This window comes from Aminobacterium sp. EBM-42, assembly GCF_001896635.1.
Lineage (GTDB): Bacteria > Synergistota > Synergistia > Synergistales > Aminobacteriaceae > Aminobacterium > Aminobacterium colombiense.
In genome coordinates, this window is record NZ_MPPC01000011.1 from 1 (window position 1) to 57671 (window position 57671).

Consider the following 57671-nt stretch of genomic DNA (forward strand, 5'->3'; position numbering starts at 1 on the left):
GCTCGATGCCGTGTTCCTGACGCTCCCGTTCACGGGTTATAACATCGGCTATGGCCCGATCCGTCTTCTCTAATTCTTCCCATGCTTTCTCAAACATATATATTTCTCCTTCCACTCTATGTGTACCCTCGTTTATATCTATCTCGATGATGAGATAATTTTCATTTCCTCTCCAACAAGCTGGAATTTCTGAAGGGCAAAATTAAGGTCTTCCTTTGTGTGAGCAGCTGAGACCATCACTCGAATGCGAGCTGTCCCCATAGGCACTGTGGGGAATGTAATAGCGCCGGCAAAGACTCCCTCTTCAAAGAGGCGGGCGCTGAATTTCTTGGCCTCTGTAGCTTCCCCAATAATGACAGGTGTGATGGGCGTTTCGCTATGCCCAATGTTGAAGCCCATGTCTTTAAGTCCCTTTTTGAGGTATCGTCCGTTTTCCCAGAGGCGTTTAACCCGATCTTCACTTCTTGAAAGCTCTTCAAGGGCAGCCAGGTTCGCACCAATATCAGGAACGGTCATAGCGCTGCTGAAAAGGTTGGGACGAGCTTTTTGCCTAATATAATCTACCAATTCGGCATCTCCGGCTACAAAACCGCCAACTACGCCAAAAGCCTTGGAAAGGGTGCCAACTTCTACATCGACCCGGCCATGAAGATTGAAGTGGTCCACAATACCTCTGCCGCCTCGGCCAAGGACACCTTCTCCATGGGCGTCATCCACCATGATCATAGCTCCATGCTTTTCTGCCACTTCAACAAGCGCTGGCAGCGGAGCTATATCGCCGTCCATGGAAAAGACCCCATCGCTGATAACAAGTTTGTGACAGTTTACATTGTCATATTTTGCCAGCTGAGCATCAAGATTCTCTGGATCCGCGTGTTTAAAGCGGACTATTTCAGCTCGGCTTAAACGGCACCCGTCGATAATTGACGCATGGTTTAATTCGTCACTAAAGATAAGATCTCCTTTGCTTACCAGAGGAGGAATGGCTGCCAGGTTTGCGCAAAAACCGGACTGGACCACCATAGCCGCCTCTGTACCCTTAAATTCTGCGAGTTTTTTCTCTAGTTCCAGGTGAAGGTCAAGGGTTCCCGCAATGGTACGGACCGCTCCGGGCCCAACTCCCCATTTATCAACATACTTCTTGACCGCTTCAATAAGAGCGGGGTCGTTACAGAAACCCAGATAGTTATTAGAGCAGCACGAAAGATATTTTTTCCCCTCTATCTCTACCCATGCTCCCTGAGGGCCTGCTATGACAGGTATATTCGTATACAAGCCTTCCCTTTTCAACCGGTCCAGCTCTTCTGTAATAAAGGTTTTCTTTATGGTCATCTTTTCTTCCCCCTCTTAGATAATTTTTCTTTTACTTTTTGTTACATTTTTTCACTTTTAGGGTCTCTTTGAGATGGGCCAACATATCCTCGGTCATTTTATCGAGATCATATTTGGGGTCAAATCCCCACTCTTCCCTGGCAGCGCTTACATCCAGAGAGTTTGGCCAGGACTCGGCAATAGACTGTCGAACAGGATCCACTTTATATCCCAACGTGAAATGGGGTATGTACTTTCTGATTGAAGCCGCCAACTCCTCGGGATCAAAGCTCATGGCAGAAATATTGAAGGCGTTGCGATGTTTCAGTTTTGAAGAATCTGCCTCCATAAGCTGGATAACAGCATCTATAGCATCGGGCATATACATCATATCCATATAGGTGCCCGCGGCAATGAATGAATCATAATGACCATCGGCAATAGCCTTATAGTAAATTTCTACGGCATAGTCAGTCGTTCCTCCACCTGGTTCTGTCTCGTAGGATATCAGGCCTGGAAAACGGACACCTCGTGTATCCAGGCCATATTTTTTATGGTAGTAATCGCAAAGAAGCTCTCCTGTTACCTTCGTAATGCCATACATGGTGGCGGGCCTTTGAATGGTATCCTGAGGCGTATGGTCCAAAGGTGTATTAGGCCCAAAGGCCGCTATGGAACTGGGGAAAAAAACCGCACACTGTTTTTCTCGCGCTACTTCTAATGTATTAAAAAGCCCGCCAGCATTAATTTGCCAGGCAAGCTGAGGCTTTGCTTCGCCAACAGCCGAAAGAAGACCCGCCAGATGAAGAATCGTATCAATATTATATTTCTCCACAATACGTACAAGGGTGTCACTTTCACGGACATCAAGAATTTCAAAAGGTCCGTCACCAAGCTTTTCTATGCCTGTCGTTTTAATATCAGACCCCACAACATGGTCGGAGCCGTACTGGCAACGAAGCTTCTTTACAAGTTCCGTTCCAATCTGCCCTAGACACCCTGTGACCAAAAAATTTTTCACCACCCACTCCTCCTTCATCACCTTTTTATGAATTATTAAATAAAATAAAGGACCCCCGAAGAGGCCCTTTATGGTATTGTTCCGTACAAACTCCTGATGTCATAGCAGTTGATGTAGTAGTAGTCGACGTAGTAGTCGACGTGGTAGTCATTGTAGTTGCAGTTACTGTTTTATTTTTGTGACCTGCCATAGGAGAACCTGCTCTCAAGGCTTGGCGCTGTGAGCTCATTTCTTCCACGAAAGAAACTGTTTTTATTTTAAGACAGGGGGTGATAAGCCCTTTGGCAAAGTTCGATGTTAAAGCCCGCATTACGTCCTCCCACTTCTTTACTTGACAGCTTTATCTTAGTATTTTAACTCAACCTGCCTAGTATACGCACAGTCTTTAGAAGAAACAAGCTAAAACACTCACTCTTTTTTTATTTTACCATGGCCCCGAACCGGGGCCTGTTTCTTTTATCAGGTGGTACGGCACTCCGCCTGTTTTCTTCTGGGAAGGAAGGGAAGGTCAAGTTCTCCGGCAAAGGCCTCCATTCGGTGAGGAGCCACAAAGCCCCGCCCATCTTTCCATTCCACGTAGACCCAATTTTCAGGAGTGCCCCTTAAACGCACTTTTCCTCTATACCAGCCCCGCTGTTTTATGCCGTCTGTGATTATTTTTTGCCCCTCTGTGGTGTTTCTCTTTTTGACAGTCCAATATCCATCATCTCCCCAGGGGACGGTTCGGCTCTTAAAGACCCAGGCAGAATCTTTATATTCCAGATAGGAAAAAGTATCCGGCACAGGGTTTCCTTCTACATGAAGAAAGCTATGTCTCACCTCTCTTGGAGTCCCCTGATCTGAATAAGTTATTTCTTGTCGAAGCCCTTCTGGCAAGGATTGGGAGGCTCCATCCTCTGAGATTGGAGCGGAAACCTCCTTCCCGGAATTTTTCAGGGATTCTGGGAGTTCTATTTCATCGGGTTGAACAGAACTTTGGGCGAGAGCAGCTGTTGCAAATAAAAAGATAAGACAGACAATACCCACCCAACGAAAAAACCTGTTTGCCATACCACTCACCTCTCTTTTGTTTATTCTCTCATAATTTTTTATAAGTCGTCAAAGAAAAAGAAGACGAAAAGGCGATTTGATGTGTAGAATAATAAGCTGGTAATTATAAACTATCGGGGGAATTCGCTATCTCGCCTAGCAGCCCACGAAATAAAAGGAGGATTCCCATGCGGAAAGAAGCAATCTTCGCCAAGGCCCTATTAGCCCATCAGCAGTCAAAAGGGAAAGTTGCCATTACAAGCAAACTTCCTGTTGAAAGTATGGAAGACCTTGCCATCGCCTATACTCCAGGCGTCGCTGAACCGTGCAGAGAAATAGAGAAAAACCCTGACGCTGTCTATGATGTCACCTCTAAGGGAAACATGGTGGCTGTCGTTACCGACGGATCTGCCGTGCTTGGTCTGGGAGATATTGGCCCTGACGCAGCCCTGCCTGTCATGGAAGGCAAAGCCGTTCTCTTTAAGCGCTTTGCAAATGTAGACGCTTTTCCAATCTGTATCAGATCCCAGGATCCTGAAGAAATCGTGCGGACCACTGCCCTTATTACCCCAGCTTTTGGCGGCATAAATCTTGAGGACATTTCAGCTCCCCGATGCTTCGAAATTGAACGCCGGCTTAAGGAGGTATGTGATATTCCCGTATTCCATGATGATCAGCATGGAACGGCGGTTATAGTTCTTGCAGGCCTCATAAACTCTTTCAAGCTGGTTAAGAAAAACATCGAAGATGTGAAGATCGTCATGAGCGGCGCTGGTGCCGCTGGCATTGCCATATGCCGCTTTTTGCTCTCTGCCGGAGCAAAGAATGTTATACTCTGCGACCGGAGCGGCGCTATTTACAATGGCCGGCCTGAGCATATGAACTGGGCCAAAGATGAGATTGCAAAAGAGACAAATCCCAATAAAGAGATGGGAAACCTTGCCGAGGTCCTGAAGGGGGCCGATGTCTTCCTTGGCATTTCGGCTCCCGGAGTGGTGACCACAGAAATGGTGAAGACCATGGCCAAAGACCCTATTCTTTTTGCCATGGCCAACCCAACCCCTGAAATTTACCCTGATGAGGCCCAGGCTGGCGGAGCCGCTGTTGTCGCTACAGGACGAAGTGATTTTCCAAACCAGATAAACAATTGTCTTGGCTTCCCAGGCATTTTCAGAGGAACACTCGATGTACGGGCCAGCACAATAAATGAAGAAATGAAGCTTGCTGCCAGTGAAGCAATAGCGTCGCTCATATCAGATGAAGAGCTGACGGCTGAGAGGATCATCCCCGAGCCCCTTGATTCGCGGGTTGTTCCCTCCGTTGCTAAAGCAGTGGCCGAAGCAGCTAGAAGGACAGGCGTGGCAAGAATCTAAAAGTACGAAAACGTAATCTTTACATAGCCAAAGAGAGGCGGTGGAAATATCGCCTCTCTTTGGTTTATGGAGTAAACTTATATTACTCGGTTATTCTGCTCTAACTCTCTGAGCTGCTGCTCTCTCAGCTTTCTTCTTAAAACTTTCCCCACTCCTGAAAGAGGAAGCTCTCGCACAAAACATATCTTTCTGGGAATTTTATAATAGGCAAGCTGATCTTTACAGAAATTCGCCAGTTCAGAAGACGTGAGTCCGCTTCCTTCTTCCCTTACCACAAATGCCACCGGAATTTCTCCGCTTACAGGATGTTTGCCGCCAATGACAGCCGCTTCGATAACGTCGGGGTGGCGTTTCAGGATTCGCTCTATTTCTTGAGGGAAGACATTGTACCCGCCAACAATAAGCATATCGCTGACCCTGTCAAGAATTGTAATAAAGCCATCTTCGTCGATCCGAACCATATCTCCAGTATTGAACCACCCTTCAGAAAATCGTTCGGCTGTCAATTCAGGGGCTTTTAAGTAGCCTGAAGCAACAGAAGGCCCCTTAACCCAGAGAACGCCTTCCTTTCCTTTTTTCAGGGAGTTTCCCTCTTCGTCCCGAACATCCAGAGAGTAGCCTGGAAGGGCTGGTCCCACCGTGCCCTCTTTTCGCATCGTGTCGTTAGGGTTACATGAAACCACAGGGGAACATTCGGTAAGGCCGTATCCTTGATAGATAATAACGCTAAAAGTATCTCGAACCCGCTGTTCCAGCTCTGGTTCCAGGGCTCCCCCCCCGGTAAGAATATACTGGAGAGAGGAAGGCAAAGCCTCTCCCTTACTCACAGCCCCGAGGAGGAAGGGCAGCATCGTGGGAACTGCGATAAGGATATTTGTTTCTGAATCACGAAGGGCCCTGAAGAAGTTCTTTGTGGGCATAAAGGAAGGGACTATCACTTCGCGAAGACCCCAGAGCATGGGCAATAATCCGCAAATCGTATATCCCAGAGAGTGAAAATTGGGCAGCACGTTCAGCAATGTCTGATGTTCCTCAAAACCCTCTATGGTCTGCTGTACCTTCAGAGTGTTATCGTAAAGGTTTGAATGGGTAAGAGGCACTGCCTTGGGATCCCCCGTGGTTCCAGAAGTAGCAAAAATAACGGCAACTTCAGGATCCCCCTTCTCCACATGACGGCCTTGAAAGGGCGGGAGAGGTCCTTCAAGAGGAGCAACGGTCCAGGGAAAGGAAGAGAGGGACAGGGCTTCAGCCACAACCCCTTTTTCATCAGAAGTAATAACGCCCCATGGACAAATATGATGGAGCATGGCAATAGTGGCTTCTTTTCCCGAACGACTGTTCAGCGGAACGACGGTTCCCCCAAGCTGCCACACGGCAAGGGAAAGATAGAGTACCAGAGGAGAGTTGGGAAGAAAAAGAACCAGACGGTCCCCAGCGCCAAAACCTTTTTCCTCCAGGTTTTTACGGCACTGATCAACGACATCCAGCACATGGCTTCCTGATAACCACTTTCCTTCCCACCAGAGAATAGCATTATCTTTATCGTTTTTAAGACGGGAGAAAGCGATTTCTTCCAGGCGTTTTCTCATAGGCGGCCCCTTCTTTCTTTTTTATATGGTGTTAGAATACCACGGATAGGAAAAGTGGTGAACCACAGTAAGAGAAAATGATACAATCATTGATGTTTAAAAGAGAGTTGGTGGGAGAGTTGAGCTATACTATCTTAAAAAAATATTTACCTGATGCTGTTATTAAAAAACTGAAGCAATCTCGACGATGTGTCGTTTCTTTCTCTGGAGGAATTGACAGCGCCGTAGTGGTGGCTATCATGGCGTCTCTCATGGCTCCGGAGGATGTACATGCTGCCATGTTTCGTTCCTTTTTGCATTTCCCAGAGGAGATGGAACGGGGGGGCCTATTTTGCCACAGCCTGGGAGTTACCCTTCACCCTCTCCCTGGCCCCGAGCTGGATGTAGACGAAGTTATGAACAACAGCAGTGAACGCTGTAGATTTTGCAAGAAAGCACGGGGACGGGAGCTCCTTGAATTTGCCAAAGGCATAGAGGCCGATCTTGTTCTGGAAGGCTCTAACGCGGATGACCTCAAAGATGCTACACGTCTTGGCACAAAAGTACTGAAAGAAATGCCCCAAATCTATTCCCCCCTTGCGGAGGGTGGTCTTTCGAAAGACAAGGTGCGAACTCTTGCCAAAGAACTGGATATTTCATGGTGGGACGAACAGGCAACAGCGTGTCTTGCCACCCGTTTTCCTGAGGGACATCCTCTCGCGGCAGCAGAATGTTCACGTGTCGCCAGAGCTGAATGGGCCTTAAGAAAAGCAGGGTTTTCACAGGTGAGGATAAAGGTTTTGGGAGCCATAGCCTGTCTGCAAGTTCCTCAGACTCTCATGGAACAGGCTTTAACGCGAAGAGAGGAAATTCTCGAAATAGGGATGAAAGAAGGCTTTCACCATCTCATGCTCGATTTGCAGGGATATGAATGGGGAAGAAAGTGGATAGAAGAAAAAGATCTTTCAGGAAGGACGGAGCACATATGAAAACTCTTTACCTGGATTGTTTTTCTGGTATTTCAGGAAACATGTTCCTCGCGGCCCTTCTAGATCTTGGGCTCGATAGAAAAGAATTTCTTGAAAAGATGGAAACCTTGCGAATTCCATCGGGGCACCATCATCATGGTGAGGTACACCATGATAGCGGCGCGGGATATGAGATCCATATCAAGGACACCGTGCGGAACGGGTTTTCCGGCATCGATCTGACCGTTACAAGTACGGAGGATCACCCTCACCGCGGACTTATGGACGTGTGGGATGTTATTGACAAAAGCGGCCTTTCCCATAACGTAAAACAAAAGAGCAAAGACGCTTTTAAGCTCCTTGCCGAAGCTGAAGGAAAAGTACATGGCCTTCCTCCGGAGAAGGTCCATTTTCATGAGGTGGGAGCTGTTGATTCCATTGTTGATATTGTGGGTGCCTTTGTTCTCATGGAAATGCTCGAACCTGACTCTGTTATCTGCTCGCCTCTTAATGTGGGAAGCGGAACGATCAGATGCGCTCATGGCGTTCTTCCTGTTCCAGCTCCCGCCACTGAAAATCTCCTCATTGGCATGCCCGTATATTCAGCAGGCTCTCCCATAGAGCGGGTTACCCCCACAGGAGCCCTGCTGGTGAAGATGCTTGCATCCCACTTTGGAACCATGCCGGCAGGCAAGGTGATGGGAAGCGGACGGGGGTTAGGGTCTCGTGAAAGCGATATTCCAAACTTTTTACGAGTTACCCTTCTTGAGGAAACAAAAGAGAAGGACAATGCCCCTTCAGCATCAAAAGAAGAGCCCTTTATTCGCGATGTAGGAATCCTTCTTGAAACGAACATTGACGATATGAACCCTCAATACTATGAGCCTGTAATGGAACGTCTTTTCTCTATTGGCGCCATGGATGTCTGGCTTGAAACCATTATCATGAAAAAGGGACGGCCTGCCATTCGCCTTTGCTGCCTTGTATCTCTTTCCCAGGAAGAACAAGCCGCGGAAATTATCTTAAAGGGAACTACAACGCTGGGGCTGCGGCGTTCTGAAGTAGACCGGATAAAGCTTCGCCACCACATTACGCCAATGGAAACTACTTTTGGCCTGGTGCGGATCAAAGAAGCCTGGTGGGGGAACGAAAGGCTTCGCGCCAATCCAGAGTATGAAGACCTCAAACGAATTTCGAAAGAAACTGGCATTCCTCTAAACAGCCTGCGGGAAGAAGTGCTGCGTCAAATTGAAGAAATGGGTCATCCATAGCGCTCGACCAGCAAAGAAATGTATGTAAAAACGCCCCATTTCTTCTCAGGGAGAAAAGATGGGGCGTTTCTTGTATCGATCAAAATATAGTATATAATCCTATTTCGACATTCCCCTGGCTAGAATCTTATACTCCTCCTGAACCTGTCCATTCCTCACGCCGTAAAGTACAGGATACAGATTACATGTGGGACACGCGTGGTTGGGTATGATCTCTACCTTGTCACCGATGCGGAATGCCATGTCCTCGGGAGGGGTAAACATGCCGTGCTCCTCTGAGAGGCTTTTCAAATAGACGGTGGGTCTCTTTTTCAGCAGTCCGAAACCGGGGCTCGATGTTATGTTCCCACGGTGAAAATAAAAGGTCAGCGCCTTCGTTCCAGCGTCCAGAACTATACGGTCAGGAGCCGGGCAGCTGATTACCGTAGCCAGCACTGAGAGGGCACAATGTTCGTAGGTTCCTATAACCCCTGCCTGGTCGGCGTCCAGAAACACGTAGGTTCCCGGTCTGATCTCTGTAATTCCCTGCATAATTTCCGAAACAAGAAGAGATGGCGTAGAGCCAATACTGATCTCCTCAACCCCTATGCCTTCTTTTCGAAGAAATTCAGCCATCTCAAGCATCATATTTTGGCTGCTTTGGGAAATTGACCGGACTTCTGATATGGTTGTCGCATTATAGCAGTTCCCATCGTGGGTAAAGATACCTCTCAATTTAAGAGAGTCACGGTATCGAATAAGTTTCGCCAACTCAAGAATCTCTTCTTTTGAGCCCACCCCTGTACGATGATAACCGGTGTCCACATCAATCATTATTTCCATGGGACGAGACTCCCCATCGAAGGTTTCCGCCAGCATTTTGACATGATCAGGATGATCAACACCTACAGCGAGGGTTGTTTTTCGAGCGAGGGCAAGAAGACGATCCATTTTTATATCGCCCGCAAGCTCATTGGCTATAAAAATATCGTCAATCCCTTCTGCCGCCATAACCTCTCCTTCGCCAAGCTTTGCCACAGTAATACCTTTAGCGCCGGCAGCCAGCTGTTTTTTTGCTATATCCGGCGTTCTATGGGTCTTTATGTGAGGGCGAAGATTGACCCCTGCTCTCTGGGCCTTTTGCTGCATCCAGCTTATGTTTCTCTCCATAACATCCAGGTCCACAAGTAATGAAGGGGTATCAAGATCTGTTATCTCACAACCTCTGAAAGACTCATGAAGACATTTCATCATACTCTCCCACCTCTATTCTCTTTCTTATCATGATGCATATATTCACACTCTATTATAATCGGAAATTTTTCTCATGCCTTCTCTCTTATCTATTAAAAGTTTCAAGAAAACGCCAGGCCAAAGACGAAAGGAGGGCCACTCCATTGGGCAACACGCTATCGTTTGTTCGGAAATTGGGGCTATGGTGCTGAGCATCCGTTCCCTTTGATGGATCGCCCATCCCGAGGAAGAATAGCACTCCTGGCACTTTCTGCTGATAGAAGCTGAAATCCTCAGATCCCATGATAATGGGAAGTTCCTCAAGGGCTTCTTCACCCAGAAGTTCACCTGTGGTTTCCCTAAGAAGGCCTACCATGGCCGCATCGTTGACCGTGACAGGATAGATAGGTATAAAATCGACCTTGACCTCACATCGAAGGGCTGCGGCAATTCCTTCAGCAATACGGCTGATCCGCCCCCCCATGCTTTCTCTGACTTGAGGGTTTGTTGTGCGCACATTGCCCTGGATACGGGCTGTCTCTGGAATAATGTTGACTGCTGTTCCCGACTCAATCTTTCCAACGCTAAGAACCGCTGTCTCAAGAGGGTCTATTTCACGGCTCACTACAGTTTGAATCGTCGTAATTATGGTGGCCGCGGCTATAGTGGGGTCTATGGCCTCGTGGGGCCTTGATCCGTGTCCTCCCCGCCCCTTTACTTCGATCTCCCATATATCGGCAGAGGCCATCATGGGGCCACTGCGAAAACCTATCTTTCCCGCCTCAAGGGTACTCCAGACATGAAGCCCGCAAATTGCGTCCACTCCAGCCAACGCCCCTTCCTCAATGAGCATCGGAGCACCAGAATTAACCCCCGCCTCCTCCGCCGGCTGAAAGACGAGACGGACCCGGCCGGGCAGTTCTTCTTTAAGGGCAGCGAGAACATGGGCCACCCCAAGAAGGACCGCCGCATGGGCATCGTGTCCGCAGGCATGCATAACCCCGTCACAAGTGGATTTCCAGGGGTCATCCACAGCTTCCTGAAGAGGAAGGGCATCGATGTCAGCTCGGATAGCAATGAGCGGGCCATCTTCCTTTCCTGTAATATCCGCTATGACTCCCGACCCTGTTCCATAAAAACCTCGACGGATATTTTCATATCCAAGGTCTATTAAGACCGATTCGATCTTTTTTGATGTTTCTTCTTCTTTCCACGACAGCTCTGGATGAGCATGAAATTCATGACGGAACTCTATAACTTTCTGCTCAACTTCAGATGCAAGGGCGTGGATTTTTTCTGTGTTCATAATAATAGCTCCTTTGACCTAAAGTAATTTCACGAGGAATCCCGCAAGGAAGACAGATGCAATGGTCACTGTAGTAAAACCGGATACAAGCATTTTGGGAAGAATGCCCGTGAGTATAAAATCCCTTTCCTCTGATGTTTCTCCCACGGCATTGGCCACTTCCTGAGAAACAATAAATGTTCCGGGGAAACCAAAGAGGCAGCATACCCCCACAGCCAGACACATTTCCCAGGTGTAACCAAAGATCTTAGATGAGACAAAGGCGACAATGGCAATACCGACTACGGAAACTGCGAAGGCTACGACGATGGGAAAAATCAGAGACGCCACCATCTGGGGGGTTGCCTTGTTCAGGCTCATGAATATAGGCACTAAAAGGGCGAAAAGGGCCAAGCCTGTGGAATTGGCCTTGTCGAGAATTTTATGCTCAAGAAAACCAATTTCGTAAAAAACAATTCCAAAGATAAGGGCCATAACAAATTGATTTATTACCCCGCCAAGGGCCTTGGCACACATAACAGCGAGCCAGCCGACAAGCATGGCCTTCATAATGAGTATAAAAGGCGTTTGCAAATCTTTGGGGGTAGCGGAAAAAAGTCTCCATGTGGGCTCCTCTGGGTTGCTTTTGGCCTTGCTTCCTTTATCAGCTGTAAGACCTTCGCCCCTCCTGAAAATTTCACGAAGACGCCGGCCTTCTCTGGAAAGGCAGACAGAAGCGACAGGAAGACCCACAAAATTCTGAAGAACGAGGAGCAATGTAACAAAAACAAGCACTGTTTCAAGCCCCTTGGCTTTGGCAGCCTCGCTCATAATAAGGGTCGCTACAACCCCGCCTGAAATAGGGCCTGCGGCAGGAACAGCATACTCTTTACCTATGATGGGCGAACCGATGATAAAGAGGGCAGCCGCGGCGGCAACGATAGCTCCGAGAGCTATAATAACGGTCTTCCACTCCTCTTTGAGATCTCGAAGTTTCATCAAAGTGCCCATATGGATCATCAACATGGGAATAAGGGCAATAGCCAGTTTGACTATAACAGCATCTTCAAAGAGTGTTGCGGGAATGCCAAACCAGAACCCCACCATGAAAATAATGCCGGAAACAAAAAGCATGGAACAAACAGCCTTTGTTTTTTGAGCTACAAAATCACCAATAGAGTAAACAACTGCTATGACTAAAAGTGCTGTTACCGCATTCATTTCTATTCCTCCTTTAGGAATTTATTTAAATAAAAAAAGGCCAGGACCCCGCATTCGGAGGTCCTGGCCTTGAAGCGCGCAAAGTACCTGCGCCAGCAGGCTTATAGGGCCTCCTCGCATGGGTACCAATAGGCAAAAAAGAAAGAAAAAAATTCGCAAACTAAAGAATTTTTCATTAAAACAACAACCTCACATAAAAAGTTGCTCTCTTCTTACCATGATTTATCTATGCCGTCAAGAAAATACTTTCATGATATTATGGCGTTATCTGCTTTAGTGTAGAAAGTAGATTGCGAGCTTCAGGATTCCATTAAACACGAGGAGGAAACATTTTTATGAAGTGTCTTGTAACCTTTCATGTCACCAGTATGGCCCTCATGTTCGAAAAACTGTGTCGAAAAGAGGGAATGGACGTAAAGATTATCCCCGTTCCTCGCCAGATTTCCGCTAGCTGCGGTCTTGCCTGCAGCTACCCTTGTGATAAAGAAGAAGCTGTTCGCCAGGTCTGCGAGAAAAAGAAAATTGAAACCGCGGGATTTCATGTAATAGAAGATCTCTAATCTCCCCGAGACAAGTTTCTTTGCATAACAATGGAGTTACAATATCCCATTGGGTATAAAAGGAGGGAGCGGTGTGACTAAGAAGGTTCTCATTATCGGCGGAGTAGCCTGTGGAGCTAAAACTGCCGCCCGCCTCATGCGTATTGACTCGGAAGCGAAGCGGCTTGGCTTCGGGAACATTGCGCTTCTTGAGGGGGGCACCCTGGCCTTATGAATTGCGGTAGAAATTCAGTAAAAATGCCGAAATTCTCACTGTCCTTTCTCACGATATGCAAACTCCCCCAGGGTTCTAAAATATGGATACCATTTAATTAAGGGGGAGTTTAGTGATGAAGAAAAGTTTCATTATTGTTGCCATAGCAGTTCTTGTTTTAACCTTTGCAGGTTCAGCATGGGCCCACGGCGGCAACAGCACTGGCAGAAGGAGTGGAGGAGGGCATATGGCCTATTGTGGCAGTGCTCAAAATCAGAGTTTCGGCCATCACATGATGAGAAGAACTCAACCAGGGATGGGATTTAGGAATTCAAGCAACCGTCCCTTTGATCAGAGGGATATTCCTCAGGATATTCTGAACAAGCGAGATGAAATGAGAAGAACCCATTTGGAATTGCGACTGGAGCTTGCACAGCCCCAGGTCAATCGCGAGAAAGCCTTGTCCCTCCATGAAAAGATGCTCAACCTTCGTCAGGAGCTATCTCGCTGGATGTTTAACCAGAGGCTTGCCAATGGGATAAGACAATAAAACTTTTAATTCTTCACAATCCTGAATAAATAAGAGGATGGGTCCTTCTCAATGGGAGGGCCCATTCTCTTATAGCCTCAACTTCTAATCATATCAACTGGCGGGCAGCTATTTGTATTGGATCCCAGGGAAGGGAAAATGGCGGGGCATATCCCAAATCAAGATCTACAAGCTCACGTACAGTCATTCGTGCCGCTATTGCTGTGGCAACCACATCAATACGCTTCGCTGAACCATGATTTCCCACAATTTGGGCACCTAGAATGCGTCCTCCCGGCTTTTCCGCAATCATTTTTACGTGGATCTGCCCGGCGTCAGGATAATAGCCCGCCTGGGTCTTGCTTTTAATAGTCACCGTGTCGTAATTAAAATCGAGGTCCTCCAGCTCTTTCTCAGAAACCCCTGTTCTTGCCACCTCAAGCTCGCAGTGCTTGCTCACTGCTGTTCCTATAACTCCAGGGAAGCGTTCCTCCCCCCCTCCCATATTTATGCCCGCGACCCTGCCCGTTTTATTGGCCACAGATCCAAGAGCGATCCAAAAGGGGCGGTTTGTTACCATATGCCATGTTTGGGCACAGTCACCGGCAGCCCAAATACCTTCTGTTTCTGTTGCCATGGCCTGATCTACAAGAATTGAATCCTTTGCGCCAAGAGGAAGGCCTGCCTCCTTGGCAAGTTTCGAGTTGGGACGCACGCCAAGACCAAGAATAACCAAATCCGCGGGGATGGCGCGCTGGTCTGTTACAACTGCTTTAACCCGGCCGCTATCCCTTTCAATGGCTTTCACCGTTTCACCAAGATAGAGTTCGGTGCCCACGCGGCGAATGGCCTGAGCTATATGCTCCGCCATATCTATATCGAAGGTATTCATGACCTGGAACGAACGATCCACCAGGCTCACCTTCATCCGCCTCATACAAAAGGCCTCGGCCATTTCAAGACCAATATAGCCTCCCCCAACCACTACTACACGCTGAGGCTGTCTCTTTTCAATAAATTGATGAAGCAAAATACCATCTTGCAGAACGCTCAGCTGAAAAACTCCCTCTCCATCAAGGCCTTCTACAGCCGGACGGATAGGTTCAGATCCTGTAGCAAAAAGCAGATGGTCAAAGGTATCGGCAAAAACTTCCCCTGTTTTTAAATCCAAAACATTGACAGTTCTATCCTGAATATCCACACTAAGCACTTCGTGAAGCACAAGGGCCCGTATGTTCTGCTTAGACATAAACTCCTCAGGTGTCCGAACAATGAGTTTGTTTTCTTTTTCCACCAGGCCGGCTATGTAATAGGGCATGCCGCATGCTGAATAGGATGTATGGGGAGAGCGTTCGTATGCTACGATCTCAGCTTTGGGCTGCAACTTTCGGATCTGCCCTGCCGCTGACATTCCCGCCGCATCGCCACCGATAATAACGTATTTTTCTCGTTCCATCAGGGGCACCTCCTTATCAGTTCGCAAGATGGAGTTTCCTCTACCTTTACTTTATAATCTAACGTGCCAACGCTACCATGGCCTGAGCCATTATCTTCACATTTTTCATCAGATCCTCTATTGCCCAACACTCGTCCTCTTCGTGAATCGTATAAGACTGACCTGGAAAGATGGGGCCAAAAGCCACTACATTAGGCATAGATTTTGCATAGGTGCCGCCGCCGATAGCAAGAAGATCGGCCTGAAGGCCCGTCTGTTCTTCATAGACCCTCTTAAGAGTTTTGATCAGTTCAGTTTCTGGATCTACATAGAGAGGAGCTGCATGTTTCACCTTCGTAATGGTTATGCCCGCATTAGTGAGGGTTTCCTCGAGAATTGGCATAACATCAGATTCTTTTTTCGTTACGGGATAGCGCAAATTTAAGGTAAATTCAACTTCAGGTCCGTTGCTGCTCATTGTCCCAAGACAGACGGTCAACGGTCCAGAAATACGGTCTCTCATGGTAACGCCAAGGGATTTTCCATCTGTTTCAAAACCAATGATACCGTTAAGGGAACGTACAAAAGAAGCCTGGGAGCCTCCCAAATTGACCTTTGAAAGAATATCAATGACACAGAGAAGAGCGTTCACACCAAGCTCTGGGGTGCTTCCATGGGCAGGTACTCCCTGAATTTCTATTACAAGGGTTCCCTCAGCGGTGTCTTCTACTATCTTATATCCGCTTCTATCAGGTCCATTCCAAGAATCCACTATGGATGCGAGGCGCCTTCTTTCTTCGGCTGAAGCCCGAAGGATAACCTGGCTTGACGCAGCCACAACATTAGGAGCCACCCCGCCATTGAGGGAAGAGATGACAACCGGGCCATCCCCTTCGAAAGAAGCTTTGCACGTTACTGTCAAAACCCCTTTTTCGGCATAGATGATGGGATACTCTGCATCGGGAGTGAATCCGGCGGCTGGCAGATCTTCAGTTTTGACGTAGCGAGCCATGCACTGACTGCCTGATTCTTCATTGGTTCCAAAGATGACGCGAATTCGCCGTTTTAAGGGAATTTGAAGATCTTTAATGGCTTTCAGGGCAAATAGCGCTCCCAACGTAGGGCCTTTGTCGTCAAGAACCCCCCGCCCCCATATCTTTCCATCATGGATTTCCCCGCTGTAAGGATCGCAGGTCCAGCCTTTTCCCTCTGGCACCACATCGAGATGGCCGAGAACCGCAACCATTTCTTCCCCTTCTCCCCATTCGGCATACCCTGCCACATTATCTACGTTTTTCGTTCGGAAGCCAAGCTCTTCTGCCAGGGTCAGTGTATGGTCAAGGGCGCGCCTGACCTCCCACCCGAAAGGAGCATTTTCTTCAGGAGTCCCCGCGACGCTGGGGATTCGAATAGATTCCTGTACGGCTGATACAATATGGTGTTTCAGCCCATCAATAGCGCGGTTGAGCATAAAAGTCCCTCCTAAGATATTTAGATCTTTCATTACCCCCGATCCACTTTATCTGTTTCTACGAAAAGACCGGCTAGGTATACCATATTGTAACAGAGGACCACCTGACCATACCTACTTTCCTTAACTATCGCTCCCCTGGCCTGAATCAGTAAATTCAGCATCCACCACATCTTCAGACTGGCTGGCTTCCCCTTGACCTTCTTTTTGATTGCCCGGTTCAGCGGAAGCTACCACCTGAAGGACCTGTTGCAGTTCAGATATGCTTACCTTCATGCTCTCGACTGTTGCATCAGGTTTTTTGAGCAGATCTTTCCCTTCCTCCAGCAAACTTCGGGCCCTGGACCTTTGGGCCGGCTCAAGGATGCTTTCTTTTTCAGTCAGTTCTTTCTCCAGTCTGTATGTAAGGGTTTCCAGTTCATTCTTAGCATCAGCCCTTTCCCTTTTTTTACGGTCTTCAGCAGAATGCTCCTGAGCTTCCCGCACCATCCGTTCCACTTCTTTTTTATCGAGGTTGGTAGACCCGGCTATGGTAATCTGCTGTTCTTTTCCCGTATCTCTATCTCGTGCCGAAACTTTCAGAATTCCATTAGCATCGACATCGAGGGTCACTTCTATTTGAGGAATGCCTCGAGGGGCCCTTCGTATGCCCTCTAATTTAAAATTACCGAGAACTCTGTTATCCGCAGCCATTTCCCGCTCTCCCTGAAGAATGACAATGTCCACCGCCGGCTGGTTGTCTTCAGCTGTTGTGAAGGTCTCAGTCTTTTTATAAGGGATGGTGGTATTCTTATCGATGACCTTTGTCATAACGCCTCCCATGGTCTCCACTCCAAGAGACAGGGGTATGACGTCGAGAAGAAGAACATCTTTCATTTCACCCTTTAAAATACCAGCCTGGATAGCTGCTCCCATAGCCACAACCTCATCGGGATTAACAGACATATTTGGGTTCTTTCCCCCTGTAAACTCTTTTACAATGGCCTGTACAGCGGGCATTCGCGTAGCCCCTCCCACAAGAACAACTTCATCGATATCCGAAGCAGACAGTTTGGCTCCGGCAAGAGCATCTTGCATGGGCTTAAGACATCGTTTCACTAGCGGTTCCGTAAGCTGCTCTAATTTAGCCCTGGTCAGATTCATGCTTAGATGCTTGGGTCCAGTAGCGTCAGCAGTAATAAAGGGCAGACTGATCTCTGTAGACGTTCTCCCGGAAAGCTCGCATTTCGCCTTTTCCGCCCCTTCATAAAGCCGCTGAAGGGCCTGACGATCTTTTCTCAAATCAATGCCATTTTCTTTTCTAAATTCATCTGCGATGTAATCCACGAGAACTTTATCGAAATCGTCACCGCCGAGGTGGGTATCACCGGAAGTGGCCAACACTTCGACAACCCCCTCGCCGATATCGAGGATGGAAACGTCAAAGGTTCCGCCGCCCAAATCAAAAACAAGAATCTTCTGCTCTTTCTGTTTTTCAAGGCCGTAGGCAAGGGCCGCGGCTGTGGGTTCATTGATGATTCTGAGCACATTTAAGCCGGCAATGGATGCCGCGTCTTTCGTTGCCTGCCGCTGGGCATCGTTAAAGTATGCCGGTATGGTAATGACAACATCTGTAATGGCGTCCCCAAGGTACGAACTTGCGTCGCTGACCAATTTTTTCAGCACCTGGGCGCTTATCTCCTCTGGAGCATATTCTTTGCCCCAGGCCCCAAATCGTACCGCCTTGTTCGGTCCTTCCTTGACCTTGTAGGGGACTATTTTCATCTCTGATGTTACTTCATCGTAAGTCCGCCCTATAAAACGCTTCACAGAAAAAAGGGTTCCATCGGGATTTAAGGTCGCCTGCCGTTTTGCCATAGCTCCCACCAAACGCTCCCCATCTCTGGTATAGGCGACCACAGACGGGGTTGTCCGGCTTCCTTCTGAATTGGCGATAACAGTAGGAACTCCGCCCTCTACCACTGCGATAACAGAATTGGTCGTTCCAAGATCAATACCAACAGCTTTTTTCATCCTTTATCCCTCCCAGTTTTGACCTTTGTTGACCAATATATATTACACTCGCCCATTACTTATTGTCAATAATGGTCAGAAACATTTTGGCTCCTTATTCTTCCTTTTTTTATCCTAAGACAGGAATTTCCAGCCCTATGCCCCTCACAAATTTCTTGACTTTTATAATTTTCATGTATAATCGTTCCATGATTCAAAGTATTCCTACTTCCATTTTATTATAAGAAAGAGGTGGCTGTATGGATCATATTTTGAATGAAGAGTTTTTTTTGGTCAAAAAAGAAAAAGGAGTTCGAAAGAACATCTTATGCCATATGAGGCTGCTTTCTGAAAGGGAAACTCCTTTAGCTCTTGCCCTTCATGAAAAGATCGCTCAGGAGATTGGCGATGAAAACATTTTCTGCGCAGTTCACACAATAGAAGAGAGTATAAGGGGAGAAGGATTCGTTATTGGAATTTTTTCTGGAAACCGCCTGGTGGCCATGCGCGCTGTTTCCTATGAAGGAAAATATATGGAAGAAGCCCTCGCAGACCTGCGATTGCCGTTGGCAGAAAAAGAACATGCGGCGGTAATGGATTTTTGCATCACTGAAAAAAACTTTCGCGGCAACTATATTCAGCATTTTACTTTTCTTAAGGCAGAAGGGATCCTCTATCCCGAACGCTATCACCTCCATTGCACTATTTCTCCTCTTAACGTTTTCAGCCTTAGGAATGTTCTTCGGTCCGGCTTCCACATTGTGGATCTCAAAGAAAAGTATGGAGGATATCTACGCTTCATTCTTCACAAAAACCTCAAAAACGCTCCCTGCATCTATACCCACGACCACATTGAGGTTCCTATAGAAGATTATGAAAGCCATCTGGCCCTGCTCTCAATGGGCTATTGCGGATATGCCGTGAAGGGCGCTCATTCCGGCTTTTCCATTATGTATGGGACAAAGGTGGCTCAACATCTTCCATTGCATGCCGTGAGCGGTGGGAGACCCATTTTTCACCTCACGCAGAAGGGGAAACCGCATCGTGGCAAAATTCTGCCCTGGGACCGCTATTTCCCCAATAAACAATAGGGGGAAGGGCGAAAATGCTCCTTCCCCCTATATTCACTCTCTCTTTATGGCAGCGGCGTACCGGTTGCGACAAACTTTTTCAAATCATCAAGAAAAACCCCTTCTAGCCCCAGACGGGCGAGAGTTCTTCCTTCTGCCCGATAATCCTTTTGATGGATCAGGTTGGCAAGATCAATCATCAGGTTCATGGTGGGGGTAGGAACACCAGTAATGCGTCCAAACTCTGCCAGGGGAACCAGGCTCATTGGGACATCCTCAGAAATGTACCTGGCGAAAGGATTTTGAGGGGCTTTGATGCCTCGGTAGCCGTCCTGTTTCTGTACGGCTTCATAAATAGAATCACTGTCTGTATGGGGAGACCCGTAGACATCCTCAAGCCATTCAATACATGTCATCGTCTTTACGCCAAAAGCTTTGGCAACAGCCACACGCTCTGCGTCGATCCGCTCTAAAACGTTGCTTACACAAGGGGTGATGCCATCCATGTAATACTCAAAAAGTTCTTTGTTTTCTATTCTTGCGATGTTGAGCAAGGCGGGTGTAGGATGGAAAATAGCCCCAATATTAAGCAGACTTGTCTCAAGAACATTTTCTGCCGCGATGAACTGAGGGTAGAAAGGCTTCAGTTCCTGAAGCACTTCCTCTGTTCTCGTTGCGGGAAGAGCAGCCAAAGCCATTTCATTTTTAACCTTGAAAATAGTGACTTCGGCAGGTCCCGTTTTACGGCAGGCGTAAATGAGGGACTGAGCCTCTGCCACTACAAAATCTGCTTTGGGATTGATAACCTTCGCTCTCATATGAAACTCTATGGCTCCGGCAGTTCGACCCGGGTTCAAAACTATTTTCTGTCCCCTATCAAGATAGGGGGCCATCGTCTCTGCCAGTTCCCTGTGGGCAAAAGCCGGAGTGACCACAAGGATCATGCGGCAACCCTCTATGGCTTCCACTACATTTGTGGTTATCATGTTAAACTTAGCAAAACCGGTACGAGAAACCCCTTTAAGGGTAACGCCGCCAGCCTCTCTGATTTGCTCGATCGCCGCTGGGAATTTATCAAAAAGCTGTACGCTACATCCGCTCAGTGATAAAAAAGCCCCTATACTTAATCCGCCGTTTCCGGCTCCGAGGACAGCAACTCTATTCAAGTGGATCCACCTCACCTTTTAGATCCCGCTTTTTCTTGCGGGCATTGACCTGGAGAAAAATAATTGCTGAAAGAAGAACCAGACCGACAATATCGCCTTTCCAGCCTGGATCAATAAGGAAAATAGCCGCAACTCCCGCAACAACCCTCACAAAGAGGGAAAGGTTTCCCATAAAGTATCCTTCCAAACAGGCAGACAGGGCCATAACCCCTAAAGTTGCGGTAACAGTAGCCATTATGGCAGCCCCGACAGTGGTATCCAGAAGCAAAATGCGGGGGGACAGGGCAAAAACGAAGGGCAATATAAATGCAGATGAAGAAAGTTTAAGCCCCTGCAATGCCGTTTTAACAGAATCCGCTCTGGCAATAGCCGCAGCCAGATAGGAACTGAGAGCCACAGGAGGGGTGACAGACGCCATGCAGCCAAAATAAAAAATAAAGAGGTGAGCGGCAACAACAGGTATATTCAGCTTTACCAGAGCCGGCGCTACCATGGATCCCAAAATAATGTAGAGAGCCGTGGTAGGCATACCCATACCCATAATAAGAGAAGCGATCATGGTGAGGAATAAAGCTAAATAAAGGCTTCCTCCAGACAAAACGATAATGAAATCGGCAAACTTGAGCCCCAGCCCTGTCAATGTTACCGTTCCTACAATGAGACCTGCCACAGCACATGCCGCGATCACGCTCAGGGCACCCCTCGCCCCCAGATCCAACGCTCTCAAAAAGGACTTAAATGAAAGCCGCGTAGCCTTTCTAAAAGAGCTCGTAATAATAACGATCAGAACAGCTGTAACAGAAGCCTTTATTGGCGAGTACCCTGCTAAAAGCATGTAGACAATACTTAGGGGGGCCAGAAGTAAAAAAGCACCATCTTTGAATACTTTTGAAAAAACAGGGAGTTCACTCTTTTTCATTCCATAAAGCTTGAGCTTGGCCGCTTCCATGTCAACCATAATAAAAACAGCAACATAATACAAAATGGCTGGTATAGCTGCGTGGATAATCAACTTTCCATAAGGAACTCCTGTCATTTCTGCCATTACGAAAGCCGCGGCTCCCATAATGGGCGGCATAATCTGACCGCCCGTGGAAGCGGAAGCCTCTACTCCGCCAGCAAATTCAGGCTTATACCCTACACTTTTCATGAGTGGAATCGTAAAAGTTCCTGTTCCAGCCACATTGGCAAAAGAGCTTCCCGATATAGTTCCCATAAGGCCGCTTGCAACAACCGCAGCTTTAGCAGGGCCGCCGCGATACCGGCCGGTAATGGAAAAGGCCAGGTCAATAAAAGCCTGGGCCCCGCCGGTCTCGGTAAGAAAAGAGCCCAGAAGTATGAATATGAACACGAATGTAGCCGTTACATAAATAGCTACCCCATATATTCCTTCACTTGTCAAGAACATATGCTCTATAATTCGCGCTACTTCATATTGCCTGTGGCCAAGGGTCCCGGGAATAAGGTGCCCAAAAAAAGCATAGAGAAGGAAGCTCACTGCAACAATGACAAGAGGCCAACCCATAGTTCGGCGGGTTGCCTCCAGTACTATAAAGATCATAATGGCTCCTATGATAATATCTCTTGTTGCGGGATCCCCCATTCGAAAAACGATATTCATGTAGTCTAAGGTAAGATAGACACCCACTCCCAGTGAAAAAAGGATTGCCCCAATATCCCATAGGGGAATTTTGTCTTTCTGTTTGCTCGTTGCCGGGAAAATAAAGAATGTCAAAGCAAGGGCAAAGGCCAGGTGTATGGCTCTATGCTGAAACTGAGGAAGCATATGCACTCCGGACGAATACATATGATATAAAGACATGCATATGGCCAAAATGCTGCAAATTCGTGCGGAAATACCTGTCAAGTTCCTCTTTCTTTCAAATTTTTCGTTGAGCTCTTTAAGTTTTTCTTCAGGAGTAAGCTCTTCCTGTTTTTTTCTCTTGAAAAACATCGGACTCACCTCGTCTTAAGTACTGAAAATACGATATTTTTTCGACCAATACGTCCATGCGCTCCATATCGTCAAAATATAGCTTCAAATCAATTTCCCGCCGGCCGCCATCTAAAAGCAGGCGTGGTTCAGCTATATAGCTAATCCTGAAAGGAACTAGATCCAGAGGTATATTGAGCCCTTGAATAACCATATAACCATTTTCAAAATGAACCGTCTGGTCACATGTGGAAGGAACACCCCATCCCAGATCCTGAAGCCTTGTTTCCACCACCAGTATGCTGCCGCTCCCGTCAACCCTGTAAAATTCATATACAGGTGTCAAATGAACTGAATGCCGAATACAGGTGGCGAAGGAATAACCAGCCAGTATTTTCTGTCGATACAATATCTGATCTGTTTTGTAATTTTTTACACTCAAAACAAGTACGGGAGAGAAGAAGAGAAAATACAAAATCACTACTGCACCTGAAAAAAAGAGACTTGCTAAAACCCTCTTTCTCATTTTTACCGTCCTCAATTAAGAAGAGAGGGGTACAAGGGCATACCCCTCTCTTCTAATCGTTTTTTCGCTTATTTAACAACCCACTTGCTTACATCTACGCCTTTTTCTTCATAATATTTTGCGGCACCGGCATGAAGAGGAATAGACATAGCGCTTAGCGCAGTTTCAAAACTGATCATTTTACCCTGAACGTGAGAGTCTGCAACGACATCAAGATGGTCGAAGAAAGCCTTTGTTATCTGATAGATAGTGTCTTCAGGAAGGTCTTCGCGAGCGACAAACAGTGCGGGGCTTGCTACAGCCGCTACATCTTCATCAACACCGCGGTACGTTCCTGCAGGGATATTGATCATTGCGAGATAGGAGCGCTCTTTCAAAAATTCATTCATTATGTCTGCATCAAGGGTAAGAAGCTGGATGTCAAGGGTTGTGGAAGCATCGACAACCGCTGATGTGGGAATGCCTGAGCCTATTACCGCACAATCGATAAGGCGGTCTTTCAGGGCTGTAATGGCTTCGCCAAAGTTGAGGAACTGAGGAGAGAATTTATCGTAATCCAGTCCGTGAGCCTCAAGAACCATTTTTGCCGTCCGTTCTGTTCCGCTTCCAGGAGCCCCAACAGCAACCTTCTTGCCGGCAAGATCCTTGGCGGTTTTCAGATTAGACCCCTTTAATACGACAAACTGGAAAATTTCAGGATAAAGGCAGGCGATGCCACGAATATTCTCCACAGGCTCATTTTCAAATGGGGGCTGGCCGCTGTATCCTCCAAAACTGGTGTTTGAAGCACCCATCATAAGCTCTACCTTGCCTTCGCGGATCATTTTCAAATTCGCCACGGAAGCGCCGGTTGATTCTGCTGTAACCTCGATGCCAGGTACGTATTTTGTGATGATAGATGCGATTGCCGAACCGATAGGATAATACGTCCCCGCCGTTCCTCCTGTAGCGAAAGAGTAGCGCTCTACCGCCATAGCAGATACAGAAATCCCTAAAACCAGAACGAGTGTTAGAAAAACCCCAAAACCTCTTGCATATTTTCGCATGCTTTTTCCCCCTCCATTAGAGTATGGATTAATAAACTCCTAAAATTACAGAGACAAAACCCTTGGCCTTCGATTGACCAACGGAACTTTGAGCAGTTTTTTCCACCTATAGGGACTTATCTATCTTTTGATATTTATGGATATCAAAGATTTTAAAAGTGATATATTGAATTTCAGAATATACTCACTATAATTTTAAGGGGAGAGAATGTCAACTGAGGATACAGAGAATGTGTAAATGTATACATTATGCCTTCTAGAAAGGAGGGACAGAATGCACAATAGAAAACAGGATGTTTCTATAGAAAAAAAAAGCAGTGAAAAAGACCTCTTTGAACATATGAGAGAAACGAGCCTGAAGTTGCCCTCACAACAAAAAAACGTTTGCGATTATATCCTCGCCCATTACCAACAAGCAGCCTTTATGAAAGCGGAAGAAGTAGCCCTAGCCACAAAAACAAGTAATGCCACTGTGATACGGACTGCGGGAAGCCTCGGTTTTAAAAGCTATACGGAGATGAAAGAAGAGATTCAGCATGTTCTTACCTCTACAACTCCGCCTCCTCTCGATCGTTTGCGGAAAAACATAGCTGGAGACTCCGGTTTAAACGTTCTCGATCACGTTATTAAAGAAAATATTCAAAGCTTACAGACACTCTACAGTCAGCATTTGGCCGAAAGTTTTCCTCGAGCAATCCAAATCCTTAAAAATGCTTCCAGAATCTACATTCTTGGACTTCGTTCAACTCGGGGGCTCGCGGTGTACCTTCACGCCCTTTTGCACCAACTGTTTAAAGATATTTATCTTGCCGACGGTTCCGGGTCAGACAATCTTTTTGATGAACTTTATGACATGACTGAAGATGACGTATTTATCGCCTTAATGGCCGGGAGTCCCCACTATACGAAACGAACTATCAATGCCGTAAAATATGTCCGCAGCCGCTCAATACCCGTTATATTGATAACTAACAATCTTTCGAATGTCGCGGCACCGTTGGCTTCTGCCGTGCTACTCGCCCCGCAGAACATGAATCACTACTCTACAGTAACGCTCCTAACCATTATCGATGCCCTGGTATTCCAGCTGGGACAGCTTAAAGCAGACGACGCAAGGCCTAAACTTGAGCAATTAGGCGGCCTTTTAGTAAAAAATGATATTTCTGTATAGAGGACAGATGAGGGAAACGACCCTCTGAGAAGAGGCCTTTTCCCTCGCTGCTCACGGTTGGACAGAAAAAAATTTGCCGTTTTTCATCTCATACGTTGAAAATTTATGCGCCATGCCATCCCTTGCCTCAAGAAACACTTCTTCTATATCCCTTCTGCACGAGAAGAGGAGGATCTGCCCTCTTGACGCTACATCAAGAACAACCCTGGCCGCTCCAATCTGGCGCCTCTCATCAAAGCGAACAAAAACATCATCGAGTATGAGGGGAAGGGGTTCCATTCTCTTTCCATAAAGCTCTGCCAGGGCCAGACGGATAGAAAGATATACCTGGTCAGCGAGGCCACTGCTCCAGACATCTTCCTTTTTGCGAAGGAACCCCGACTTTTCTTCAAGCTCTACTGAAAAACCCCCCTCTTCCGATGCTGTAGAGATAAGGGAGTACCGTCCTTCTGTCATAAGTTCAAGGAAATCCCCCGCCTTTTTAAAGACTTCAGGTTGTCGCTCCTGTTCATGTTTTTGACGGGTCTGCTCGAGAACGCAGCGGCATGCCACCACGGCGAGCCATTCCTTAAGTGCGAGCCTTAGCTCTTCTTCCAGCTTTTCCCGTTCTAAAAACAATGCGCTTAATTCCTTGTCTTTTTCCAGTTCATCAATGCGGGTTTTCAAATGACCGCGCTCTTCATTCAGCTCCTCCAGTTGCTGGGAAAGAAGCTGCTCCTGCTCTTTACTCTCACCTATGAGGATTTGCGACTCAGCCGGTGTTCTTTTAGGGAGCTCCTCCAAAACTTTTGTGAGATTTTCGTTTCCGCCAGCTATGGCAAGAAGAGAGAGCCTGTGGTTTTCAATGATCTTTTTCAGGTCGTTACAACGCTGCCATCTCTCACCCAGCTCTAAAAAAGACGGCTCATCGTGAACCTTCGCCTGCTCAAACAATTCCTTTTTTAGCGTTCTGCTTTCATTCCATGCCTTATGGGCTCTTTCGTATATCTCCTCGTTCCGTTTTTTCTCTCGTTGGATCATGGTTATCTGATTCCACTGCGCCTCTGCTTCTTCAAGGCGGGATGTGAGAATATCGATAGGAGAGACGAGGCTAAGTTTGTCCCATGAGCCCAAAGACAGTGAGCGGAAAAGAGAATGGATTTCCTCCTCCTTAGCTGATATATACTCCTGAGAAGAGGAGAGCTGCTTTTCCATATCCCTTATCTGAGCAAGCTGGCCGCGAAGCTGTTTGACCAGGCTTTCAAATTCTGTCCAATGTTCTACTTTCAATGAAGCGGAAAATCCTTTCTCCTCTACAAAGCTTTTCCACTCTGCATCAGTTTGATCTAAAAGCTTTTTTATACTGTTGAGGGAGCTTTCGCAATCTTCGAGTTTCCTTTGGCGGCGACCCAGTTCTTCCTCGGCATCCCTTTGGGACAGAAGAGCCTGGTCGTACTTACGAATGCCGTCAATACAGTCGTCGATATGCATTTCCGCTTTCTCCAGCTCAAGATAATCCTTCGGGCATTCTATCGCCAAACCTTCCACTGCATGGCTAAGCTCTTCCTCTGTTTCTGCAAGATTTTTTCTTAGGCGGCAAAGAAGCTCTTCTTTTTCATTGAAGAACTTCCTTTTCTGGAAAAAATCCACGATTATAAAACCTAAGCCTGCAGCTATGGCTGTTACCCCTGTCTTCAAAAAGAACATGTCTCCTGTCCTGTAGCCCGCTCCCAAAAAAGCTAAACCTAAAGTTCCTGCTGCTGCCCCTCCCCACTGCAGCTCTTTTTTCTGCCGGAAAAGGTCAAGATTCATTTCATTTTCTTTTATCTGATTTTGAATCTGATGCCAACGGGTGAAAAATTGGCGTAACGATCCGCACTTCTCTCTCAATGTCTGAACTGACAGTGGGGAGACATTTCGTTCCATCTTCTCAACACGTTCTTTTCGCATTTTAAGCATGGATCTTGCTTCGTCTCTTGCTTTTCGGGCCTGTTCACAAGTTTCATTACGTATAACATGCTGATTGCGAAAATCTTCTTTCTGCTTTTCTAAATCCCCTGCTTTTTGGGAAACGCCAAAAGACAAATCAAGGGATTCCAGGTCATCAATAGTCCATGACTGATGGATTTCCCGTACCTCGCGGTCAAGACGCTGTTTCATCGACAGGATATCTAAACTGAGATTCTGAATGATTTCTTCTTCTTTTTCGATGCGATTTCGATTCTGAGCCAGTGCCCGAATGGCGCCTTTCTGTTCAAGGACCTTCTGAATAGAGGGGATATGAAAGGCCTGAAGCTGCTTTTCTAAGTTTCGGCATTGGAAGACCAGTTCCTCAAGTTCTCTTTTTCTAGCCTCTTCTTCCTCATGAATTTTTTTGAATCGCTGAAGGCCTTCGTCTGGAAAAAAGAGAACTTCACCAATCTCTTCGAGCTTTCTCTGTGCTTCCGTCATTTCCACCCAGGGAGACCTGGCCTTTTCAACCCACTCCATCAAGGAAAGATCGTAACGGAGGGCTTCTAAGTTTTTTCGCGCCGATTCTATCTGATGACCCGTCTTTTCCAATTCTTCTTTCTTTTGCAGATACTCGTCTTTTTGTTGCTGGAGAAGTTTTATTTGTTCTTTTGTCTCCTGTATTTTTTTTAGGAAAACATTGATCTCCGCTGATGACCTGGCCCCTCCCTGAATTCTGTAAAGGGCCTTTTCCTGATTGGCAAGGGAAACAAGGAATGTGGGAAGAGATGCTGTACCCAGTCCGGCGCCTGCAGAAAAAAAACGACTTTGTATTCCCTGATCATTGAGAGGACGTATCTTTTGCATATCCTCGAGACCTACGGCAAAGATACGTTCATACATTTCCCGATCCACATATCCCAGAAGATCCTCAAGGCTGGTTCCATTCCGCGCACCTGAAAAAGTTGAGTTCCTGCCGTTCATGACCAGGCTAAACCGTTCGCCCTTGAGGGATTCAATAATTAAACTTCCCTTTTGCTTTCCTCCGTGGGGAGGGGCATATAGATTGCGGTTGGAACGTCCGTCAGGGCACCCAAAGAGGCTATATCGCAAAAAGCTCATCAGGGTTGTCTTACCGCTCTCATTATCTCCAAGGATAAGAGACAGACCTGCAGGAAAATGTCCTTCCATGTTCTCGAGGAGACCAAAACTACGGATTTTGAACTCTATGAAACGCATGGGTCATTCTCCCCCTTAAGCAGCCCGTCCAATCCCTTTATAGCGGCCTTTTCAAGAATTTGAGCAATGTCTTCCCTTTCCAGGGTTTGCAGGTAGGGCTCCAGGTCGCCCCGCCTCCATCTCCCATTCCCCAAGCCCTCATCCATAAAGGCAAAAAGTGTTTCATTGTCCCGTATTTGAGATCGGACGGTATCAATCTCCCTGAGAAAATCCCCCACAAAGGTCTGGGTCTTCCGAAGGTTCTCTATGGAATAATCAGGGCGGGTTTTATTCTGTATGGCCTCAATCCATACAAAGTCGGACAAGGCCTCTTCCTCCCTATTGAGTTCCCCTATCAAGGTTTCCATGAATCCATCCCGGCCTAATCGCCTATAAAGACTCGTATTTCCCGTCAATGTCACCCGAAGCATAATGCCCCTGCCCTCCGCTTCCTTGCGGTATTTTCCCCTAAGGTTTTCGATGGCATCCATGAGAACCTGCTCTTCCTCCACAGAGGAAATATCAAGGGTTTCTTCCCACCAGCGAATTTTATCTGTAGGATGGAAAATCGGAGAGATGGAGCCCTGTGCCGATACCGTCACAAGGTAGCATCCGCGAGGGCCCGTTTCCCTCACGCTCCTCCCCTGAATTGTTCCCGGGTAGACCACTAGCGGATTTTCACATGATAGAATCATGGGGCTATGGATATGCCCCAAAGCCCAGTAATCCACAGAAGAATCCCGAAGATCTTCAATAGAACATGGGGCATAATTCTCATGGCCCTCCATGCCTCCTACATTGCAGTGAAGAAGGGCGACATTAAATCCCTTCCTGCTTTCAAGGGCTTTTGCCATTTGAATGGCGACATTGCCCCTTTCATCCCCAGTGGGGTAACTATATCCTGCTATGTGGCCGATAAGGGTATCATTTTTTCCGTATAAGGGACAAACCTCTACCTCGCCCTTAAATTGGAAAACCCTCTCCGGGAGACTTAATTTTGCCCGATCTCCAGAAAGGGGGTCGTGGTTCCCATGAACCATATACACGAATATTCCAGCCTGGCTTAAACGAAGAAGCTGCCGCCTAAGGGCAAGCTGGGCGCTGAGGCTTCTATCAGCGCTATCATACAAATCTCCGGAAAGGAGCACAAAATCCACTCGCTCCCGCAGTGCCAGGTCAACTACTCTTTCAAAGGATTTAAAGACCGCATCCTGCAGCATGCCCGCAATTGCCGGCGAATAAGAACGTACCCCCCGAAAAGGACTGTCCAGGTGCAGGTCTGCACAGTGAAGAAACGCAAAATCCCGCTGAAGGCCCATTCCACTGCCCTCCTTCTTCTGTTAGACTTTTATTTATGATGACAACAATATTTCTAGGAAAGGGACTTGTTTATATTATTTTCATTCTCGTCTATCTTGGCATGATCGTCGGACGATTTCCAACATTGGCTCTCGACCGAACCGGCATCGTGCTGCTTGGAACCATTATATTGCTTATTGCGAGTCCTTTCCCTACAGAGATTCTTTTCCAGGCTGTGGATACCTCCACAATAATGCTTCTTTTTGGCTTTATGATTATTTCCGCTCAATTACGGCTAGGGGGGTTTTACACAATAATAACCCAAAGGGCAGCAAACCTCGACGGTTCCCCTCAAAAGCTTTTGGCCGTGGTTATTATCGTCTCAGGCGCTCTTTCCGCCCTTCTTTCCAATGACATCATATGCCTTGCCATGACCCCTGTCTTAGGCGAAGTCTGCATCAAGAAGGGGCTAAATCCTCTTCCTTTCTTACTCTCCCTGGCCTGTGCCGCAAATATAGGATCGGCACTGACCCTTATCGGCAATCCTCAAAACATGCTTATCGGTCAAAGCCTTCTTCTTCCCTTTGGACCCTATATGCTTTTCGCCCTCATACCAGTGGTTGTATCTCTTTTCGTTCTCTGGAGCATAGTCTGTTTTCTGTATAGACAACATTGGCATGAAACCCTTCCTCTGCCGCAGAAGGTGGACCTTCCTTTCCTGGGCTGGCAGACTGCAAAGGGGATTTTTGTTCTGTCTGTTGTGGTCGTCCTTTTTCTTTTCGCCCCTCTGCCCCGTGACCTGGTGGCGCTAGGTGCCGCGGCTATTCTGTTAACAAGCCGTACCATGGCCTCTCGCAAGGCCCTTAACCTTGTAGACTGGCAACTGATCGTTCTGTTCATCGGTCTCTTTATTATAAACGGTGCTTTCGCAAAAAGTGGAGGACTCGCAGCCATAGAAAAGGGCCTGCACATGGCAGGGATCTCCCTCCAGCACGGAAGCTGGCTTTTCTGGATATCGGCCATCCTTTCCAATGTGGTTTCTAATGTCCCCGCTGTCATGCTGCTTCTTCCGCTCTCAAAGATCCCCCTGGCAGGACCGATCCTGGCATTAAGCAGCACCTTCGCAGGAAATCTCATCGTCGTAGGGAGTATCGCCAACATTATTGTGATCAATGGGGCCAGGGATCTGGGACTCGCTATTTCATGGAGGGACCACGCTCGTATTGGCATCCCTGTTACTTTAACATCTCTTCTTATTTCATGGATTTGGATTTTTGCTGGTGGCCCCCTATGGTAACAATTTGTTTGGGAACAGTTGCTCCTTCCCGCAACTCCATAGGTAAAGATGTTATTGCCAGGCAGCTGCGGGAAGAGGGGTATTGCCTTATAGATCTAGGGGGAAACATCACTGTCCAAACCCTGGAAGAAGCCTTTTCTCGAAAAACCTTTAGCCTTCTAGCCCTCTCCTGTCCTGAAGAGGAATGTTTACATGAGCTGAATTTTCTTATATCCTGGGCCGTTAAACGATCTGTTCCCGTCCTTATAGGCGGAACGGCTGTTAATGTTCATGACGTCGCAGCCTTGCGTTCCGCGTTGAAGGCCCCTTTTCTCTATTACAGCCACAATGTCTCCGATCTTATGCCCGTTGTTCAAAAAGCGCTGAAGCTTGAGCCCCCGGCCATGCCCCTCCAGGGCGAAGGAAAACCCTTCTTTCTTTTCGGGGAAGAAAAGGCTCTCGCTGAAGAGATGGGGCTATGGATCTTAGAAGGAAACAGGGACCATGTGGTTATTCATGAAAGAACCCGACAGTGGTGCGGCGAGTGCCCTGGCAACATAAACCGCACATGTCCTCTGAGCAGCGGCTATTTTGTCCAGAGATCCATGCAAGAAAGCCGGCTCTTTGTAGAAAAATTCCGCCGTCTGTTTCTTATCGGCCTTCCAGCGCTGAAAAGAGAAGAACGAGAAGTGGAAAGAAAGGGGAGAATAGCCATATGGCTGGCCATGAAAAAGCTTGAAGGTGCTTTTTCAAAACGTTTTTCACAGGCTGTCTTGTTCAAACTGCCCATTCAGTGTCCTCTCTGCCCGCCTGAGGACTGCATCATGCCCCTGGCCAGATGCCGCCGGCCCCAGGATCAGTTTCCCATGCACGAAGAATATAATATAGACATGATGGAAACGGCCCGCGTTATTGCCGGGGACAGAAGATCAATGGAGATGTATGCCCTTCTTCTGGCCGATCCTTTTCCAAAGGAAGAAGTAAACCAGGACAGATGCCCCGAAAGCAAAGAGAGAAAAGCCCCTGAACGCCCATGAAATTCCTGCCAAGGCTGATGCATATCCAATATAGACCGGCAGGAGGGTCCAGCTGATATCCATGGAGAAATACACCATGGATGATGCCCTCCCTCTGAATCGCTCAGGAATCATATCTCCAATAAGGGCAAGATGAGTGGGGTATCCGTACCCCACTGCAGCGCCGTAGAGGAAACCAAAGAAGGCGATCATGAAATTCGAAGTGGCAAAGGAAGCGCCAAAAAGGGCCAGTCCCATGGCCCCAAAGGATGGAGCTGCTATGACTGTTCGCGGTACTCTCTCATAAAGCCCCCTGCCAAAGAGCCTGATAATGATCGCTCCGATGGAAATAGCCACCATGTAAACTGATGGGTTGAGACCTCTGCCAATGGCAAGACTTGATACATAGGCAATGGACGCATCCGTAAGTCCCAGGAAAACACAGGAAATCAGAAGAAATTTTATGGGCGTTTCCTTGAAAAGAGCCGCATAAGAAGTTTTTTGAGTTTTGTTCGAAGAAAAATCCTGCTGGACAGGGGGGAGAAGAAAGGCCATGGACATTGCCCAAAGGGATGCCGCGGAAGCCATGAGCAGATAGGGAAGGTCCCAGCCCCGGTTAATAAAAAGTTCAGCCAGAGGAATAATGGTAAAAGCTGTCATTACCCCCCCAATACTTGTAATAGCAAAGGCAGAACCTCGTATTCGCTCTGGAATGACAAGGGATTGGTAGGTTGTTGTGGAGACTACAAAAACACTGAAACCGCCTCCCATAAAAAGACGAATAGTATAGAGGATTCCAGGTGTATGGTCGGTAAAAGCCAACAAAAGGGCGGAAACAACGCAGATACTCGAGGCCCCAACCATGGTTCTCCGTATTCCGAAACGATCTATAAACCACCCCGCAGTGGGACGGCATAGTGTAGCGGCAAGATAAAAAGCGCTGATGATCCAGCCAATGCGCTGTGGCTCCAGACCGGCCTTTTTCAAAAAAGGCGGCAGCATGAAAAAAGTATGAGAATAAGAAAAAATAGCAAAGTAGGTAAGGAGTATAAGAATAATCCGCTTTCTCCACGATGCGAGCTCCGATCCACAGAACAATTAAATCGCCCCCTTGATGTATTCACATTAAGACCCTCCGCATTCTTTGTAAAGCCCCTTCTGCGAAGAATGTTGCCAATAGGCTATAATATCTGAGTTGACCCATAGGGGGGGAATAAAAAGTGAAGGGACCTGAACGGAGAAAGAGAATTTCTAACATTCTCAATACAAGTCAATCAGCAGTGAAGGGAAACGAGCTTGCGGAAACCTTCAATGTGAGCCGGCAGGTGATTGTTCAGGATATAGCCCTGTTGCGGGCAGAAGGGCATAACATTATAGCAACGCCCCAAGGATATATGATGCTTTCACCACACCAACCCTCCTCACTAAGATCAATTATGTGCAATCATACTGGAATCAAAGAGATGAAAGAAGAACTTGATATTATGGTGGATAATGGAGCCACTGTTATTGATGTCATGGTAGAACATCCCGTATATGGCGAGATAATAGGCAACCTTATGCTCCGAAACCATGAGGACGTGGAAGAGTTCATTGAAAAGGTTATTCAGACAAAGGCGGAACCTTTATCAATCCTGACAAGAGGCGCCCATTTTCACACATTGGAAGTACCTAATGATGCAACGTTTCAAAAGATAATCGCGGCTTTAAAGAAAAAAGGGTACTTGATGGATTGAGTTAAAACCTATATACTCCTTTACAAGTGACAAGACACTTGTAAAGGAGTTGTTCCATGTTGAGCAATAAAAATCTTCGTTCCTACGCTATCAATGTTTTTAATGGAATGGCACTGGGTTTGTTTGCTTCTCTCATTATCGGGCTTATCCTCAAGCAGTTAGGCGCTTTTCTTTCTATTCCCATTCTTGAGCACTTCGGTAAAATAGCACAACTTCTTATGGCTCCGGCTATAGGGGCGGGCGTCGCTCTTAGCGTCAAATCACCGCCATTGGGGGTATTTGCTGCCTCAATTGCTGCAGCAATAGGGGCCGGATCTATCAACTTTACAGACAACGGGGCTATTCTAACTATAGGAGAACCCATGGGAGCCTTGGTGGGGAGCCTTGTGGGAGCAGAAGTCACCAAGCTCATCGCTGGGAAAACGAAGGTGGATATCGTTCTTGTCCCCGCCGCAACAATCCTCGCCGGGGGGCTGGCGGGATATTTGACCGGGCCATGGATTGCTCAGGGAATGAATTTTTTGGGAGCCCTCATCAACACGGCAACGCGCCTCCATCCATTTCCTATGGGAATTCTGGTTTCTGTACTCATGGGCATTATTCTTACCCTTCCCATTAGCAGTGCCGCTCTCGCCATAGCCCTGGGGCTCAACGGCCTTGCCGCCGGAGCTGCCACTGTAGGCTGCTGCTGTCAGATGATTGGATTTGCCGCCCAGAGCTACAAGGATAATGGTGTGGGAGGACTTATCTCCCAGGGGCTAGGTACATCCATGATTCAAATTCCCAACATTATCCGCAATCCATGGATATGGGTTCCTCCCACCCTTGCTTCCGCCATTCTCGGACCAGTAGCCACTATGGTCTTTAAGATGGAAAACAATAAGGAGGGCGCGGGAATGGGAACAAGCGGACTGGTCGGACAATTTGGAACCATAGCAACCATGGGAGGCTCCGGATGGGTGGGAATCGTGATCCTTCACTTTCTACTCCCTGCTCTCCTCAGCACTCTTTTTTGTCTTATTCTGCTGAAGGTTAAAAAGATCCGCCCCAGCGACATGAGGTTATAAAGAACACATACAAGGGGATTCCATCTACCAGGGGGATCCCCTTTTTTATAAAATATATTCAAACCGCAAAAAGATTACCCCCCCTTCACATACCTTTTAATTTCATGTATTATTTTTAATAATTTATCATTTTCTTAAAAGAGCAATATTCTTCCTTTCAGGAGTGTGATCCTTTGCCCAATTATACAAATAGCAACCTCTCCACAGAAATGAGAGGGAACATCTTGCGTCGCTCTCTATGGATACTGCCTATTCTCCTGGCAACGATATGGCTCATGGGGCGCTTCTATTCTATGGAAATCGCCCAAGAGCAGGAGCTGCTCGAGAGTCTGGAATACCAAAGCAGCCTCTCACGCCTTGAAATTGCTCGCCAACGCATGGATACCGTCCTTAGCGATCTGTTCTTTTTAAACCACGTAGCAAGCTATGTATGGGTTGACGGCGTATTATCACCTCATGAGCAAGGATATATTGAAAATTTTTTTCGCTCTTTCATCGAAAACAAGGTCTATTATGACCAAATCCGCATTATCGACATGTTTGGACAGGAGTTCATCCATATTGAAAAAAGGGATGGAAGCTCTGTCATTGTGCCTCCGCATAAAAGGGATAAAAGTTCAGAGGAACATTGCTTCAATCACTCTATCAAACTGGAAAGAAACCAGGTGTACCTCTCTCCTCTTAATCCTCATCTGAACTATGAAGAGATGGAAGGTTCCTTAAAGCCCCTGCTCCATATAGCAACTCCTATTTTTGCAGGAAACAATACTAAGATCGGTGTTTTGATCATCAACTATCTGGCTCGTGATCTGTTAGATACCCTTTATTCCTCTTCTGCCATGGGAAATATTATGCTCCTCAACAAAGACGGTTTCTGGCTGGAAAGTTCGAACCAGGAAATAGAAAAAGAGATACAGACTCAAGAGAACCAAACCAGGAATTTCTTTACCCTTTACCCCGAGGAAGCAAAAACGATTTACTCCCAGAAACAGGGGCAGGTCAAATCATCAGATGGTCTTTTTACCTTTGTCACCATAGGCCCCCTTGACTCCATGGCTCTTACACAGGAAGCCCGTGATTATGAATGGAAGATTGTTTCAATGATCCCTGCTTCTATGCTGGAATGGCGTGAAGAGGCCATAAAAAACCGCTTCAGAACCCTTTTAGGCATTGTCGTTCTGATTCTCTCTGTTGCGATCTTTCTTTTTATAGTTGAATACGAACGCCGGCAAAAAATACATGTTCACTTAAAAGAGAAGACCCTTGAGCTCGAAAGGGTCAACATGGCCCTTAACGCCATGGTTAAAAAAACAGAACGGGATGCCATGATAGATCCACTGACAGAACTTTGGAACCGCCGGTATATGATTAAGCGCCTTCACGAGGAGGATGCCCGCATTCAGCATACCCAAGGGAGCGCCTCCATCGCCGTCATTGACCTTGGCAATTTTAAAAAGATCAATGATACCTATGGTCATGCCAGAGGGGACAGAGCCCTTGTGCAAATAGCCGCTATACTCAGAGAAGGGTTACGGCAGACAGATTACGTAGCCCGCACAGGGGGAGACGAATTTCTCATCTATTTTGCAGATCTTTCCTTAACAAAGGCAAAAAAGATTATGGAACGTCTCTATAACCGCATTATGCAGCATAGGTTTGCCGGGGCAAATTCACCTATTTTCGCTGATTATGGTATCGCCCATTGTCCTTCTGACGCAGACAGCCTTGAAGAAACCGTCAAAGTAGCAGATTCGAGGATGTACGCGTTCAAGGTCAACCGAAAGAAACATACGGCCGACACCGGAAAATAGTTGCATATGCAACGAATATCTTCTATACTAATCTCTCGTTTTATAAACATGGAGGGATGAGTATGGATCGGCGTGAATTACTTGCAAAAGAACGGGTGGGACGGCTGCTTTGGCGGCTCTCCGTCCCCGCGGTTATAGGGATGTTGGTTCAGGCATCCTACAATATAGTCGATGCTATTTTTATAGGCCGGGGTGTGGGGCCTCTTGGCCTTGCGGGAACGACTATTGTTTTTCCCATTCAATTATTGGCCTCATCTCTTGCCGTTACCATTGGGGTAGGAGGCGCTTCCATTATTTCCCGCAGCCTTGGGGCCAAAAAATATGAAAAGGCGAACAGGGCTCTTGGAAACATGGTCTTTCTCTCGTTAATATTCAGCACCACCATTCTCATTACGGGTTCCCTTGCTCAACAGCGTCTCCTTCGTCTTTTTGGCGCGAGTCCTACTATCCTTCCTTACGCTGAAGAATATTTACAGGTCATTTTGATGGGCCTGCCCTTTGTGGGATTTGGCATGTCATTGAACCACGCGGCCCGGTCAGAAGGCAATGCCAGGGTTGCCATGATCAGTATGATCATATCTGCTGTCATGAACATGATATTAGATCCTATCTTCATCTTTGTGCTTAATATGGGCATTCGCGGGGCTGCCATAGCCACCGTGATCTCTCAGATAGCCATGGCCTGCTGGATGGGTTACTATTTTCTGTTATCCGGAAACAGCTTTCTTGTACTTGCCCTTCGCTATGGACAACCCCAATTGGAATACATTAAAGAGATTCTCTCTGTAGGGGCAGCGGAATTTGTACGCATGGCCTCAGGGAGTATGATCATAGTCTTTATCAATAACAGCCTTATCCATTACGGCAGTGATATTTCAGTAGCTGTATATGGCATATTGCATCGGGCACTCTCTTTTTCTTTTCTGCCCATTGTGGGAGTTTCCCAGGGATTACAGCCCATACTTGGCTTCAACTATGGGGCAGGACGGTACGACCGCGCTCGAGATGTCGCGCGCCTTGCAATTATAGCCGCATCATGCATTGCCTTTTGTGCCTTTATGGTCGGGATGTTCTTCCCGGAAAAAGTTGTCAGGCTTTTCACTACAGATCTTCTTCTCATCAAAGAAGCAAGTGCTTCTTTGCGTATTGTGATCACGGCTTACTTTCTTGTGGGATTCCAAATTACAGGTTCGTCCATGTTTCAGGCCCTCGGAAAGGGCAGGGCTTCCCTTATTTTGTCTTTGACCAGACAGGTTATTTTCTTTCTTCCCTGCGTGGTTATTCTGCCGCGATTTTTCCTTTTAAAGGGCATATGGCTAGCCTTCCCCACTGCGGATGCTCTTGCCTTTCTTGTTACGGTAACTCTTGTTTCCCGACAATTAGGAGCTCTTAAAATGGAAAGGAGTGAACAAAACCAATGACCCAGCAACCCCATATCGGCCGGTGGATCTCATGTTTATACAGGCAAATGCAATGTCTTTTCGATCGGGCATTTCAACCTCTCGGTCTTGGCTGTGGTAATTACTCTTTTTTGCTGATGCTGCGCCGCTGTGACGGCCAAACACAGGAAGAGCTGAGCAATGAACTGGGTTTTGACAAGGGAACTACAGCAAGATCTCTAAAAAAGCTGGAACGCCTTGGATATATTCAAAGAAAACGAAGTAAAATTGATGGCAGAGCGAATCTCGTTTTTCTTACTCTTCAGGGTAAAAATGTGATACCATTCGTTGAGCAAATTTTAGAGGACTTAATGTCCAAAATTCTAGAGGGCATGTCGAAGGAAGAAAAAGAAATGACTTACTCTCTGATCAACAAAATGGCATTAAATGCCCTTTATCTTAAGCAGGTTGAAGGAGATCGAACACCATAACAGTTCGAACAAGGGGTGACGTTACATGTTCCTGAGGAGATTTTTGTCTCACCCAAAGAGATATCTCGTATCACTGACACTTCTCATCAACATTCTTACCGTTCCTATACCTCTTTTTTGCGCCGTTCAGGAAGAGGTTGGACTTGCCTTCGTAAACCACAAGGCAGAAGGCCTGGCTTTAAGGCCTTTTGAAGATCCCAGGGGCTCCGTACCTAAACTCCTCATGGAATTAAGCTATGATCAGTGGCGCGATATTCGGTTCCGCCCTGAAAAGGCCCTTTGGAAAGAGGAGAAACTTCCTTTTTCCCTTCAATTTTTCCATCTTGGCATGTTTTATGACCGGGCAGTCCAAATTAATATCGTAGATAAAGGAAAGGCTGTACAGTTTCCTTTTTCTACAGACCTGTTCGATTACGGTCAGAATCAAATAGATCTTAAAAAGCTTCCGCCAAATCTTGGGTTCGCTGGTTTTAGAATACATTTTCCTATCAACAGGCCAGGCTATGATGATGAAGTGGCTGTTTTTCTTGGCGCCAGCTACTTCAGGGCTGTGGCAAAGAATCAGCAATACGGCCTCTCTGCCAGGGGAATGGCTATTGACACTGCCTCTCCTACCGGAGAAGAGTTTCCCTGGTTCAAGGAATTCTGGCTTGTGAAACCAACATCCCGCTCTTCGTCTTTAATCGTCTACGCCCTGCTTGATAGCCCAAGCTGCACAGGGGCCTATAAATTTACCATCACGCCGGGAGAAGAGACGCAAATGGATGTTACATGCAACATTTTCAAGCGTAAGGATATGAACAAAATAGGTATCGCTCCTTCCACAAGCATGTTCTTCTACGGAGAAACCGAAAATGGCCGGCCTGGGGATTTCAGACCCGAGGTGCATGACTCCGACGGCCTTTTAATGGAAACCAACGGGGGGAAATGGATTTGGCGTCCTCTTGCAAACCCCTCCCGCTTGCTCATAAGCCGGTATAAAGACGTTGACGTAAAGGGCTTCGGTCTGATGCAAAGAGACTTGAACTTTGATCACTATCTCGACCTTGAAGCACGTTATGAAAAGCGTCCAAGCTTGTGGATTACCCCCCAGAACGATTGGGGGGAAGGGCATGTGGAGCTTGTTGAAATACCTTCTGATAGCGAGATAAACGACAATATCGTAGCCTATTGGGTTCCCGAACCCAACGGGAAGCTCTCTTTCGCCTACAGCATGAAATGGCTTACTCCCCACATGGATAAAGACAAGCCTGCCCGAGCTGCCCATACCCGCCTCGTCACAGAAAAAGAAGAAGGGGTCTATCGTTTTATTATTGACTTCGAAGGCAAAGAGCTTAATGCCATACCGGCCGAAACCGGCTTGGCCAGCGACATCACCGTGGAAGGAGATGCCTTTCTTATAGAACGGCAACTTCTGAAAAACCCTGCGACAACAGGATGGAGGCTCAGTTTCAAAATAGCTGTCCCTGTAGAAAAGCTGAAGAGTATCGTTCCTGACCGAAAACCTATAGTAAAACTTACAGCCTTCCTTAAAAAAGGTGAAAACATACCTGAGCCCCTCACTGAAATATGGACCTATGATTTTAGGCCTTAGGTAGGAAAGGGTGAGAGACTGAATGGAAAGTTGGCAAGTGGTAAGAGACCGCATTCTTCTTTATGTACGCGCCATGGATCTTCCGCCTTTTAAAGGGCTGGAATTAGCGTTAGATGCCCTCAAACAATCAGAGGCATCAAGTATAGAGGAAGCTATGGATGCTCTTGAAAGCTGCATCGTGAAACAAAAGATCGACCTTGGCGTGCGAAATGCGAAAGGGGAGCATATTTCTTCAGTCCCCCCCATGACCAGAGGCACAATGGTATCGAAAAACTTTGATCGCACTCCCTGGCTCACGGCTTTAAACAAATTTATTCTGCGATGGGCCCGGAATCTTTTCGGTCCGTCGCGATCCCGCTAAAAAACGAGGCACATCTATTATGACCACAAAGCCTGTTGAATTAAAATGGACTCGAGCCGCCAGCTGGAGAAGGATTTTGCTTTTAGCCTGTATTCTTCTCCCCACCATCATGGCAACCCGATACATGGCAGGAATTCTTCCTTATAAAGGAACTACTTTTGTAGAAGCTGCTCTTGTGACGGTCTTTGGCATTCTTTTCGCCTGGATTTCTATTGGATTCTGGACAGCCATGCTCGGTTTCTTTGTATTAATCCGCCAGAAAGACCCCTTTTCATTTTCACAGACACTGAAGGGAAAACCCCTCCATATCGAAGATCCTGACGCTCTTACCGCCATTCTTGTTCCCATTTACAATGAAGATGTAAACCGGGTCATGGCAGGAGTGCGGACAACCCTTCAGGAACTGAGAAAGACAAAGCTCGACCACATGTTCCGCATTTTCATTCTTAGCGATACTACAGACCCGGACATCTGGATTCATGAGGAAACTGCATGGCATGAGGTCTGCCGTGAAGAAAACGCCTTCGGTTCGATTTTTTACCGCCACCGCAAGAGCAATGTGAAAAGGAAAAGCGGCAATGTAGCAGATTTTTGCCGACGATGGGGAAAAAGCTACCGCTACATGATCGTCTTCGACGCCGATAGTATCATGACAGGAGAAACTCTTGTCCGAATGGTACAGGCCATGGAGCTTTATTCTAATGTGGGGATACTTCAAACACCGCCTTCTGCTGTTAAACGACATTCCCTCATCTCTAGAGTGCAACAATTCGCCAACAGGGTCTATGGCCCTGTCTTTGCCGCTGGACTTCATTTCTGGCTTCTTGGCGATGCTCAGTACTGGGGACACAATGCTATCATAAGGGTCGTGCCATTTATGGAACATTGCCAGCTCCCCCGGTTACCTGGAAAGGGGCCCTTGGGGGGAGAGATCTTGAGCCATGACTTCGTAGAAGCTGCTCTTATGCGCCGGGCAGGATTTGGCGTCTGGCTCGCCTATGACCTAAAAGGAAGTTATGAGGAAACACCACCCACCCTGCTTGATGAACTTAAACGCGACCGCCGTTGGTGTCAGGGGAATTTGCAACACCTCAGGCTTATCTTTACCCATGGTTTCTTCCCCGTTCACAGAGCGCTTTTTATAAATGGCGTCATGTCATACGGCTCTGCCCTGCTATGGCTTGTCTTTTTGATCTTAAGCTCTATTGAGGCTGTAGCAGAGGTAATCATTGAACCGAAATATTTCCCTTCAGCTGGGGTGTCCCTCTTTCCTCAATGGCCGGTCTGGTATCCCCAGTGGGCTATTACGCTCTTAGGTTCCACTGCTATAGTTCTCTTTCTGCCTAAATTTCTCAGCGTTGCCTACATTGTTTTTCACGAGAAAAAAGCCCACCTCTATGGAGGGACTTTTCATCTCTGGGCCAGTATGATTTTGGAGACCCTTACTTCTACCCTTCTTGCTCCTATCCGCATGGCATTCCATAGCCGTTTTGTTATTATGACTCTGGCTGGACGGACCACAGGCTGGGGAACACAAACCCGTTCCGATCGAGGCACCACCTGGAATGACGCTTTTCAATATCACATTGATCAAACTCTTGTTGCTTTGCTTTGGGGAAGCATTCTGTATATCTTCAATCCCTCTTTCTTCTGGTGGATGTCGCCTATCCTGGGACCAATGGCCATATCCATCCCTATTTCGGCCCTGACCAGCCGTGTTTCCATGGGGCTAAGGGCTCAGAAGGCCCGTTTGCTCATCACACCGGAAGAAACGGATGAACCAAGGGAGCTCCGTAAGATTGACCAAAATGCGGAAAAGCCATCGTCGTACTTTCCTCTTCCCCTTCCGCTGGAAAAGGGATTTGTACGGGCAGTAGTGGATCCAAAGGTTCTTGACCTCCATACGTCTCTGATTCTTCGCCATCGCATAGCAGCCCCTTCTATCCGCAAACGACGGGAAGACCTCCAGGCAAAGGCGCTGGAGAAAGGACCAGAGGAACTCACATCCAAAGAGAAAATGGAATTATTGAATGACCCTGAACAGCTGCGGGAACTTCACTGTAAAGTCTGGCGCATACCTACGTGGGAAAACGCGGCTCGGTGGGGCATAAAATAAAAGAAGACATTTCAAGAAAGGAAGAGCAGCAACAATGAATGATGAAAACAAGTCGTTCCTATTTATATTTCAGAAGGATAGGGTTCTTGTAAAAAAGAACTCTTTCTTCTCTATACCGACCTTTTCTGAAGGCTGCGATTTCACCCTTCCCTTCATTCGTCAGGGAGATGTTGGCATCCCAAAAGGGAATGGACACCATTGGGCAGAAGTTCCAGAGGGCATACAGGCCCCTCAATCCATGGATTTTGTTCCCTTGAGGGGGCTTTATGAAGGAATAGGAGAAGAGCTTTTTGCCGTGGCAGGGCAGGCTTTTCAAATAATGTACTGGCATCGGACAACCCGCTTCTGCAGTTGTTGCGGCGCCCCCTTGCAGAAACATAAGGTGGACCGTGCCATGGAATGTCCGGCCTGCAATTTTCTAATCTACCCGAGGATATCACCAGTTATTGCGGTAGCAGTGGAAAAAGAGGGGAAGCTCCTCCTCGCCCGAAGCCCCCACTTTCCTCCCAGACGCTATAGCATTTTAGCTGGTTTTGTTGAACCCGGAGAGAAGCTTGAAGAAGCCGTTGCCCGTGAAGTTATGGAAGAAGTTGGTCTGGAGATAGAGCATATTCAATATTTTGGAAGCCAGCCCTGGGCCTTCCCCCACTCCCTCATGATGGGATTTACCGCTCAATGGAAATCTGGCGTCATTCATATTGATGGCAAGGAAATAGAGGATGCTGGCTGGTATACTCCCGAAACGCTGCCTTCCACGCCAACAAAAGCAAGTATTTCCGGTTGCCTTATCTTAAATTATTTAGAGAGATCAAAGGGTTTATCAAAACCTTGAATGGGTAGGGAATCCTTGCGTTTTCCTATGTGATCAAGAGCGATATGAATAAATATATGAGGGTTTTCAGAAAGGTCAACGATAGCATGTTCCTCATATTTGTTTCCCTCTTCGTCTGTTTTAAGAAGCACTCTCGGTTTTGCGGCGTTCTTCTCTCCGGAAGTCAGCACCATTCCAACTCGATTATCTGACAGCTGAACCATGGTTCCCGGCGGGTACATGCCAACAGCGTCAAGAAAGGCCGCTACAATAGTTTTATCAAACTGAGACTCTGCTTCTTCAAGAATAATTGAAACGGCCTTGTGCAAAGGAACTGACCCTTTATAAACACGAACTGTGGTAAGGGCGTCGAATACATCGGCGACAGCCGCAATTCTGGCGGCAAGGGGTATTTCTTCGGCCTTCAGCCCGTAAGGATACCCTGTACCATCCATTCTCTCATGATGAGACTCGATAACAGCAAGAATATTCTCGTTCTTTATGTCAAGCTGCCGGGCTATTTGGGCACCATAGACCGGATGTTTTTTTACTTCCTTGAACTCTTTTTCAGACAAACGGCCAGGTTTGTTCAAAATAGAAAGAGGCAATCTGGCCTTGCCAAGATCATGAAGAAGGCCTCCCGTTGTCACCGCCTTAACCAGTTCTCTGTTTTCAGGGAAAAGGCGGTAGGCTAGAAACCCGCCAAGAAGTGCTACATTAAAAGAATGGACAAAGGTATAATGGTCCTGTTCCCTCACGTTGCCAAGGGAAAGAAGAATGCGTGGATTGCGAATAATACACTGAGCTAAGAGCTTTCCTACCCGCAAAAGAGGAACAAAATACATTTTGGAAGATTCGCCGGCGGCAATGGCAGTAAAAATCTGTTCAACTTCACGAACAGTGTGAAGGGCTAACACTGAATCTGTTGGATCTGAAGGAATCCGGAGGCTTTCGAGAACCTCAAGCACTTCTCCAAGGGCAAAATCCACGCTTTCTTTTACGGTCACATAAGAAATGCCTTGATACTCAAGAGTCGCAGCAAAGGAAAAACGGGAATCGCCCATTTTTGAAAGATTCTTCCCTTTAGGAACTAATAAAGCTCCCCTGGGGGAAAGTACATCTTCAACTATTACACCAGAACAGCAAGGAATATCCCATACCGGGATACGTTGTGCTACGATCATTTCCCATCCTCCGCTTTGAATATTGCGTCATGTCGCCATGTATTTAAAGTATATTAAGTTATTTTTTGGTTATTTTTATTTCACCTGGTTTTTATTTTACACTTTTTTATTTTTTATGCCACTACTTTATCTTAGTACAGTAATTTTTATATGATAAGATTCCTATACCAGCATAAACTATTTGGAGGTGATCATATGGAGAGAACGGGAATTGTTACTATGAAGGGGAAACCTCTCACTCTGATTGGGGAAAGCCTTTCTGTAGGCGATAAGGCTCCGGATTTTGCCGTCTTGGACCAAACCTTGGCTACTAAGACACTAAAAGACTTTGAGGGGCGAATCAAAGTAATTTCTGTAACACCATCACTTGACACCCCTGTTTGCGACCTGCAGATCCACTGGTTCAATGAAGATGCGGCCAACCAGCCTGATGATGTAGCCGTTTTAAACATCTCCATGGACCTTCCCTTTGCCATAAAACGGTTTTGCTCGACGAAGGGAATTGAGAGGGCCGTAGCCCTTTCTGACCACAGAGATGCATCCTTTGGCATGAACTGGGGGGTTTTAATCAAAGAACTTCGTCTTCTTGCCCGGGCCGTTTTCATTGCGGATAAAGATGACGTGATTCGGTATATTGAAATAGTTCCCGAAGCGACCCACGAGCCAGACTATGAAAAGGCCCTCCAGGCCCTCGTAAAAATAATACGATAGATCTGTGTTTCTTTCTCACCACGCCGCATACTCAAACCGAGGGAAGGTCCTTCCCTCGGTTTTCTTTTGCATGCACCTAGCAAATTGTTATTTTTTCGATCTTCTCCACTTGAACATACATCTCGCCACTTCCGGCAGAAGAGCGTATCTTTCCCTCGATGCGAACTGGCGTTCCTTCTTCTTTGTCTCGCAACCATTCCTTAATATCGGAATCGAAGGCCCGCATTAGAAGAAAATCGTGGCGAATGCTCCCGTCTTCCCATGGCGTGTCCTGCCTCACCGAAAAAGCTACATACTTTCCCATACGGCTGATTTGTTCTTGTACACCCTCAATAAAATGTAGTCTTCCCGAAATCTTAACAGTATTTTCAATCATTTTGCCTTTTCCAACCCCTTTACTGGCTTCGTATGGAGAACACATATACCACGAACAGAACTTTTTCGCCAATAGGAGACAAGCCACGAAAAAAGGGAGGCACCGTTCCCCTCCCTTATGCTTCTTCTATTTTCCGAACAAGGACATACATTTCACCGCTGCCAAGTGACGAACGAACATCACCTTCCACCCTTACAGGCGTGCCCTCCTTCCGGCCCAATATCCACAATCGCAGTTCAGGATCATACGCCCGCATAAGCAGAAAATCGCGCCGGGTGCTCCCATCCTCCCAAGGGGTCTCCTGTTTTACCGAGAAGGTCACATACTCACCCAACCTACTTTGAAGAACCCTGTTCCCCTGGACGTGATGCAGAGTCCCGGCCACCGTAACGATGTTCTCCGTCAGCATATGCACATCACTCCTTGTGGCTGGATTTGAGGAAGTCATATTCCTCTTTTTACCTTATGTCTTTACTTTACAATGGAAAATGTTTTGACTCAAGCCCCGGAAATATTCACCTCTGGCTGTAGGGTCTTCTTGTAAAGAAAAAACCCCAAGGGAACGACGTTTTCACCGGGGGCTTTATTTTTTACATTTCAATATCAACAACTGTTATTTCAAAGGTCAGCGCCTTCCCCGCCAGGGGGTGGTTGGCATCGAGAACCATTCCTTTCTCTGTTACGTCTACCACTAGGGCGTTGAACACATGGCCGTCTGGCGTCTGGACCTGCAGTACTTCTCCTGCTTTGGGATTCAAATCTTCTGGTATGTGTTCCGGAGGAACTTCCGCTGTTAAATTGGGGTCATACTCGCCATAGGCCTTGGCTGCCGGGATGGTAACCGTCTTCGTTTCTCCTGCGGACATTCCCAACACTGCCTTGTCAAACCCCTCCACCACCTGGCCAGACCCCACAGTGAACTTCAAAGGATCCCGCCCTTCGGATGTGTCGAACACTGTGCCATCATCTAAGGTGCCCTTATAGTGCACCGCTGCTATATTTCCATTTTCTATTTGAACCATGAGGTCCTCCTCTCGGCTACCCTTTCCTTAAAGGCGCTTTTTTATTCTACATGGACAGGAAGACCCCGTCAAAAGAATAATATTTGCTAAAAATGATATAGTGGATGGGACGAAAAGGGTCAGGAGGGATCATAATGGATTACTGTTCTGTTGCAAGCCTTATTGATAACACATTGTTAAAACAAACAGCGTCTTTTAATGAGATTCTGGCTTTTGTTAAAAAGAGCCTGCCTTACAATTTCAGGACACTTGTCATTCCGCCATTCGCCCTTGAAGAATCTCTTCGCTATTCTTGTTCGGAAAATATCTCATGCCGCTTTTCCGCTGTAGTGGGCTTTCCCCTGGGGTACATCTCCACAGCCCTAAAGTGTCATGAGATTGAAACATATAAAAGCTTCGGCCCCGCCCTTTCCGACATTGATGCTGTTATCAACATCAACTACATAAAGTCTGGAGACTGGCACGCAATTGATAAAGAAATGCAAGAGCTTTGCAAGGCTGCGGAGGGAAAAACGCTTAAACTTATTATTGAGACACCTCTTCTTACCCATGGAGAAATCACCCATGTATGCAAAATAGCTTTAAATCATGAGAATATCCATTTCATAAAGACTGGAACCGGTTTTTCAGGAAAAGATACGTCTATAGAGGAAGTGCGAACAGCAGCGAAAGCCCTTCATGGTCAAAAGGGAATTAAAGTTTCTGGCGGCGTTCGAAGTCTGGAGCACATCCAGGCCTTTCTCGACGCAGGAGCCGCCATCTTTGGATCAAGCGCAGGCATTACTCTTGTTGAAGAGGCCCGAAACAAGTAGTTTCAAGCCTCTTCAACGGTGAGGACTGGATTATATCAGTCTTTGTCATCAAGCTCCAAAAGAGTTTCAAGAAGGGTGTTTGCTCCGCAAATTATATCTTTTGGAGCAGTGGCTTCCTCTTTAGAGTGACTGACCCCTTCAATGCTTGGAACGAAGATCATGCCTGTGGGCACAAAATGAGCCATGGGACTGGCATCATGAGATGCCCCACTGGGTATCAGCTGATGAGAAAACCCGCGCTTCTGAGCAGCTATCTCTATGGCTGAAATAAGGTTCCTGTCAAGTTCTACAGCTGGTTTCTCTACCATAAGCTCCATGGATCCCCGGCAAGAAGGCATTTCCTCAAGAAAAGATCTGAAGGTTTTGGCTACCTTATCTACAACTTCATCCCGCAAGGAACGGAGTTCTAGTATGAAAGACGCTTTTTCCGGGACAATGGGCGCCCCGCCGGGAAATAGAGAGAAGACTCCCACGTTACAGACAAAATCATTCTTTTCCCGCAGCCGTTGCTCTACCCACGTAAACCATCTTGCCAAAAGAAGAGAGGCAGATCTCATGGCGTCACGCCTTTCTTCCATTGGTGTGGTTCCTGCATGATTGGCCTGGCCGCAAATATCGATCTTATAGCGAGTAATACCCACGATACCTGTGGGAATTCCAATGGCAATGTTTCGCCGCCAAAGGATTGGTCCCTGTTCTATATGGAGCTCCAGATAGGCCAGATAATCTTCTTTTTTACCCCAGCTCTTTTCTATCACCTCGTGAGATAAACCGAAAGAAGATAAAATATCATTGGGTACATCCCTGGACACGAGCCCTGTAAAGGCCCTGCTTCCAAAAGTTCCGCCAAGGGGGCCGCCCTCTTCGGCCGTAAATGCCACGACTTCGAGGGGATGACGAAGAGGCCCGCGCTCTTCTCGAATCCTCCGCGAAACTTCTATTCCGGCCAAGATTCCCAAGGCACCATCGTATTTCCCCCCGCCAGGAACAGCATCGAGATGAGATCCGACGAGAAAGCTCTTCGCGCCTTTCTCTTTTCCATCGTATCGGCCAAAGAGATTGCCTACCCCATCAATTCTGGTCTCCATCCCCGCATCGTTCATAAGGGTGTGGAGGTACTCCCTCGCTTCATTATATGAGGCAGAATAGGCTGGTCGATCCATACCTTTTCCAGGAACCCATCCTATTTCACCAAGTTTTTCAAATTCTTTTAAGAAGCGCCCTTCCTGGACGGTTAGCAACCACACTCTCCCCCTTCGACACGGGAGAAAAGGGCTAATGCTTCGTCATATATCCTCCGAATTTCATTTTTCACTTCTTCTGTGGCGGGAAGAATTGGCAAACGTGGATTTCCTCCCCAGTATCCGGCCATTTCCATAGCGGACTTCATGCCTCCGATGCCAAAACGGGCCGTGACAGCAGCATTGAGCTCAAGGAGCCCAAGCTGAAGTTCCCGGGCCTTATCAATCTCCCCTTTGTTCCAGGCATTGTAAATGGCAACGCAATATTCCGGAACAACGTTAGCCACCGCGAGGGTTCCCCCAACACCGCCAAGCATTAGAGTAGGAAGAAGAAAGCTTCCCGACCCGGCAAAAACAGAGAAGTTCTTATTTCTTGTCTTTGCGATAACTTCTGATATCTGCACGATATTTCCGGAACTGTCTTTAATCCCCACAATATTCGGGTGATCGGAAAGGGCGATTGACAGGGAAGAAGGAATATTTACCCCTGCGTTTCCGGGCATGTTGTAAAGCATAATGGGCATGGGGGAGGCATCAGCCACAGCAACGAAGAACTTTTCAAGAGTCTGTGGGTTCATGTCTCTTTTAAAGAAATTCGGCGTGATGACAAGAGCGGCATCCGCACCGGCCCCGGCGCACCGTTTCGTCAGTTCTATGGTATCGCGGAGAGACTCGCATCCCGTTCCAGCAATAATTTTCATTGAGGAAGAAACCGCTTTCCTCGCAGTTTCGACCAACGTCACCTTTTCTTTCATATTTAACATGACAAACTCGCCATTGCTCCCGAGAATAACCAGTCCGGCGAGGCCAGTTTGGCTAAATTTCCGGGCGTTCTCTTCATATTTCTGAAGATCAAGGTTCCCATCGCCATCAAAGGTGGTTCCCACTGGGGCAAAAATTCCTCGAATGTCTGACATAATATCGCTTTCCTCCTTATAAGATTTTAGTTATTTAAATATCCAGAGAGGCCAAAGAGAAATAGCCGGAACATAGGTAATGATCAACACCGCTACGAAATTCGCAATAATGAAAGGCATGGCTCCCTTCAAGATGTTTTCGAAAGGTGTTTTCACAATGTTTGCGGCAACAAAGAGGTCTACACCCATGGGAGGTGTCACCATTCCTAAAGCCAGGTTCGCCGTTACGAAAATCCCAAAATGGATGGGATCGATACCAATCTGATTGACAATGGGAAGCAAAAGAGGGACAAAAATAAGAATATTTGAAAGAGTATCAATAAACATGCCTCCCAGCAAGAAAAGGATGTTAAAAAGAATCATGATAATAAACTTATTGGTGGTAACTGAAAAGATCATATTGGCAATCATACCTGGCAGATCTTTCATATAAAGGAATTTTGAGAAGGCACCGGCAGCACCCATAAGAATAATGCACGAAGCTGTGATAACCGCCGCTTCGATCATTGCATTGCAAAGACCTTTAAGGGAAAGTCCACCAGTAACGCCTCCGAGAATTATAGCATAGACAACGGCCACTACCCCTGCTTCGGTGGGAGTAAACACACCGGAATAAATGCCGCCAAGAATAATGATTGGCATGAGAAGGGCATATTTTGCATCCCATATTTTGCCCATGACCCATCCAAAACCTCCATCACGCGGCTCCCCGACATAGTTGCGTTTTTTTGAAATGGTCACGGCCACGATGATAAGCACAATGCCTACCAGAATGCCAGGAAAGACTCCCGCGATGAACATGTCCGTAACCGATACTCCGCTTACTACTCCATAAACAATCATGGGTATGCTTGGGGGGATAAGAACGCCTATGCCGCCAGCTGCGGCAAGAAGGCCGCCGGAAAACCCTTTATCATATCCGCGGTCGTTCATTGCCGGAATCATAATAGCTCCGATAGCCGCCACAGTTGCCGGCCCTGAACCCGAAACGGCCGCAAAGAACATGCAGGCGACCACTGCTGAGATCGCAAGGCCGCCCGGGTAGTCCCCCGAAATGGCTTCTGCAAGATCAGTTAATTTTCGTGATATGCCTCCATTGGACATGAGGGTCCCCGCAAGAATAAAGAAAGGAAGGGCAAGAAGAGTGAAAGAATCTGCCGTTGTTATCATCCGCTGCCCTACCAAAAGCATGACTCTGTCTATACCGCCAACGAGCCACGGAGTGAAGACGAGACAGCTTCCTCCTATAGCAACAGCTACAGGTACGCCAAGGAACAACAGTAGAAACATTGTGCCGAACACATAGAAAAGAAGCATTATGGCCCCTCCTTACATCATCCGGGATTCTTTTTGGGGCCTGAAGAGCGGCAGAATTTCTTTTTGAATAATACGAAATGCCATCAGACCGAAAAAGAATGGACCAAAAACAAAGTACGTCCACGTAGGCAGACCCATGGCCGCAGTAATCTGGGAACTTTTAAACTGCATAGCAGTAATTTTCACAGAATAATGGGTAACCAAAAGACAAAATATAAGAAAAACCGCTGAGGAAAAAACATTCGCCGCTACCAGCAAGCGGGGAGGGAGAATGAGCTTGATAACTTCAACCCTCACATGCTGCAATTTCTTTTCGCACAGCGAAAAACCCACGAGAGAAAGCAGCACAAAACAAACTCTCATCAATTCCTCAGACCATGAATGTACAAAGCTAAAGAGATACCGGGTTATTACCTGTTCTATCCCCACAACGATAATGATGGAAAAAAGAAGAATGGTAATGACTTCTTCCAGATATTTGTCAATTAATTTCAGCGCTTTCACAGCCTTACCCCCTCGAGAACCTTTTCCATGGGGCGGGAGGATATCATGGCCCCTCCCACCCTTTTCTTACTCTGCAGTTCCATTAATTTTGTGGCGGAACCTCTTCAAAATCTTTTTGGAAATCCACTACTTTTTTGTAAAGGTCTTCGCCTATTTCAGGCAGGTATGCGTCATATATAGGCTGTGAAGCTTCGCGGAAGGCCCGACGCTCTTCTGCTGTCAGTTCAATAATTTCAGGAGAACCGGCTGCCTTAAACTCTTCCATAATTGCGCGGTTAGCGGCCAGAACATGTTCCTGGTCCCATTTACAGGCCTCTGTGGCCGCATTTTGGATGACCTCTTTTTCCCTGTCAGACAGGGAATTCCACGTATTCAGGGAAATGACAAGAACCATAGGGTCAAGAACGTGTCCATCCATGGTTATGCATTTCTGAACTTTATCAAAACCCTGGGCTTTGATATTTTCAAAGGGGTTTTCTCCACCATCAATAATTCCCTGCTGCAGAGATGTAAAGACTTCGGAAAATGCCATAGGAATTGCGTTCGCTCCAAGGGCTTTGAAAAGCTCGATGTGAATAGGAGTGGACATGGTCCGTATCTTCATGCCGGCCAAATCCTCAGGGCTCCGAACAGGTTTGTTGCTATGGATATGACGCCATCCCTGGGTCATATATCCAAGGCCTTTAATGCCTTTGTTTTCAAGGGGCTGAATGATTTCCATAGCGATATCGCTGTTAAAGAAAGCAATGCCTGCTTCAGCGCTCTTAAAAAGATAAGGGAGATCGTAGAGAGCGACAGCATTTGTAAAAGGCGCCAACAATCCTGTCGAAATTACCCAAAAATCGGTAACACCAAGCTGAAGCTGTTCAATACCTTCCCTGTTATCTCCCAGAGCCCCGGCTCCCATAACCTTGACTTCGATTTTGCCATCGGAGTATTCATTAACGTACTCGGCAAATTTAACTGATGCCTGGCTGAAGATATTAACCTCTTGCCCTGTATGGCCCAAACTGAGAGTTTTAGCTTCCGCGACTGCCATGTGAGATCCTGCAACAAAGAGCGCCAAAAGAAGACCTGTAATGAGTTTGCACATCTGCCGTTTCATGATAAACCCTCCATTTTCTCTAAAAATTAAAACACCGGATTATAGCGGCGTTTTTTGCTTGTGGAAACACCGTAACGAACCATACCTGATGCTACAATCAGAGCACAGACCACTCCATCAAGCACTGGAACACCAAGTTCTTTTTCCATACTTTTGTCAAGTCCGGCAAAACCGGCACAGCCCAACACGATCACTTCCGCCATATCTTCATCAATGGCCTTCCGTGCCGCTCCCATAAGACGCTGCTCCTCGTTTTTCCCCTCATCTTCCTTTTGAGGTGCTCTTATAGAAGCAAGGTACCCTTCAAGATGATACTTTTCTATAAGAACTCTCTTGTTCGGAATATTGCGTTCCACGGGGGAAATGACAGAAAAACGGTCTCCCAGCATAGTGGCCATTTTCATGGATGCCTCTGCGATACCAACAACCGGCTTGTCACAGATCTCTTTCATTAAGTCAAGGTTCGGATCTCCATGACAGGCGATGACAAAAGCATCGAAATCATCGTTATTATCCCGAATGATCTTCATCATTCCGGAAGCGGCCCTGGCGTGGTCTTCATAGGTTGCAACAAATGGGGAGGACTCGGGTATGTGAAGAGTTACGACCTCGAAATCCCCTTTCGCAAAGCCACAAGCACTTTTATGAATGGCTTCCGTCATTTCTAAACTGCTATTGGGATTGATAATGAGTATTCGCATGAGAGATAGTTTCCTCCTTATTTCTGAGGATAGAGACGCTGTCCCCACCCCTTAGCTTCTGGGTCGACAACGCCATCTTTCATAACCATACGTCCCCGAACAGCTGTATGAAGAGGACGCCCCACAAGTTTCGTACCATTATATTGAACCCCTATGGCCTTGGCATGGGTCAATAGATTCTCATTTGAAACTTCAAAAGGCGTTTTCATGTCAACTACAACAAAATCGGCATCTGCCCCCGGCCGAAGAACTCCTTTTTTCGGAAAAAGGCCAAAAATCCGAGCCGCATTTTCACTCAAAAGCTCCACTGCCCTGGGAAGGGTAAGCCTGCCATCCCGCACCGCCGTCAACATGAGAGGCAATGTAAGCTCAATGCACGGAGAACCTGCGGCGGCAGTGAAAATATCTGTAAGGCCCTTCTCTTTTTCTGAAAGAAGGAAGGGGCTATGGTCACTGCCAATAAAGTCTACTGTTCCGTCGTTAATGTAATCCCAGAGCTTTTTCATAGATTCTTTGCCGCGAAGAGGCGGATTCCCCTTGGCAAAAGGCCCAATTTCTAGTAACTTCTCATCTGAGAGGAAGAGATAATGGGGGCACGTTTCGAGGTAGACTTCCTGTCCCTCGTATTTTGCCTGTTTTACCAGTTCCATTGCTTCAGGAGTGGAGATGTGGGCGAAACTAATTCGAACTCCTGTTTCCCGGGCGAAACGAAGCAGTTTTTCCACTGTCTCAATTTCGGCTATTGGCGGACGGGAAAGAGCATGGTAGGGAAATCCGACTTTCCCTTCCTTGCGAAACTGCTGAATCAGGCGCTGAATAATGTCATTGTTCTCGGCATGAACAGTACAGATCAGCCCTGTTTTCGCCACTGCCTTGAAGCCGTCGAGAATGGCGCCATCGTTGGCCATGGTCAGCCCTCTAAACTCTTCCTCTCTCCCTTCTGGAGCTTCATGAAGAAAAGTCTTAAAGGCGACAATGCCTGCTTCCGCTACCCTGCCAACCTCCTGAGGAAAATCGGCTCCTGCCGCTCCAAAAAAGGCGTAGTCAACCAAGCACTGAGGCTCAGCAGACTTGACCCTCGCCTCGAGGATCTCAGGAGAGTAGGGAGGAGGACATGAAATAGGATGTTCCAGGAACGTAGTTACGCCGCCGTGAGCGGCAGCCCTGGTTTCTGTTTCGAAGTTCCCTCTTTCAGTATGTCCGGGATCCCTTACATGGACATGGGGGTCGACGACCCCTGGAAGTACAGGATTGTTTTCTGCATCGATAACTGTTTCTGCGTCAGGAAGAAGCTCGTTTCGGCAAATCGCAACGATAGTGCCATTCTTAACGGCAATGCCGCCAGTGAAGAGCTCCCCTCCTGTAAATACTTGGGCGTTACGAACGACAAGATCAACTTTTACCATGAGAAACAACTTCCCCTCCTTTGTAATAAAGATGTGTTTATGTATTTCCCCCACCCAGCGCCTGACTCGCAAAGATATCCACGGCTATAGACAAAACGCCCCCTGACCATGGTGTGAAGAACCTTTCCATATAGGGCCTGTCCTTCATAAAGCCTTGCGATCTCTCGGCCATTGGTGAGAAAATCTGATGACTTCACTATAAAAGGTGTTTTTACATCAACGATAATTAAGTCTGCATCGGCTCCGGGCAAGAGGGAACCTTTTTGCGGATGAAGATCAAAAACTTGTGCAGCCTGACGTGATAGGAGATCAACAGCTTTAGCCAAAGAGATTTTTTTCTCTTTCACCGCTGTCATAAGAAGGGGAAGGCGCACCTCAAACCCGACAGAACCTGCTGGTGCGTTAAAAATGTCATCCCATCCCCTTTCTTTTTCTTCAAAAAGAAAGGCCCCATGATCGCTTCCCACGTAATCCACTGTCCCATCAAGTAAAAATGGCCACATTTCTTCTTGATGACATCGAGAGCGAATAGGCGGATTGAATTTTGCGTAAGGACCGTAACCAAGGGCACTCTCTTCATTAAGAAACAGATACTGGGGGCATGTTTCAGCAAAGATGCGCTGCCCTTTTGCCTTGGCCTTCTTGATCATCAAAAGGCTCTCGGGACACGAAACGTGGCAGAAGCTCACTGGAATATTGAGCAAGGAAGCATAGCGGATGATTTTTTCGACTGCCTGAACTTCCGCATGGGGCGGACGGGATAGGCCATGAGCGGCAAAATCTTTTCTTCCCCCGTTACGAAGTGCAGCTGTACATCGCTGGATAATAGCATCATTTTCAGCATGAACGGCAAGGGTAAGACCTGTTTCAGCAACAGCCCTCATTCCTTGCCACAAAGCACCATCATCATCCATGCATGTTCCTCTGAACTCCTGATCCCGTCCTGGCAAGGGAGAGAAGAGGAATGTTTTGAAACCGATAATACCGGCCTCCGCAAGAGCCTTGAAATATTGGGTTTCCCGGCCGGCGGCACCGTAAAAAGCAAAATCTATATAGGATTGAGCGGAGGCTGTATCTATTCGCTTCTGAAGTATTTCCGGACAATACTGGGGAGGGGCGGAAATGGGCATTTCAAAGATTGTGGTAATGCCTCCAGCAGCAGCTGCTGCTGTTTCAGATTGGAAGGTTCCTCTTTGACACATTTCAGGCTCTCGAATGTGTACATGGGTATCGATTCCTCCCGGAAGGACAAGATCTCCGTCCGCATCCATTTCTTTCTTACCGACAATTAAATTATCTTTTCCTATATAGACGATCCGACCCTCATCCACCCCTATGCTCCCGTGAAAAAGGGTGTGGTTATAAAAAATGTTTCCATTTCGGATAACACAATCTACATATTTTTGCATGGCCCTTCAAATCCCCAATCAAGGCGTTTTCGAGCCTCGCAGGCTCCTTGCTGAACAGCAGCAAGAACTCTTTGAATCTTTTCTTCGTCCGCACGATAGTCAGGCAAAACAACGCCAAGGCTTCCGTAACATCGCTCGTAGGGGAAATAAAGAGGAACCGCAATACCCGTAGTCCCTGGGTCAACCTCGCCGGAAGCGATAACGTACCCATTCTCTCTTCGTTCTTTATAACGTTCTCTCAATTCCTCCATGCACGTTGGGGTCTTGTCTGTATAGACAGGAAGAGGCAGATCGTGGGAAAGAGTTCTAAAGGCCTCTTCTTCAGGCATGCCAATAAGAACAGCGAATCCGGTAGCCCCTGCGTGAAGTGGAGAACTCTGGCCTACCTGAGATGAGATCATAAGACGTTGAGATGTTTCAACCTTATCGACACAAATGGCCTGATTTCCCATAACCATTGTTAAAATTGATGTTTCCCCCGTAATTTGCGTCAATTTTTCAAGGATGGGATGAATGGCTGTTATGGAGTTCGCATCGGACACAGCCTTTTTGCCAACGGCTATAAGCTTCAAGCCAATACGATATTTATCTGTTTCCGGCATACGAAGTAGCCACCCTGAAGTTTCAAGGGTAATGACAAGGCGATGAACTGTACTTTTATGGAGTCCTACCAAACGGCTTATTTCAGTGACACCAAGCGGTTCTTCCCGCTGTGCGAAAAGCTCAAGAATACGGAGGGCCCGGATAATTGATTGATTCAGGTATCGATCTTTTTCCATGGTCTTGTCTCCTTTTTTCAAAATATAGAGCAATGCGTCTTGCATAGTAAGACGCTATCTCTGTAAATGAAACAATAGCGCTATCATAGCTACTCCTTTCACAATTGTCAATATGACCATATATAAAAAGGGGTTCCCTTTAAAGGGAACCCCTTACCGTAAAAAGTATTTTGTTTTCTTATGTGATTTAGTGCTCTTCAGCAAGACCCTTCTGCAGAACACCGAGGCCCTTGCCAGGCTCAATGTCTATGCCACAACGCATTGCTGCCCGTTCCACCGCTGCCACTGCCGAAACAAGTATATGCTTGTCAACGTTGCCCATATGTCCCATTCTGAAGCCTTTTCCTGCAAAATCCGCGAGACATCCTGCTGTCTGGGCCCCTTCTTCGGCCAATACGGTTCTAAATTCGGCATCATTCACATTGGCGCCTTCTGGATAGAGATAGACGGAAAGGGTGGGAGCGCGGAAAGGTTTCTCCGCGGCAACCCTGAATCCCATGGCTTCAAGAGCGGCATCAACGAGAGCTGCCTGACGAAGATGGCGATTATATCGTTCTTCGATGCCCTCTTCTTTGATAATTCGGATCGATTCTTTCAGGGCCCATACAAGGTTGATCGCCGGGGTTCCCCAATACTTAGAAGGATCATGCATAACGGGAAGCCATTTTTCAAAATCCGCATAGGACTCAGGGATGGTTCCGAGAGAACGTCTCTTTTCGACAGCCTCTTTGC

Annotated in this window: 53 protein-coding genes (1 of these 53 running past the window's edge); 21 read left to right on the forward strand and 32 right to left on the reverse strand. The window is 47.1% G+C overall.

Annotation, left to right across the window (positions count from 1 at the left end):
- Positions 1 to 138: 138 nt before the first annotated feature.
- From BUC50_RS03425 to BUC50_RS03440, 4 genes are all read right to left on the reverse strand, one after another.
- Positions 139 to 1332: a glycine C-acetyltransferase gene (locus BUC50_RS03425; RefSeq protein ID WP_013049161.1), complete on the reverse strand. Its 1194-nt coding sequence runs from the start codon at positions 1330 to 1332 to the stop codon at positions 139 to 141.
- Positions 1333 to 1363: 31 nt separating this feature from the next.
- On the reverse strand, positions 1364 to 2332 hold the full coding sequence (locus BUC50_RS03430) for an L-threonine 3-dehydrogenase (RefSeq protein WP_041459391.1): 969 nt from the start codon (positions 2330 to 2332) through the stop codon (positions 1364 to 1366).
- A gap of 25 nt (positions 2333 to 2357) precedes the next feature.
- Positions 2358 to 2642, reverse strand: coding sequence for a hypothetical protein (locus BUC50_RS03435; RefSeq protein ID WP_013049163.1), 285 nt, complete (start codon positions 2640 to 2642; stop codon positions 2358 to 2360).
- Between the two features lie 149 nt (positions 2643 to 2791).
- Positions 2792 to 3382 carry a hypothetical protein gene (locus tag BUC50_RS03440; RefSeq protein WP_013049164.1) on the reverse strand — a complete coding sequence of 197 codons (591 nt, stop codon included), beginning with the start codon at positions 3380 to 3382 and terminating at the stop codon, positions 2792 to 2794.
- 167 nt (positions 3383 to 3549) lie between these two features.
- Between BUC50_RS03440 and BUC50_RS03445 the strand changes: the two genes are divergently transcribed.
- Entirely contained in the window at positions 3550 to 4734 is a 1185-nt protein-coding gene (locus BUC50_RS03445) for an NAD(P)-dependent malic enzyme (RefSeq protein ID WP_013049165.1), read from the forward strand.
- Between the two features lie 77 nt (positions 4735 to 4811).
- Here BUC50_RS03445 and BUC50_RS03450 read toward each other — a convergent pair whose 3' ends face one another.
- On the reverse strand, positions 4812 to 6323 hold the full coding sequence (locus BUC50_RS03450) for an AMP-binding protein (protein ID WP_013049166.1): 1512 nt from the start codon (positions 6321 to 6323) through the stop codon (positions 4812 to 4814).
- 92 nt (positions 6324 to 6415) lie between these two features.
- Here BUC50_RS03450 and larE point away from each other — a divergent pair, with 92 nt between their 5' ends.
- Both larE and larC read left to right on the forward strand, forming a co-directional pair.
- Positions 6416 to 7291, forward strand: a complete 876-nt coding sequence (gene larE / locus BUC50_RS03455) for an ATP-dependent sacrificial sulfur transferase LarE (protein ID WP_052292819.1) — start codon at positions 6416 to 6418, stop codon at positions 7289 to 7291.
- Positions 7288 to 8541 carry a nickel pincer cofactor biosynthesis protein LarC gene (larC, locus tag BUC50_RS03460; RefSeq protein ID WP_013049168.1) on the forward strand — a complete coding sequence of 418 codons (1254 nt, stop codon included), beginning with the start codon at positions 7288 to 7290 and terminating at the stop codon, positions 8539 to 8541. Before larE ends, larC begins: the two co-directional genes overlap by 4 nt.
- Positions 8542 to 8640: 99 nt before the next feature.
- Here the strand turns inward: larC and BUC50_RS03465 are convergent, their stop codons facing one another.
- The 3 genes from BUC50_RS03465 to BUC50_RS03475 all read right to left on the reverse strand — a co-directional run bounded on the left by BUC50_RS03465 (position 8641) and on the right by BUC50_RS03475 (position 12259).
- The gene (locus BUC50_RS03465) at positions 8641 to 9774 is read right to left on the reverse strand and encodes an alanine racemase (RefSeq protein ID WP_013049169.1); all 1134 of its coding nucleotides are present in this window, start codon (positions 9772 to 9774) and stop codon (positions 8641 to 8643) included.
- Positions 9775 to 9859: 85 nt separating this feature from the next.
- A complete protein-coding gene (locus BUC50_RS03470) occupies positions 9860 to 11059 on the reverse strand; it encodes a M20 metallopeptidase family protein (protein WP_213699964.1) in 1200 nt (399 codons plus the stop codon).
- 18 nt (positions 11060 to 11077) lie between these two features.
- Positions 11078 to 12259 carry a hypothetical protein gene (locus BUC50_RS03475; protein ID WP_286677144.1) on the reverse strand — a complete coding sequence of 394 codons (1182 nt, stop codon included), beginning with the start codon at positions 12257 to 12259 and terminating at the stop codon, positions 11078 to 11080.
- Positions 12260 to 12594: 335 nt separating this feature from the next.
- Here BUC50_RS03475 and BUC50_RS03480 point away from each other — a divergent pair, with 335 nt between their 5' ends.
- The 3 genes from BUC50_RS03480 to BUC50_RS03490 all read left to right on the forward strand — a co-directional run bounded on the left by BUC50_RS03480 (position 12595) and on the right by BUC50_RS03490 (position 13562).
- Positions 12595 to 12819 carry a putative Se/S carrier protein gene (locus tag BUC50_RS03480; RefSeq protein ID WP_013049172.1) on the forward strand — a complete coding sequence of 75 codons (225 nt, stop codon included), beginning with the start codon at positions 12595 to 12597 and terminating at the stop codon, positions 12817 to 12819.
- Between the two features lie 73 nt (positions 12820 to 12892).
- Positions 12893 to 13033 carry a hypothetical protein gene (locus BUC50_RS03485; RefSeq protein ID WP_213699966.1) on the forward strand — a complete coding sequence of 47 codons (141 nt, stop codon included), beginning with the start codon at positions 12893 to 12895 and terminating at the stop codon, positions 13031 to 13033.
- 115 nt (positions 13034 to 13148) lie between these two features.
- Positions 13149 to 13562, forward strand: coding sequence for a hypothetical protein (locus BUC50_RS03490; RefSeq protein WP_213699967.1), 414 nt, complete (start codon positions 13149 to 13151; stop codon positions 13560 to 13562).
- An 88-nt stretch (positions 13563 to 13650) separates the two neighbouring features.
- On the opposite strand, the gene BUC50_RS03495 is transcribed toward BUC50_RS03490, so the two are convergent.
- From BUC50_RS03495 to dnaK, 3 genes are all read right to left on the reverse strand, one after another.
- Positions 13651 to 14997, reverse strand: a complete 1347-nt coding sequence (locus BUC50_RS03495) for an FAD-dependent oxidoreductase (protein ID WP_273015432.1) — start codon at positions 14995 to 14997, stop codon at positions 13651 to 13653.
- A gap of 58 nt (positions 14998 to 15055) precedes the next feature.
- On the reverse strand, positions 15056 to 16447 hold the full coding sequence (gene pepV / locus BUC50_RS03500) for a dipeptidase PepV (protein ID WP_213699969.1): 1392 nt from the start codon (positions 16445 to 16447) through the stop codon (positions 15056 to 15058).
- 123 nt (positions 16448 to 16570) lie between these two features.
- A complete protein-coding gene (gene dnaK / locus BUC50_RS03505; RefSeq protein WP_273311923.1) occupies positions 16571 to 18460 on the reverse strand; it encodes a molecular chaperone DnaK in 1890 nt (629 codons plus the stop codon).
- A 239-nt stretch (positions 18461 to 18699) separates the two neighbouring features.
- On the opposite strand from dnaK, the gene BUC50_RS03510 reads away from it, so the two are divergent.
- Positions 18700 to 19530, forward strand: a complete 831-nt coding sequence (locus BUC50_RS03510) for a hypothetical protein (protein ID WP_273311925.1) — start codon at positions 18700 to 18702, stop codon at positions 19528 to 19530.
- Positions 19531 to 19574: 44 nt separating this feature from the next.
- Here BUC50_RS03510 and BUC50_RS03515 read toward each other — a convergent pair whose 3' ends face one another.
- The 4 genes from BUC50_RS03515 to BUC50_RS03530 all read right to left on the reverse strand — a co-directional run bounded on the left by BUC50_RS03515 (position 19575) and on the right by BUC50_RS03530 (position 24180).
- Entirely contained in the window at positions 19575 to 20675 is a 1101-nt protein-coding gene (locus tag BUC50_RS03515) for an NAD/NADP-dependent octopine/nopaline dehydrogenase family protein (RefSeq protein WP_273311927.1), read from the reverse strand.
- Positions 20668 to 22629, reverse strand: a complete 1962-nt coding sequence (locus BUC50_RS03520) for a TRAP transporter permease (protein ID WP_041459392.1) — start codon at positions 22627 to 22629, stop codon at positions 20668 to 20670. The genes BUC50_RS03515 and BUC50_RS03520 overlap by 8 nt, the downstream gene beginning before the upstream one ends.
- Positions 22589 to 23134, reverse strand: coding sequence for a DUF1850 domain-containing protein (locus tag BUC50_RS03525; protein WP_013049180.1), 546 nt, complete (start codon positions 23132 to 23134; stop codon positions 22589 to 22591). Before BUC50_RS03525 ends, BUC50_RS03520 begins: the two co-directional genes overlap by 41 nt.
- A 68-nt stretch (positions 23135 to 23202) precedes the next feature.
- Positions 23203 to 24180, reverse strand: coding sequence for a TAXI family TRAP transporter solute-binding subunit (locus tag BUC50_RS03530; protein ID WP_286677145.1), 978 nt, complete (start codon positions 24178 to 24180; stop codon positions 23203 to 23205).
- 274 nt (positions 24181 to 24454) lie between these two features.
- Here BUC50_RS03530 and BUC50_RS03535 point away from each other — a divergent pair, with 274 nt between their 5' ends.
- Positions 24455 to 25351 carry a MurR/RpiR family transcriptional regulator gene (locus tag BUC50_RS03535; protein WP_286677146.1) on the forward strand — a complete coding sequence of 299 codons (897 nt, stop codon included), beginning with the start codon at positions 24455 to 24457 and terminating at the stop codon, positions 25349 to 25351.
- A gap of 51 nt (positions 25352 to 25402) precedes the next feature.
- Here the strand turns inward: BUC50_RS03535 and BUC50_RS03540 are convergent, their stop codons facing one another.
- Both BUC50_RS03540 and BUC50_RS03545 read right to left on the reverse strand, forming a co-directional pair.
- Positions 25403 to 28519 (reverse strand): ATP-binding protein, encoded by a 3117-nt coding sequence (locus tag BUC50_RS03540; protein WP_273311931.1) that lies wholly within the window; start codon positions 28517 to 28519, stop codon positions 25403 to 25405.
- On the reverse strand, positions 28507 to 29817 hold the full coding sequence (locus tag BUC50_RS03545) for a metallophosphoesterase family protein (RefSeq protein ID WP_286677147.1): 1311 nt from the start codon (positions 29815 to 29817) through the stop codon (positions 28507 to 28509). Before BUC50_RS03545 ends, BUC50_RS03540 begins: the two co-directional genes overlap by 13 nt.
- Positions 29818 to 29852: 35 nt before the next feature.
- On the opposite strand from BUC50_RS03545, the gene BUC50_RS03550 reads away from it, so the two are divergent.
- A complete protein-coding gene (locus BUC50_RS03550; RefSeq protein WP_286677148.1) occupies positions 29853 to 31094 on the forward strand; it encodes an ArsB/NhaD family transporter in 1242 nt (413 codons plus the stop codon).
- Complete coding sequence (locus BUC50_RS03555; RefSeq protein ID WP_273015694.1) at positions 31088 to 32110, forward strand: DUF2284 domain-containing protein; 1023 nt, start codon at positions 31088 to 31090, stop codon at positions 32108 to 32110. Before BUC50_RS03550 ends, BUC50_RS03555 begins: the two co-directional genes overlap by 7 nt.
- Here BUC50_RS03555 and BUC50_RS03560 read toward each other — a convergent pair.
- The gene (locus BUC50_RS03560; RefSeq protein WP_273015693.1) at positions 32003 to 33187 is read right to left on the reverse strand and encodes an MFS transporter; all 1185 of its coding nucleotides are present in this window, start codon (positions 33185 to 33187) and stop codon (positions 32003 to 32005) included. The genes BUC50_RS03555 and BUC50_RS03560 overlap by 108 nt on opposite strands.
- 122 nt (positions 33188 to 33309) lie before the next feature.
- Here BUC50_RS03560 and BUC50_RS03565 point away from each other — a divergent pair, with 122 nt between their 5' ends.
- The 9 genes from BUC50_RS03565 to nudC all read left to right on the forward strand — a co-directional run bounded on the left by BUC50_RS03565 (position 33310) and on the right by nudC (position 43476).
- A complete protein-coding gene (locus tag BUC50_RS03565) occupies positions 33310 to 33825 on the forward strand; it encodes a transcription repressor NadR (protein ID WP_013049188.1) in 516 nt (171 codons plus the stop codon).
- Between the two features lie 56 nt (positions 33826 to 33881).
- On the forward strand, positions 33882 to 34892 hold the full coding sequence (locus tag BUC50_RS03570; protein ID WP_286677149.1) for a PTS sugar transporter subunit IIC: 1011 nt from the start codon (positions 33882 to 33884) through the stop codon (positions 34890 to 34892).
- Between the two features lie 173 nt (positions 34893 to 35065).
- Positions 35066 to 36703, forward strand: a complete 1638-nt coding sequence (locus BUC50_RS03575) for a sensor domain-containing diguanylate cyclase (protein ID WP_273015691.1) — start codon at positions 35066 to 35068, stop codon at positions 36701 to 36703.
- Positions 36704 to 36765: 62 nt separating this feature from the next.
- On the forward strand, positions 36766 to 38124 hold the full coding sequence (locus BUC50_RS03580; RefSeq protein ID WP_013049191.1) for an MATE family efflux transporter: 1359 nt from the start codon (positions 36766 to 36768) through the stop codon (positions 38122 to 38124).
- Positions 38121 to 38573 carry a MarR family winged helix-turn-helix transcriptional regulator gene (locus BUC50_RS03585; RefSeq protein ID WP_013049192.1) on the forward strand — a complete coding sequence of 151 codons (453 nt, stop codon included), beginning with the start codon at positions 38121 to 38123 and terminating at the stop codon, positions 38571 to 38573. Before BUC50_RS03580 ends, BUC50_RS03585 begins: the two co-directional genes overlap by 4 nt.
- 25 nt (positions 38574 to 38598) lie before the next feature.
- Positions 38599 to 40167, forward strand: a complete 1569-nt coding sequence (locus tag BUC50_RS03590) for a glucan biosynthesis protein G (RefSeq protein WP_148211363.1) — start codon at positions 38599 to 38601, stop codon at positions 40165 to 40167.
- A gap of 22 nt (positions 40168 to 40189) precedes the next feature.
- Positions 40190 to 40528 (forward strand): hypothetical protein, encoded by a 339-nt coding sequence (locus BUC50_RS03595; protein ID WP_013049194.1) that lies wholly within the window; start codon positions 40190 to 40192, stop codon positions 40526 to 40528.
- A gap of 19 nt (positions 40529 to 40547) precedes the next feature.
- Positions 40548 to 42644, forward strand: coding sequence for a glucans biosynthesis glucosyltransferase MdoH (mdoH, locus tag BUC50_RS03600; protein WP_273311939.1), 2097 nt, complete (start codon positions 40548 to 40550; stop codon positions 42642 to 42644).
- Between the two features lie 34 nt (positions 42645 to 42678).
- Positions 42679 to 43476 (forward strand): NAD(+) diphosphatase, encoded by a 798-nt coding sequence (gene nudC / locus BUC50_RS03605; protein ID WP_273015687.1) that lies wholly within the window; start codon positions 42679 to 42681, stop codon positions 43474 to 43476.
- On the opposite strand, the gene BUC50_RS03610 is transcribed toward nudC, so the two are convergent.
- Positions 43440 to 44639 carry an HD-GYP domain-containing protein gene (locus tag BUC50_RS03610; protein WP_013049197.1) on the reverse strand — a complete coding sequence of 400 codons (1200 nt, stop codon included), beginning with the start codon at positions 44637 to 44639 and terminating at the stop codon, positions 43440 to 43442. The genes nudC and BUC50_RS03610 overlap by 37 nt on opposite strands.
- A 195-nt stretch (positions 44640 to 44834) precedes the next feature.
- On the opposite strand from BUC50_RS03610, the gene tpx reads away from it, so the two are divergent.
- Positions 44835 to 45350, forward strand: a complete 516-nt coding sequence (gene tpx / locus BUC50_RS03615; protein ID WP_013049198.1) for a thiol peroxidase — start codon at positions 44835 to 44837, stop codon at positions 45348 to 45350.
- Between the two features lie 76 nt (positions 45351 to 45426).
- Here tpx and BUC50_RS03620 read toward each other — a convergent pair whose 3' ends face one another.
- From BUC50_RS03620 to BUC50_RS03630, 3 genes are all read right to left on the reverse strand, one after another.
- Positions 45427 to 45798, reverse strand: a complete 372-nt coding sequence (locus BUC50_RS03620; RefSeq protein WP_273311941.1) for an OB-fold nucleic acid binding domain-containing protein — start codon at positions 45796 to 45798, stop codon at positions 45427 to 45429.
- Positions 45799 to 45841: 43 nt separating this feature from the next.
- Entirely contained in the window at positions 45842 to 45982 is a 141-nt protein-coding gene (locus tag BUC50_RS03625; RefSeq protein WP_286677150.1) for a hypothetical protein, read from the reverse strand.
- Positions 45983 to 46316: 334 nt separating this feature from the next.
- On the reverse strand, positions 46317 to 46748 hold the full coding sequence (locus tag BUC50_RS03630; RefSeq protein ID WP_013049201.1) for an FKBP-type peptidyl-prolyl cis-trans isomerase: 432 nt from the start codon (positions 46746 to 46748) through the stop codon (positions 46317 to 46319).
- A gap of 134 nt (positions 46749 to 46882) precedes the next feature.
- On the opposite strand from BUC50_RS03630, the gene deoC reads away from it, so the two are divergent.
- A complete protein-coding gene (gene deoC, locus BUC50_RS03635; protein ID WP_013049202.1) occupies positions 46883 to 47560 on the forward strand; it encodes a deoxyribose-phosphate aldolase in 678 nt (225 codons plus the stop codon).
- 35 nt (positions 47561 to 47595) lie between these two features.
- On the opposite strand, the gene BUC50_RS03640 is transcribed toward deoC, so the two are convergent.
- The 10 genes from BUC50_RS03640 to BUC50_RS03685 form a co-directional block, all read right to left on the reverse strand.
- Entirely contained in the window at positions 47596 to 48801 is a 1206-nt protein-coding gene (locus tag BUC50_RS03640) for a M20 family metallo-hydrolase (RefSeq protein ID WP_286677151.1), read from the reverse strand.
- Complete coding sequence (locus tag BUC50_RS03645; RefSeq protein ID WP_013049204.1) at positions 48795 to 49718, reverse strand: dihydrodipicolinate synthase family protein; 924 nt, start codon at positions 49716 to 49718, stop codon at positions 48795 to 48797. The genes BUC50_RS03640 and BUC50_RS03645 overlap by 7 nt, the downstream gene beginning before the upstream one ends.
- Before the next feature lie 30 nt (positions 49719 to 49748).
- Positions 49749 to 51008 carry a TRAP transporter large permease gene (locus BUC50_RS03650; protein WP_286677152.1) on the reverse strand — a complete coding sequence of 420 codons (1260 nt, stop codon included), beginning with the start codon at positions 51006 to 51008 and terminating at the stop codon, positions 49749 to 49751.
- A gap of 39 nt (positions 51009 to 51047) precedes the next feature.
- The gene (locus BUC50_RS03655; RefSeq protein ID WP_013049206.1) at positions 51048 to 51539 is read right to left on the reverse strand and encodes a TRAP transporter small permease; all 492 of its coding nucleotides are present in this window, start codon (positions 51537 to 51539) and stop codon (positions 51048 to 51050) included.
- 82 nt (positions 51540 to 51621) lie between these two features.
- Positions 51622 to 52644, reverse strand: a complete 1023-nt coding sequence (locus tag BUC50_RS03660) for a TRAP transporter substrate-binding protein (RefSeq protein WP_013049207.1) — start codon at positions 52642 to 52644, stop codon at positions 51622 to 51624.
- Between the two features lie 26 nt (positions 52645 to 52670).
- Positions 52671 to 53345, reverse strand: coding sequence for an aspartate/glutamate racemase family protein (locus BUC50_RS03665; RefSeq protein WP_013049208.1), 675 nt, complete (start codon positions 53343 to 53345; stop codon positions 52671 to 52673).
- A gap of 17 nt (positions 53346 to 53362) precedes the next feature.
- Complete coding sequence (gene allB / locus BUC50_RS03670) at positions 53363 to 54751, reverse strand: allantoinase AllB (RefSeq protein ID WP_273015756.1); 1389 nt, start codon at positions 54749 to 54751, stop codon at positions 53363 to 53365.
- Complete coding sequence (locus BUC50_RS03675; RefSeq protein WP_013049210.1) at positions 54745 to 56160, reverse strand: dihydroorotase; 1416 nt, start codon at positions 56158 to 56160, stop codon at positions 54745 to 54747. The genes allB and BUC50_RS03675 overlap by 7 nt, the downstream gene beginning before the upstream one ends.
- Positions 56145 to 56939: an IclR family transcriptional regulator gene (locus BUC50_RS03680; RefSeq protein WP_013049211.1), complete on the reverse strand. Its 795-nt coding sequence runs from the start codon at positions 56937 to 56939 to the stop codon at positions 56145 to 56147. The genes BUC50_RS03675 and BUC50_RS03680 overlap by 16 nt, the downstream gene beginning before the upstream one ends.
- Before the next feature lie 187 nt (positions 56940 to 57126).
- Positions 57127 to 57671: the final stretch of a pyridoxal-phosphate-dependent aminotransferase family protein gene (locus BUC50_RS03685; RefSeq protein WP_013049212.1), read on the reverse strand. 613 nt of this gene lie beyond the right edge of the window; 545 of the gene's 1158 nt are visible here — the last part of the coding sequence; its start codon lies off the right edge, out of view; it ends in the stop codon at positions 57127 to 57129.

Excerpts from the sequence above, each read along its gene's own strand:
- BUC50_RS03425 (WP_013049161.1), bottom strand. The coding sequence starts at position 1,332 with ATGACCATAAAGAAAACCTTTATTACAGAAGAGCTGGACCGGTTGAAA.
- BUC50_RS03435 (WP_013049163.1), bottom strand. The coding sequence starts at position 2,642 with ATGCGGGCTTTAACATCGAACTTTGCCAAAGGGCTTATCACCCCCTGT.
- BUC50_RS03440 (WP_013049164.1), bottom strand. The coding sequence starts at position 3,382 with ATGGCAAACAGGTTTTTTCGTTGGGTGGGTATTGTCTGTCTTATCTTT.
- BUC50_RS03445 (WP_013049165.1), top strand. The coding sequence starts at position 3,550 with ATGCGGAAAGAAGCAATCTTCGCCAAGGCCCTATTAGCCCATCAGCAG.
- BUC50_RS03450 (WP_013049166.1), bottom strand. The coding sequence starts at position 6,323 with ATGAGAAAACGCCTGGAAGAAATCGCTTTCTCCCGTCTTAAAAACGAT.
- larE (WP_052292819.1), top strand. The coding sequence starts at position 6,416 with ATGTTTAAAAGAGAGTTGGTGGGAGAGTTGAGCTATACTATCTTAAAA.
- larC (WP_013049168.1), top strand. The coding sequence starts at position 7,288 with ATGAAAACTCTTTACCTGGATTGTTTTTCTGGTATTTCAGGAAACATG.
- BUC50_RS03465 (WP_013049169.1), bottom strand. The coding sequence starts at position 9,774 with ATGATGAAATGTCTTCATGAGTCTTTCAGAGGTTGTGAGATAACAGAT.
- BUC50_RS03470 (WP_213699964.1), bottom strand. The coding sequence starts at position 11,059 with ATGAACACAGAAAAAATCCACGCCCTTGCATCTGAAGTTGAGCAGAAA.
- BUC50_RS03475 (WP_286677144.1), bottom strand. The coding sequence starts at position 12,259 with ATGAATGCGGTAACAGCACTTTTAGTCATAGCAGTTGTTTACTCTATT.
- BUC50_RS03480 (WP_013049172.1), top strand. The coding sequence starts at position 12,595 with ATGAAGTGTCTTGTAACCTTTCATGTCACCAGTATGGCCCTCATGTTC.
- BUC50_RS03490 (WP_213699967.1), top strand. The coding sequence starts at position 13,149 with ATGAAGAAAAGTTTCATTATTGTTGCCATAGCAGTTCTTGTTTTAACC.
- BUC50_RS03495 (WP_273015432.1), bottom strand. The coding sequence starts at position 14,997 with ATGGAACGAGAAAAATACGTTATTATCGGTGGCGATGCGGCGGGAATG.
- pepV (WP_213699969.1), bottom strand. The coding sequence starts at position 16,447 with ATGCTCAACCGCGCTATTGATGGGCTGAAACACCATATTGTATCAGCC.
- dnaK (WP_273311923.1), bottom strand. The coding sequence starts at position 18,460 with ATGAAAAAAGCTGTTGGTATTGATCTTGGAACGACCAATTCTGTTATC.
- BUC50_RS03510 (WP_273311925.1), top strand. The coding sequence starts at position 18,700 with ATGGATCATATTTTGAATGAAGAGTTTTTTTTGGTCAAAAAAGAAAAA.
- BUC50_RS03520 (WP_041459392.1), bottom strand. The coding sequence starts at position 22,629 with ATGTTTTTCAAGAGAAAAAAACAGGAAGAGCTTACTCCTGAAGAAAAA.
- BUC50_RS03525 (WP_013049180.1), bottom strand. The coding sequence starts at position 23,134 with ATGAGAAAGAGGGTTTTAGCAAGTCTCTTTTTTTCAGGTGCAGTAGTG.
- BUC50_RS03530 (WP_286677145.1), bottom strand. The coding sequence starts at position 24,180 with ATGCGAAAATATGCAAGAGGTTTTGGGGTTTTTCTAACACTCGTTCTG.
- BUC50_RS03535 (WP_286677146.1), top strand. The coding sequence starts at position 24,455 with ATGCACAATAGAAAACAGGATGTTTCTATAGAAAAAAAAAGCAGTGAA.
- BUC50_RS03540 (WP_273311931.1), bottom strand. The coding sequence starts at position 28,519 with ATGCGTTTCATAGAGTTCAAAATCCGTAGTTTTGGTCTCCTCGAGAAC.
- BUC50_RS03545 (WP_286677147.1), bottom strand. The coding sequence starts at position 29,817 with ATGGGCCTTCAGCGGGATTTTGCGTTTCTTCACTGTGCAGACCTGCAC.
- BUC50_RS03550 (WP_286677148.1), top strand. The coding sequence starts at position 29,853 with ATGATGACAACAATATTTCTAGGAAAGGGACTTGTTTATATTATTTTC.
- BUC50_RS03555 (WP_273015694.1), top strand. The coding sequence starts at position 31,088 with ATGGTAACAATTTGTTTGGGAACAGTTGCTCCTTCCCGCAACTCCATA.
- BUC50_RS03570 (WP_286677149.1), top strand. The coding sequence starts at position 33,882 with ATGTTGAGCAATAAAAATCTTCGTTCCTACGCTATCAATGTTTTTAAT.
- BUC50_RS03580 (WP_013049191.1), top strand. The coding sequence starts at position 36,766 with ATGGATCGGCGTGAATTACTTGCAAAAGAACGGGTGGGACGGCTGCTT.
- BUC50_RS03585 (WP_013049192.1), top strand. The coding sequence starts at position 38,121 with ATGACCCAGCAACCCCATATCGGCCGGTGGATCTCATGTTTATACAGG.
- BUC50_RS03590 (WP_148211363.1), top strand. The coding sequence starts at position 38,599 with ATGTTCCTGAGGAGATTTTTGTCTCACCCAAAGAGATATCTCGTATCA.
- BUC50_RS03595 (WP_013049194.1), top strand. The coding sequence starts at position 40,190 with ATGGAAAGTTGGCAAGTGGTAAGAGACCGCATTCTTCTTTATGTACGC.
- mdoH (WP_273311939.1), top strand. The coding sequence starts at position 40,548 with ATGACCACAAAGCCTGTTGAATTAAAATGGACTCGAGCCGCCAGCTGG.
- nudC (WP_273015687.1), top strand. The coding sequence starts at position 42,679 with ATGAATGATGAAAACAAGTCGTTCCTATTTATATTTCAGAAGGATAGG.
- BUC50_RS03610 (WP_013049197.1), bottom strand. The coding sequence starts at position 44,639 with ATGATCGTAGCACAACGTATCCCGGTATGGGATATTCCTTGCTGTTCT.
- tpx (WP_013049198.1), top strand. The coding sequence starts at position 44,835 with ATGGAGAGAACGGGAATTGTTACTATGAAGGGGAAACCTCTCACTCTG.
- BUC50_RS03625 (WP_286677150.1), bottom strand. The coding sequence starts at position 45,982 with ATGCGGGCGTATGATCCTGAACTGCGATTGTGGATATTGGGCCGGAAG.
- BUC50_RS03630 (WP_013049201.1), bottom strand. The coding sequence starts at position 46,748 with ATGGTTCAAATAGAAAATGGAAATATAGCAGCGGTGCACTATAAGGGC.
- deoC (WP_013049202.1), top strand. The coding sequence starts at position 46,883 with ATGGATTACTGTTCTGTTGCAAGCCTTATTGATAACACATTGTTAAAA.
- BUC50_RS03645 (WP_013049204.1), bottom strand. The coding sequence starts at position 49,718 with ATGTCAGACATTCGAGGAATTTTTGCCCCAGTGGGAACCACCTTTGAT.
- BUC50_RS03650 (WP_286677152.1), bottom strand. The coding sequence starts at position 51,008 with ATGTTTCTACTGTTGTTCCTTGGCGTACCTGTAGCTGTTGCTATAGGA.
- BUC50_RS03660 (WP_013049207.1), bottom strand. The coding sequence starts at position 52,644 with ATGAAACGGCAGATGTGCAAACTCATTACAGGTCTTCTTTTGGCGCTC.
- BUC50_RS03665 (WP_013049208.1), bottom strand. The coding sequence starts at position 53,345 with ATGCGAATACTCATTATCAATCCCAATAGCAGTTTAGAAATGACGGAA.
- allB (WP_273015756.1), bottom strand. The coding sequence starts at position 54,751 with ATGGTAAAAGTTGATCTTGTCGTTCGTAACGCCCAAGTATTTACAGGA.
- BUC50_RS03675 (WP_013049210.1), bottom strand. The coding sequence starts at position 56,160 with ATGCAAAAATATGTAGATTGTGTTATCCGAAATGGAAACATTTTTTAT.
- BUC50_RS03680 (WP_013049211.1), bottom strand. The coding sequence starts at position 56,939 with ATGGAAAAAGATCGATACCTGAATCAATCAATTATCCGGGCCCTCCGT.